The sequence below is a fragment of the Mucilaginibacter sp. genome (assembly GCF_028288105.1).
GTDB lineage: Bacteria > Bacteroidota > Bacteroidia > Sphingobacteriales > Sphingobacteriaceae > Mucilaginibacter.
In genome coordinates this window covers 1-42221 of record NZ_JAQBOI010000191.1, presented here as the reverse complement: position 1 = coordinate 42221, position 42221 = coordinate 1, and the positions used below count along the sequence as shown (strand labels likewise).

At 41.5% G+C, this 42221-nt stretch carries 38 protein-coding genes, 2 tRNA genes and 1 riboswitch; of the genes, 13 read left to right on the top strand and 27 right to left on the bottom strand.

Annotated elements, in window-relative coordinates; translation table 11 throughout:
* On the top strand, positions 1 to 223 hold a 223-nt coding region (locus JWQ85_RS13380), incomplete at its 5' end, for a hypothetical protein (protein WP_299468750.1).
* Positions 224 to 285: 62 nt separating this feature from the next.
* Here the strand turns inward: JWQ85_RS13380 and JWQ85_RS13375 are convergent.
* The 12 genes from JWQ85_RS13375 to JWQ85_RS13320 form a co-directional block, all read right to left on the bottom strand.
* Positions 286 to 459, bottom strand: coding sequence for a hypothetical protein (locus tag JWQ85_RS13375; RefSeq protein ID WP_299468748.1), 174 nt, complete (start codon positions 457 to 459; stop codon positions 286 to 288).
* An 86-nt stretch (positions 460 to 545) separates the two neighbouring features.
* On the bottom strand, positions 546 to 1748 hold the full coding sequence (locus JWQ85_RS13370) for a DUF3179 domain-containing (seleno)protein (protein WP_299468746.1): 1203 nt from the start codon (positions 1746 to 1748) through the stop codon (positions 546 to 548).
* A gap of 109 nt (positions 1749 to 1857) precedes the next feature.
* Positions 1858 to 2229 (bottom strand): hypothetical protein, encoded by a 372-nt coding sequence (locus JWQ85_RS13365; protein WP_299468744.1) that lies wholly within the window; start codon positions 2227 to 2229, stop codon positions 1858 to 1860.
* Between the two features lie 49 nt (positions 2230 to 2278).
* Positions 2279 to 4525 (bottom strand): FG-GAP-like repeat-containing protein, encoded by a 2247-nt coding sequence (locus JWQ85_RS13360; RefSeq protein WP_299468742.1) that lies wholly within the window; start codon positions 4523 to 4525, stop codon positions 2279 to 2281.
* A 51-nt stretch (positions 4526 to 4576) separates the two neighbouring features.
* Positions 4577 to 5125: a carboxymuconolactone decarboxylase family protein gene (locus tag JWQ85_RS13355; RefSeq protein WP_299468740.1), complete on the bottom strand. Its 549-nt coding sequence runs from the start codon at positions 5123 to 5125 to the stop codon at positions 4577 to 4579.
* A 4-nt stretch (positions 5126 to 5129) separates the two neighbouring features.
* Positions 5130 to 5672 (bottom strand): carboxymuconolactone decarboxylase family protein, encoded by a 543-nt coding sequence (locus JWQ85_RS13350; protein WP_299468739.1) that lies wholly within the window; start codon positions 5670 to 5672, stop codon positions 5130 to 5132.
* A gap of 12 nt (positions 5673 to 5684) precedes the next feature.
* Positions 5685 to 6965 (bottom strand): MFS transporter, encoded by a 1281-nt coding sequence (locus tag JWQ85_RS13345; RefSeq protein WP_299468737.1) that lies wholly within the window; start codon positions 6963 to 6965, stop codon positions 5685 to 5687.
* A 9-nt stretch (positions 6966 to 6974) separates the two neighbouring features.
* A complete protein-coding gene (locus JWQ85_RS13340) occupies positions 6975 to 9743 on the bottom strand; it encodes a TonB-dependent receptor (protein WP_299468735.1) in 2769 nt (922 codons plus the stop codon).
* Between the two features lie 31 nt (positions 9744 to 9774).
* On the bottom strand, positions 9775 to 10335 hold the full coding sequence (locus tag JWQ85_RS13335; protein ID WP_299468733.1) for a carboxymuconolactone decarboxylase family protein: 561 nt from the start codon (positions 10333 to 10335) through the stop codon (positions 9775 to 9777).
* Between the two features lie 151 nt (positions 10336 to 10486).
* Positions 10487 to 11038: a hypothetical protein gene (locus JWQ85_RS13330; RefSeq protein WP_299468731.1), complete on the bottom strand. Its 552-nt coding sequence runs from the start codon at positions 11036 to 11038 to the stop codon at positions 10487 to 10489.
* Between the two features lie 103 nt (positions 11039 to 11141).
* Positions 11142 to 12380, bottom strand: coding sequence for a hypothetical protein (locus JWQ85_RS13325; RefSeq protein WP_299468729.1), 1239 nt, complete (start codon positions 12378 to 12380; stop codon positions 11142 to 11144).
* The gene (locus JWQ85_RS13320; RefSeq protein WP_299468727.1) at positions 12355 to 14724 is read right to left on the bottom strand and encodes a DUF2339 domain-containing protein; all 2370 of its coding nucleotides are present in this window, start codon (positions 14722 to 14724) and stop codon (positions 12355 to 12357) included. Before JWQ85_RS13320 ends, JWQ85_RS13325 begins: the two co-directional genes overlap by 26 nt.
* Before the next feature lie 184 nt (positions 14725 to 14908).
* Here JWQ85_RS13320 and JWQ85_RS13315 point away from each other — a divergent pair, with 184 nt between their 5' ends.
* The 3 genes from JWQ85_RS13315 (at position 14909) to JWQ85_RS13305 (ending at position 17712) form a co-directional block, all read left to right on the top strand.
* On the top strand, positions 14909 to 15433 hold the full coding sequence (locus JWQ85_RS13315; RefSeq protein ID WP_299468725.1) for an OmpA family protein: 525 nt from the start codon (positions 14909 to 14911) through the stop codon (positions 15431 to 15433).
* A 117-nt stretch (positions 15434 to 15550) separates the two neighbouring features.
* Entirely contained in the window at positions 15551 to 16534 is a 984-nt protein-coding gene (locus tag JWQ85_RS13310; protein WP_299468723.1) for a DUF2157 domain-containing protein, read from the top strand.
* On the top strand, positions 16531 to 17712 hold the full coding sequence (locus JWQ85_RS13305; protein ID WP_299468721.1) for a hypothetical protein: 1182 nt from the start codon (positions 16531 to 16533) through the stop codon (positions 17710 to 17712). Before JWQ85_RS13310 ends, JWQ85_RS13305 begins: the two co-directional genes overlap by 4 nt.
* A gap of 5 nt (positions 17713 to 17717) precedes the next feature.
* Here JWQ85_RS13305 and JWQ85_RS13300 read toward each other — a convergent pair whose 3' ends face one another.
* Both JWQ85_RS13300 and JWQ85_RS13295 read right to left on the bottom strand, forming a co-directional pair.
* Positions 17718 to 19028: a hypothetical protein gene (locus tag JWQ85_RS13300; RefSeq protein ID WP_299468719.1), complete on the bottom strand. Its 1311-nt coding sequence runs from the start codon at positions 19026 to 19028 to the stop codon at positions 17718 to 17720.
* Between the two features lie 114 nt (positions 19029 to 19142).
* Positions 19143 to 19580: an Rrf2 family transcriptional regulator gene (locus JWQ85_RS13295; protein WP_299468717.1), complete on the bottom strand. Its 438-nt coding sequence runs from the start codon at positions 19578 to 19580 to the stop codon at positions 19143 to 19145.
* Positions 19581 to 19721: 141 nt separating this feature from the next.
* Between JWQ85_RS13295 and hmpA the strand changes: the two genes are divergently transcribed.
* Entirely contained in the window at positions 19722 to 20933 is a 1212-nt protein-coding gene (gene hmpA / locus JWQ85_RS13290) for an NO-inducible flavohemoprotein (RefSeq protein WP_299468715.1), read from the top strand.
* A gap of 51 nt (positions 20934 to 20984) precedes the next feature.
* On the opposite strand, the gene JWQ85_RS13285 is transcribed toward hmpA, so the two are convergent.
* Positions 20985 to 21587: a trimeric intracellular cation channel family protein gene (locus JWQ85_RS13285; RefSeq protein ID WP_299468713.1), complete on the bottom strand. Its 603-nt coding sequence runs from the start codon at positions 21585 to 21587 to the stop codon at positions 20985 to 20987.
* 104 nt (positions 21588 to 21691) lie between these two features.
* Here JWQ85_RS13285 and JWQ85_RS13280 point away from each other — a divergent pair, with 104 nt between their 5' ends.
* Together JWQ85_RS13280 and JWQ85_RS13275 are read left to right on the top strand one after the other, a co-directional pair.
* Complete coding sequence (locus JWQ85_RS13280) at positions 21692 to 22948, top strand: cystathionine gamma-synthase family protein (protein WP_299468711.1); 1257 nt, start codon at positions 21692 to 21694, stop codon at positions 22946 to 22948.
* Between the two features lie 93 nt (positions 22949 to 23041).
* The gene (locus tag JWQ85_RS13275; RefSeq protein WP_299468709.1) at positions 23042 to 23857 is read left to right on the top strand and encodes a lysophospholipid acyltransferase family protein; all 816 of its coding nucleotides are present in this window, start codon (positions 23042 to 23044) and stop codon (positions 23855 to 23857) included.
* A gap of 9 nt (positions 23858 to 23866) precedes the next feature.
* On the opposite strand, the gene JWQ85_RS13270 is transcribed toward JWQ85_RS13275, so the two are convergent.
* The 3 genes from JWQ85_RS13270 to JWQ85_RS13260 all read right to left on the bottom strand — a co-directional run bounded on the left by JWQ85_RS13270 (position 23867) and on the right by JWQ85_RS13260 (position 26917).
* Positions 23867 to 24463, bottom strand: a complete 597-nt coding sequence (locus tag JWQ85_RS13270) for a DUF4202 domain-containing protein (protein WP_299468707.1) — start codon at positions 24461 to 24463, stop codon at positions 23867 to 23869.
* Positions 24464 to 24612: 149 nt separating this feature from the next.
* Positions 24613 to 24683, bottom strand: a tRNA-Gln gene (locus tag JWQ85_RS13265).
* Between the two features lie 104 nt (positions 24684 to 24787).
* Complete coding sequence (locus tag JWQ85_RS13260; RefSeq protein ID WP_299468705.1) at positions 24788 to 26917, bottom strand: DUF5916 domain-containing protein; 2130 nt, start codon at positions 26915 to 26917, stop codon at positions 24788 to 24790.
* Positions 26918 to 27155: 238 nt separating this feature from the next.
* Between JWQ85_RS13260 and JWQ85_RS13255 the strand changes: the two genes are divergently transcribed.
* Together JWQ85_RS13255 and JWQ85_RS13250 are read left to right on the top strand one after the other, a co-directional pair.
* Positions 27156 to 27476, top strand: coding sequence for a RidA family protein (locus JWQ85_RS13255; protein ID WP_299468703.1), 321 nt, complete (start codon positions 27156 to 27158; stop codon positions 27474 to 27476).
* A 117-nt stretch (positions 27477 to 27593) separates the two neighbouring features.
* On the top strand, positions 27594 to 28247 hold the full coding sequence (locus JWQ85_RS13250; RefSeq protein ID WP_299468701.1) for a class I SAM-dependent methyltransferase: 654 nt from the start codon (positions 27594 to 27596) through the stop codon (positions 28245 to 28247).
* 35 nt (positions 28248 to 28282) lie between these two features.
* Here JWQ85_RS13250 and JWQ85_RS13245 read toward each other — a convergent pair whose 3' ends face one another.
* From JWQ85_RS13245 to JWQ85_RS13215, 7 genes are all read right to left on the bottom strand, one after another.
* On the bottom strand, positions 28283 to 29155 hold the full coding sequence (locus tag JWQ85_RS13245; protein WP_299468699.1) for a hypothetical protein: 873 nt from the start codon (positions 29153 to 29155) through the stop codon (positions 28283 to 28285).
* A gap of 175 nt (positions 29156 to 29330) precedes the next feature.
* Positions 29331 to 30266, bottom strand: coding sequence for a DUF5996 family protein (locus JWQ85_RS13240; RefSeq protein WP_299468697.1), 936 nt, complete (start codon positions 30264 to 30266; stop codon positions 29331 to 29333).
* Positions 30267 to 30330: 64 nt separating this feature from the next.
* Positions 30331 to 31665 (bottom strand): TlpA disulfide reductase family protein, encoded by a 1335-nt coding sequence (locus tag JWQ85_RS13235; protein ID WP_299468695.1) that lies wholly within the window; start codon positions 31663 to 31665, stop codon positions 30331 to 30333.
* Positions 31666 to 31898: 233 nt separating this feature from the next.
* A tRNA-Cys gene (locus JWQ85_RS13230) sits at positions 31899 to 31969 on the bottom strand.
* Positions 31970 to 31981: 12 nt separating this feature from the next.
* A complete protein-coding gene (locus tag JWQ85_RS13225; RefSeq protein ID WP_299468693.1) occupies positions 31982 to 32617 on the bottom strand; it encodes a peroxiredoxin in 636 nt (211 codons plus the stop codon).
* 137 nt (positions 32618 to 32754) lie between these two features.
* A riboswitch (SAM riboswitch) is annotated at positions 32755 to 32872 on the bottom strand.
* 120 nt (positions 32873 to 32992) lie between these two features.
* The gene (locus tag JWQ85_RS13220) at positions 32993 to 34531 is read right to left on the bottom strand and encodes a SulP family inorganic anion transporter (protein ID WP_299468691.1); all 1539 of its coding nucleotides are present in this window, start codon (positions 34529 to 34531) and stop codon (positions 32993 to 32995) included.
* A 52-nt stretch (positions 34532 to 34583) separates the two neighbouring features.
* The gene (locus JWQ85_RS13215) at positions 34584 to 35651 is read right to left on the bottom strand and encodes a glycoside hydrolase family 2 TIM barrel-domain containing protein (protein ID WP_299468689.1); all 1068 of its coding nucleotides are present in this window, start codon (positions 35649 to 35651) and stop codon (positions 34584 to 34586) included.
* Between the two features lie 470 nt (positions 35652 to 36121).
* On the opposite strand from JWQ85_RS13215, the gene JWQ85_RS13210 reads away from it, so the two are divergent.
* Entirely contained in the window at positions 36122 to 37603 is a 1482-nt protein-coding gene (locus tag JWQ85_RS13210) for an ATP-binding protein (RefSeq protein WP_299468687.1), read from the top strand.
* 12 nt (positions 37604 to 37615) lie between these two features.
* The gene (locus tag JWQ85_RS13205) at positions 37616 to 38056 is read left to right on the top strand and encodes a response regulator (RefSeq protein ID WP_299468685.1); all 441 of its coding nucleotides are present in this window, start codon (positions 37616 to 37618) and stop codon (positions 38054 to 38056) included.
* Between the two features lie 67 nt (positions 38057 to 38123).
* Here the strand turns inward: JWQ85_RS13205 and JWQ85_RS13200 are convergent, their stop codons facing one another.
* Positions 38124 to 39104 carry a type I phosphomannose isomerase catalytic subunit gene (locus JWQ85_RS13200; protein ID WP_299468683.1) on the bottom strand — a complete coding sequence of 327 codons (981 nt, stop codon included), beginning with the start codon at positions 39102 to 39104 and terminating at the stop codon, positions 38124 to 38126.
* Between the two features lie 236 nt (positions 39105 to 39340).
* Here JWQ85_RS13200 and JWQ85_RS13195 point away from each other — a divergent pair, with 236 nt between their 5' ends.
* Together JWQ85_RS13195 and JWQ85_RS13190 are read left to right on the top strand one after the other, a co-directional pair.
* On the top strand, positions 39341 to 40375 hold the full coding sequence (locus tag JWQ85_RS13195) for a hypothetical protein (protein WP_299468681.1): 1035 nt from the start codon (positions 39341 to 39343) through the stop codon (positions 40373 to 40375).
* Between the two features lie 10 nt (positions 40376 to 40385).
* The gene (locus JWQ85_RS13190; RefSeq protein ID WP_299468679.1) at positions 40386 to 40916 is read left to right on the top strand and encodes a DUF3267 domain-containing protein; all 531 of its coding nucleotides are present in this window, start codon (positions 40386 to 40388) and stop codon (positions 40914 to 40916) included.
* Between the two features lie 49 nt (positions 40917 to 40965).
* On the opposite strand, the gene JWQ85_RS13185 is transcribed toward JWQ85_RS13190, so the two are convergent.
* Positions 40966 to 42195 carry an NADP-dependent isocitrate dehydrogenase gene (locus JWQ85_RS13185; RefSeq protein ID WP_299468677.1) on the bottom strand — a complete coding sequence of 410 codons (1230 nt, stop codon included), beginning with the start codon at positions 42193 to 42195 and terminating at the stop codon, positions 40966 to 40968.
* Positions 42196 to 42221: the final 26 nt, after the last annotated feature.

Below are 42221 nucleotides of genomic sequence, written 5' to 3'. Positions count from 1 at the left end.
TAATAGTAACACTTTACTTGTAGCAGACGGTTATGCCGTACGCGCTATTGATTTAACTACCCATCAAGTAACAACCATTGCGGGTGGTGCAACACCGGGCTATGTTAATGGGCCGGCACTTTCAGCCAGGTTTTCTGGTATCAGCCAAATTGCTGTGCACAACAACGATATTTATGTATCTGAAGAAGGTGTCAGATACATACGAAAAATATCGCCCCTTTAAATTAAAAAGAAGGCTGATCACGATTTACGAGACAGCCTCTTTTTTATTATCTTATTAGAGCGTTATTTTGCCTGGCTGGAAACCACTGCGAGTGGTTTAGGCATTGCGCGGCTTTGCTGATTGCATTTACCCAACAGCATATAAATTACCACAAAGATAACAATGGTTGACAGGCAGCCACCGCCCAGCTTTTTAGCACCCCACGCGGCTATAATAGCCCTGAAAAAGTTGTTCATATTCCTTGCTTCATTTAAATAAACAAACCTGTGAAATACAGTTTTGTTTCACAGGTTTGCTTTAGATGATTAATATAAGAAATTCTTTATTCGCGCCATAAGGTACTTGCCGGGTGGAAATATTTCCAGGAGTGCCAGTACTCCTGATAAGATTGCACCTTTGTTAACCGGCTGCCTTTAAGTGCCCCCGAAGTCGATAGGCCATCCCAATCCCATAGAGAAGCAGTTTCCCTATCGGTAAGCTGCCCTAAAGGGTTCATATCAAAATGTAATGCCTTGCCATTTACCGATGTATCAAATGCATGATACGTTAGGCTATCCTTTTCAAGTGTCAACAGTAAAGGGGTTTGGTCTATACGGTCGTTTACCAATCGTTTTTTAGACAGGCGTCGCCAATCATAAGCCTTAGCCTGGCCGTTAACAACTACGCCAAGTACCCAGCTTTTTTTGATCAGTTTATCTTTATTTTTTATGGTACTATCTTTATCAATTGCCTGTAAACGATCGTAATTTTTAAGGTCGTTGTAATCGTCGAGGTAATGATTATCTGGTTGCAGAATTAATGTGCCCGGGTGCTTGGTTAGCCATGCAGCCAACGTTGACTGCTCATAAGGCAGTTCTTGTAAGTGCTGACCTTTTAATTCTCCAACGGCCGCGTTTCCGTTAGCCTGGTACCACCAGGTTTTTGTACCTGCATCTTCAATAACAGCATTATAGTGCCTTGCACCCACTAAACGGAACTGTTGCTTAACACCGTTTATTAAGGGGCTGTACACCCTGCCGCTACGGCACATGGTACAATAAGTGATCAATACCGGTTTATCACCAACATTGTCCTGTATTTTATGATGATAACCTAAATAAGTTAAGGGGTACGCTTTTGCTACGCCGTTATGTACCACACCTATGATTACAGCCCGCTCAGACACCTTGTTATCAATAAAATTGGCAAACTTTATTGACCGTGGTTCTTCAAACATGGTTTCGGCCTTATACCTAAAATCGGTAAAGTAGAAACTGACAAAGCAAAGGCCTAACACTACACCTTTACTAATTTTACTCCTCCGGGTGTCTTTTTTAAAGCTGACAAATGTGTACCAAATTATCAGTAAAGCGCCAACTGCCCTTAATGGGTTTACAATTTTTTCGAGATAATAGGATACAGTAATAGCATTCAGATCCTGACTACCGGGAAAAGGCATTAATAAATAAGCATGCAATAATCCGGGGAAAACGAGTAGCGTTATCCCTATCCAGAATAAGTATGATTTTGTAGACTTTTTATTCATACTGATTTACGTAATTAAAATAATTGCTAACATAAATACTGTTTGACCAAGGGTTAATTAATATAAAATAAAGCGGCGATGACCGCTTTATTTTATATTTTGAAATTTATTATTCTGATGCAGGCGCACTCCAGCCTTCACCCCAGCCCATACCGCCAGTTCCGTTCGATCCTTTTAGTATAGTATCATACTTAACTTTCTGCTGCGGTGTTAAAACTGTTTTTATCTTTTGTATGGTAGCGGTGCGCAATGGTTTTATGGCCGTTAATATTTTAGCGTTATCGCCATGTTCTGCCTTTTTTATTTTTTCAAATTTTTCTGACGATTCCTGATAGATGCTTGCAATTTTAGTGGTTTGCTTATCAGTAAGCTTTAATTGTTTTTGAAGCCCTTTCGCTTTTTCTACTGATTGAGTGCTTTGAGCATTCGCCGCTATTGTCAATCCCATTAACAGACAGCATACCAATAATAATTTTTTCATGTTGAGTTGTTTAGTTTATTTGTTCGATTTTTATTTAAATGTAGTTTATTTATTTTGAAGGAGTTAACTTATTTAACGCTACAGGCAGGCAAACTGCAGTACTCTGTTTATCTGCAAAAGTTAATCTTGAAAGCTGGGTTACCTTATAGCGGCTATTTCCTTCTGTAATATTTAAAAATTGGTTGGGCGACACATTCCTAAAACGTTGAACCGTTTTGCTACCCGCCCATTGTATTTCAATTTCTTCGATAGATGTGGCCCGCCCTATCCCAATTTCTTGCTGTAGTGGCGATGCACCAAAGCTCCCGCCGGAGTTTACGTCTTTATAAACGCATCTTTTTACACCATTTTCCATGAAAGTTAGTTTAATATGGCTGCCAATCCCCGCTTTATTTGCCTTTATACCTTCCAGCTTTAGGCTTATCCAATTGTTACCGTTATTGGTTGGGTTTAAATATAATGAACTGTTGTAAGAATCGCCAATGTAGGCCCCGCCCATTTCAGCAAAAATATCCTGCTTGCCGGTATTCCTAAGATCTGCAAATGCTATACCATGCCCTTTTTGCAAATTACCCATTCTTGACGAAGAGGTAATATCCTCAAATTTCTTTCCATTAACATTTCTAAAAAATTTGTTAGGTATTAACGACTTAAAATCGGGATTGCCGGTGCCAAAATACATGTCGGGATAGCCATCATTATCAATATCACCAAAATTGCCGCCCATGCTGTAAACCACTTTATTTAACCCGGCTTCTTTTGTTACATCGGTAAAGGTGCCATCATGGTTATTACTGTACAAGAAAACATTCCCGGCATTGGGTATTGGATGGCCAACTGCTTCGGCCCCGCTATAATATGCCAGCGAATGCTCAAACTGGTAATCGCTAACCAGTATATCCATCCAGCCATCGTTATTATAATCGTAAAACCAGGTTGTAAATGTCCTTTGCTTGTTAATGATCCCTGCTTTTTCGGTTACATTTTCAAAATCGATCCCATTGCCTGTTTTGCCTTTGTTTTTAAGCAGGTATTTTCTTCCGTTCATGGTCGAAATAAAAATATCCATCCAGCCATCGTTATTATAATCGGCAGAAGTAACCCCTTTTACAAACGCGCTTATATTACTATGCGAAGCAATGGCCACATTTGTAAAAGCCCCCTTGTGATCGTTGATATATAAAGAACATGACACGGGTGCACCTTCGGTAACATTGCCAGAACTTTCGGCACCTATAAAAACATCCAGCCAGCCATCATTATTAAAATCGGCCCAGGTAGCCGTTTGTGTTGGGTGAAAGAATAGCAGGCCGCTTGGGATGGTAACATCAGTAAAGGTACCGTCGCCGTTATTACGCAATAAAGAACTTGGCTGGTCTCCAAACCCTTTAGAAAGCCATGCCCCGCGCAAAACAAAAAGATCTATGTTACCATCGTTATTATAATCAGTTTGTTGAATATTTAGCCCGCCGGTTATACCTTTCAATTCACTTTGGCTGGTAACATCGCTAAAAGTGCCGTTTTTGTTGTTTTCAAAATAATGCATAGGGTCACTCAGGTCCCAGCCAGAGGTTATAATATCCAGGTAACCATCATTATTAAAATCATCAATAGCAACCCCTCCGGCCCGCCCATGGATATCAAGGCCTAAACTTTTGGCTACATCTTTAAAAGGCTTTATATCGCTTGTACTGCTGGCATCCATGCCGGGTATAAGCACATCTTTGGGCACATTATGCGGGTAGCCGCCAAGGGTCATGTAGGCGATATTTAACAACCATCGCGATTCCACATCATTGGGATTAATTTTCAAAAGCGTTTTGTAAGCTTCAATGGCATTGGTCGATCCGGTTTTAATAGTATGCACCCCATCATCTTTAATTGGGTAAACACATGACGAGCCATTGTGATTAAGTATGCAGTTACTTCGCTCGCCTAAACGCATGTAAGCAATACCGGCATCTATCAGCACCTCATCGGTGGTCATAAAATCCAATTTGTTCATTATGGTTTCATAGAGCTTAACAGATTCCGCTTCCTTACCTGCTTCCAGTAATAATCCGGCTTGGGTAGATAGCAGATCCCTATCCAGCATGCCGGGGTTTGCTTTTGAAACAGAATCAAAATAGGTCAGTTTAGCATCCGGGTTAAATGGATTTGCTACATTATTGTTCTTTTTATTAATATCCTGAAGTATCCGCACCATTTTTTTATGGGAGGATGTGTGGCTGCCCACTAAAATTGTGAAGCATAATGTTCCCAATAATACAAGTGCCAGTACAATTTTTAGTTTCATGTTGTTTAGTTTTTGCCGTAGGTAAACGGTTTGATTTTTAATATACTAAGGCTATTTATACACACTGGATTGATAACCCTCCTCTGCCCGTTGCGGGGCACGGTTTACGTAAAACTGCCTGTCGGGTGGGGCCCATGTACCCAGCCCATCCACATAGCGGTTAAACATGCAAAAGGCGGCGGCTATCAACACGGCATCATGGATCTCTTTATCTGTGGCCCCGGTGTTTCTGGCTGCTGTTATTTGTCCTTCAGTTACGTTTTTGCCGCCTTTTTGTACACTCGCGGCAATTGCCAGCAGACTTTTCATTTTGGACGACAGATCTGCAGAGTAGAAATCTTTCTTAATAGCGTCTATCTCATCAATATTGCAATCCAGGTAATGCCCGGCTAAAGCACCATGTACATTTTGGCAAAAAAAGCAATCGTTAAGGTAGGATACGTAAGCGCCTATCAGCTCGCGTTCGCCGCGGGTAAGGGTGTTATCATCATCGCGCAGCAATGTTTCTGCAAGGGCATTAAGCGCTTTTTCTGTCTCGGGGCGGTAAGCCATCAGGCCTCTTATGCCGGGCAGGTCGTTATTTAGTTCGATGTATGCCATATGGTTATTGTTTTGTAGGTAAAGCGTATCCCTGCACCATGCGTTTGCCCATTTCTTTATAAGCTTCGGGATCGGTTGGGGTAAGGCTTGCAAGGCCGTCTACGTATCGGTTAAACATGCTGAATGATGCCGCTATTAGAACCGTATCATGCAGTTCTTTATCTGTTGCACCCAGGGCGCGTGCAGCTTCGATATCTTCGGCTTTTACTTCTTTACCCAGTATTTGCACCTTGCCCGCAATATTTAACAGTGCTTTCATTTTAGGGCTGATATTAGCCTGCTGCATATCTTTCAAAACATCATCAACCGTAGTATCATCCTCACCATAAAGGCAGCGTGCGGCGGCGGCATGGCTGTTCATACAAAACATACAATCGTTACGGTACGATACATAAGCTGCTATCAGCTCGCGGTCGGCTTGCGACAAAGGCGATTCGCCCCGCAACAATACCTCTGCCAGTTCGTACAGGTACTTACCTGTCTCGGGCCTGAACATTACCAGCGACCGTATGCCGGGTACACCTTCGGGAACATTTATATGTGCCATATCTTAGTTTTTTTAAACATTATCACTTAATATATTTACTTCACTTGCATCGGTGCCTTCCTCTTTATCTTTTACAAAAAGCACTACAATAAACCCGAGTACAAACACCAACGAGAATAAAAATATGGCATTGCCGTAGCCGCCTAAAGCTGTTACCAACACGCCAATAAATAATACTGCTGTAGCGGTGAATAACCTGCCTATGTTAAAGCAAAAGCCCGTTGCCGTAGCCCGGATACCAGTATGGAAAAGTTGTGGAATGTAAGCCGATAGTACTCCCTGACTTGCACCAAAGAACAATGCCATTACAGCGATCTCGGCGTATATCACAGGCGAAAAGGTAGCGTTAGTTTTAAATAGCACAAACGACATTACCACGCAAATGGCAAAGCAAAGCAGCATTGATTTGCGCAGGCCCATCAGGTTTACCAGCCAGCCCGAAAAGAAGCCACCTGTTAAACCACCCATGCCTAAACACATCATGCTTAGGCCGCGTTGCTTTGGTGCATCGGTAGCTATGAGGCTTTGTATCCAGGTGGGCATCCATGAAAATATGGCCCAAAGGCCTATTAGCATTGTGCCAAACATTAACGAACCGATGATAACATCCTTACGGTTTGCAGGGGCAAACAAGGAGTTAGGTGCAGCCGGTGAACTTTGATATTTATGGCCAAGCCATTTACCAGACTCGCGCACAATAAATAGCCCCGCTAAAGCCATTAGTATAGGCACTACTCCTATATAAAACCCTTCGCGCCAGGTTGATACAATATAATTGATAGCCCCTGCAGAGAAAATACCTACCGGGAAGGCAATAGAAAGTATACCTGTTACAACCGCCTTGCTTTTTTTAGGCCACACTTCGCTTATTAGTGTAAAGGCTACAACCAGCTCGCCACCTACCCCAAAGCCACTCATAAAACGGCATAACATAACACCGGGCCAATGGGGCATTAAACCTGTAAAAAAAGTAAAAATGCCATAGCAGCCAATTGAATAGATCAGGGCCTTTTTACGCCCAATTTTATCACTTATAAGGCCCCAGGAAAACCCACCAATTGCCCAGCCAAATATGAACAAGGCATTAATATACCCGCTTATATAATTAACCTGCCCGGGTGCAATATCTCCCTGTAGTTCTTTTACTACTACAGGGAGATAAACCGACATAAGCGTTGAAACCGCCCCGCCAAATACACTGCTAACAAAGCATAATATAAACAGCAGCGTAAGGTAGGTAGCGCTTGTTTTTTTTATTGATACCATCTGGTTGTCAACTATTATTGTGCTCATGGTACTATGTTATTTTAATGGACTATCAAACACAAGTGCTACATAATAAATAGCACCTACTGCCGGTGAGCCATATGCTTGTGAAATGTATTTGTTAAATATGTTGCTGCCACCCAGTTTAATGGTTGTATTGGCACGCGGCAGTTTCTTGTTGATCTGCGCATCAACCATAGAGTAAGCATTGATACGGCCAGGCCTAACACCGTTGAAGGTACCATACCAGTCAAAAGCGCTTTGCCAGTGCCATGCTACATTAAAGCCAAAGCCTTTAGATACGTTAGGATTGCCAAAAGTTGCGTTGGTACTCCACTTTGGGGTATTATACTGGGCAATGTTGTTAATATTTGCTGTGCCCAAATTAAACACAGAGAGTGTTGCGTTGCCGCCCGCTATATAACCTTTGCTTAACAAATAAGTTAAGCCCATACTTGCACCCTGTGCAGATACTTTATCGGTGGCGTTGGTGTAAAGCTGATAAGCATGAACATTATTTGTAAGTACTATATCACTTGCTGCCTCAGTGCTTGGTTTACCATCGGTACCCAATACTGGATTTGCCGGGTTAATAACAACTGTGTTTAAAATAAAATTGGTGTAGCTGCTGTAATAGTAGTTTACATCAACCAAAAGCTTATCATTTATCAGGCTTTTATAACCAATTTCAAACGCTTTTTGCTGCTCTGGTTTTATATAGGCTACGTTTGATTTTACAAGCAGATCTTTGTTTTGCGCGATGGCAGCAGACGGGGATGCACCACCACCAACTGCAGCGCCAAATGCGCCTCCAAATGCGCCTACCGATGCCGCTGTAAACGAGTTTTGATACACATTTAAGTCGGCACTGTTTTTTGGCGCTCCACCCAATATGGTAATTGGCCCTACATTAAGATGAATAAACTGATCAACCGGGGTTGGGTTACGGAAACCTGTTTGGTACGATGCCCTAAAGTTGTGTGTTTGAGCCACAGTATACACTGCCGAAAAACGTGGGGTAAAGCTGCCTTTAAAGTTCTCGTTCTTATCATAACGAATAGATGCGGTCAGTTTAAGGTTATCATCAAGTAGTTTTTTACCTGCCTGTAAAAATGTACCGTACTCGTTAATTTTTATCTTGTTGGTTTTATCATCAAACAAGCTGCCATTGGTAAACATGGAATACTTGCGGAAACTACCGCCAGCCAATAACTCAAACACTTTTATGGCTTTTGTAAAATCGTACTGGCCATCGGTATGGTAAAATTTACTGTTACTAAATACGCCTGCGCCGCTTAAACCATAATTATGGATAGACGCGTCTTTAGCCTTGTCAAACGCTGCTGTGCCCGGCAAAAACCTGCCCTGATCTGCAAATGTGCGGGCGGCTGTAGCACTGTTGGGTGTAACACCGTTAACTGTACCATTAAATGCTGCCGAATAACGGTTAAACCAGGTTGCATCGGCATTAGCCGGTGAAACAACATTTCCGTTCAGATCCTGCACCCAATCGCGGTTAATAAATTGCGCCAGCGAACGGGTGTTGTAAGAGTCGTGCGAGTTTTCGCCAACCACATAGCTGCGGATAAAAAAGTTGCTACCTTTTAACTCTAAGCGATGCGTTTGCAGTACAAAATTATTCAGATCGAACCTGCTGCTGCCGGTATAGCTTGCGGTACCGCGGCCATAGTTGTATTGGTATATAGCCTCGATATCATTATTTATTTTGTAATGTAAAGCGCCGTTTAATTTTAAGCTGTAAACGTCGTAGTTCATCAGGTCTTTTTCTTCGTAGCCGGTACGCGATACCAGGCCAATGCCGGGTAATGGTTTTGAAACCTCATCACCGTAAATATTTAGCGCATCGCGGCCCGGGTTATTTGGGCCACGTTGGCCAACCGGGGTCGATGCACTTATATCGGTATAATCATTAGCGTACCAATCTGTACCTGTTAAGTATGATGCATTCAGCTTAAAGGCAAAACGGTTGTTAAATGATTTCGCGTAACGCAGGGCAAAATCACTCAGGCTTTTAGCGCTGCTACCGGTTTCGCCAACATGGTTTATACCTGTTTTTAGCTGCACGGCCAAACCCTCGTATTTAAAAGGATCCTTTGTGCGGATAGATAATAAACCATTAAAAGCAACCGGACCATAAAGCGCTGATGCCGCACCGGGTATAACTTCTGCCGATTCGATATCCAGATCTGATGCACCAAAAAGGTTACCAACAGCAAAGTTTAAGCCCGGGGTTTGATTATCAACACCATCTACCAGCTGTAAAAACCTGGAGTTACCGGTACTGTTAAACCCACGGGTGTTTACCTGTTTGTAGGTTAAACTGCTGGTTATAGCTTCCATACCTTTAAGGCTTTGCAAGCCATCATAAAATGTGAACGAAGGATTTTCCTTTATTGCCCTTTGGCCCACCTTTTCGATACTTACCGGCGATTGCAGGCTGCTTTGGCTTACACGGGTTGCCGATGTAACCACCTCGTTTAGCATAGTGGTTTTTATGGGTAACGATGCATTAACATTTTGCGACGCGGAAGTGATTTGTACTTCCTGCTGCTCGTAACCGATGCCCGATATCACGATAGTGAAAGGTAGTCGCAGGTTTTTAGCGTGTAAAGTGAATAAACCGCTTGAATTTGTGGTTGTACCCACATTTTTATTTTTAACGTTAATATTGGCATTGCTAACCGGGTTGCCGTCGGCATCTTTTATCGTGCCGGATATCCTAACGTCCTGCGCAAATACATGCATGGATGCCAGCAATATGATGATTAGTATAAGTTTTTTCACTGTGAGTTGAGCTTAATTGTTAGGGGATTTATTATTTCTTTAAATGGTCATAACCCTGCGGTAAGCGGGTGTAGCCATGGTTAACAAGCCTATCGGCCAAAATATTATAGTAAGCAGGGTCGGCCGGTAAAGCGGTACCCAGGCCATCAACATACCTGTTGTATAAGCAAAACAGGGCGGCAATTAATACAGTATCGTGTATCTCAATATCGGTTGCGCCGGCATCTTTCGCTTTCTGAACAATATCGGGTGTTACACTTTTGCCGCTCTGCCTGGTAAGCGAAGCAATAGTTAACAAAGCTTTCATCTTTTCGCTAACGGGCGCGGTGTCGATATCCTGTTTTACCTTTTCGGCTGTTTGGCTTTCGCCTGATAATAGATCGGCGGCTGCGGTATGGGCGGTTGTGCAAAATGTGCATTCGTTACCATATGATACAACGGTAGCGATAAGCTCACGCTCTGCTTCGGTAAGTGTTGACGGGCCGCGCAGTAAAAACTGCGTTAAGTCGCGAATAGGCTGCGCAGTACCTTTGCTATATTCCAACAAGCCGGTAATACCCGGCAAATGGTCTTCAAGTGCTATATGAGGCATAAAATAATACGATAAAATAATACAGATATGAGGATGCCCAAACAGCAGGTTGGCCGCTTAATCTAATAAGCAATAAAAAAATACTGTAAAATAAATTCAGGTATAAGCTTAAGCCATACCAAAATGCATCCCCGTGAAATTATGAATGGTATTATGCCAACAGATCGGGTGGTTGCCCTGGCGAAGAAAGGTAGGTACTAAGCGTTTTTGGCGCTTTATAGAAAAATGCTACATGCAGTGCCTTAGCAGGTACTGCAAGGTCAAATAAAACAACGGAATAGTTGTACTCGTTATCAATGCCGGTTTTCTTAACTAAAGGGGCATGATTCTTTTTAGCCAGGGGAATATCACTTACTTCTTTAGCAGTGATAACGTTATCGTTAACCAATTTGGTTTTTGTGTAGTTAGGTATACACTTCACATACATGGTATCCCTGGTCATTTTAAGGGCTACATAGTTATAGCAGTTACCTTTTAACTGGATCTGTCCCGATATGTTCTCGTATTCGCGCTGTTCCTGTACGTAAGGCATACGGATAGGGATCTTTATTTCTACCAGTTCTTCGGGCTTGTAGTACCCTTTGCTTATTTGCTCGTTAGCAAACTGGTCAGACTCGTTCATGAAATAATGAAACAATAGCATGTAGCCGCCTGTGTTAAACACAAGCACAGCAAGCATAAATATTGCAAGAATCTTTTTCAATTACGAGGTATAATTTGGTTAGTATAAATGTATTATAAAAAATTAATAATACAATATCTATTGTATCTAATATTTTACTAAAACTAACAGTTAGCATTGTAACTCATTCTTGCTTCTTTCTTTCCCCTACCTCTTTGGTCATTTTTAAGGTAAGAAAGGTGAGCAGGCTTATTACAGCTATTATAGCAACCCAAATTAACCAGGTGGGTATATGTTGCCTCGGAGCCACCGTTTTATGCTGAAACAATGGATTATTGTCCACGTCGCCAACCTTTACTACCGGTAAGTTCCGCTGAAGGCTATCTGCAAAAAATTGAAGATCGTATACTGGTGCAGAAGCGGCAGTATCGCCAAACAATAAATGATAATTATCTCCCTTATCTAAATACGCGATAAGTGTTTGATCTAACTGATACGCAATTATATCACTAATATTTAATGGCGGGTTATCTTCATTGGTAATCTCAAGCATTATTTTTTTGGCTTTGGCCGATACAAATAGCTCACTATTTCCCACCGAGCTTATTTCGGTATCGCCTAACAGGTCTCGTTTTTTGCCATCAATGCTATAAATGCTGATAGCGCGCTTATAGTATTTAGCACCGGCAACGCTTAGTTTTAGCTTGTTAACCGGGTAGGCTTCGTTAAAGGTTATAACTATACGGCTTACCTTAGCGCTATCCTTTTGGATGAATTTAACCCCGGTAAGTTCGGTATAAACAGGTTTTACCAATTGCATTTGATAAATGCCTGCCTGTAATATGGCAACCGGATCTTTGCGGTTGTTATTTACCTGTATTTTAAAATACCGATAAGTACTGGCCGGGAAGTTGAGTAGCTGCTCGTAAATCCCCCCGGTGCTTCCATCCTCGCCTGCTTTGCTTAGCAGTATGTTTTCTTTGATGGCATACCAGTTGGCAAGATCATCGCTGCCGGCAAGGTTTACTATCCTATCTACAGATGTATTACGCAGCTTTAGGTTTAGCTGGTTAATAGTTAAACGGTCCTTATTTTCGGCAACAAAGGTAGTTATGGTATCGGGCTGTTTAGCAATGCTTATCTGCGGGAATACAATAAAGCTTTGCTGTTCTTTTACCGGCAACTGGTTCCCAAATATATAAGGCACAAACTTCCCGCTTTGGTTTAGTACCCGTATATCGGTTAAATCGGCATTGCTTTTTGCCAATAAGCCGGGGGGCAAGCTTACACGGTAAAAGGCCGAAGTATCTACCTTCCCAATATCAGCTTTATATTTAAAGATTTGCTGCGCCAGCAGGCATGTGCTGCCGGCAAGCAATATCAGCGTTAATAAAACCTTATTCAACCTTAGCCTTATTCTCATCTTCAACCAGTATTTTTTTAACCCTTTGATACATAAACGATACGATAAGCAGCAGCACTCCTAAACAAAAGAAAGCCGCGATTTTGCCTGCCGGTGGTATGCCTTGTATATCAAACACAAACAATTTTATCAGCGTTATTGAAAACAGTGTTAACGATGCGATACGCAGCGTACGCACCTTATTGCGCATCCCCAATATCATTAATGCAAATGATAACAGCCCCCACAATATTGGCAGGCCTACTTTAATGTAAACAGTCTCGACCCTATCAATGGTGGTGGTTGGCGAAAAGAACATCATATTACTTACCAGGCTCAGTTCAACACTCAGGAATGTTACTATAGCAGCTGATAGCACCCAGATAGCCATTTGTTGCTCCGCTTCATCAAGATGTTCCCTAACTATCTGTATTAGCTGGTAAAACAACAGCCCTGCAAAAACTGCGGCTAGCCAATTGGCCCAAAGGTGCACGGGAGATGCCTTCTGTTCTATCAGCATCATATACTGCGTATCAAACAAACTAATTAAACAGGCTATGTAGCCCACTAAAGTAACCGCTATAATACGGCCGCTTAGTTTCCAATCCAGCCGGATACCTTCAAAACGTTTTGAAAGCATGTAAAACACGTACACAAACGCCGGTACATACAACATCAGGTATAAAATATTGATCCGTGTATCGGGGTAATGATTTAAAAACTGGTGATTTATCTCCAGTAGGCCGCTCAAAAACAACAGCAGCAGGGCCGTGATTTTATACATATTTGCCGGTATGGCAAAGCCGTAGATCTGTTGGTCGTCGCCCTTTTCAACCAAGCGGTATAACAGGTACGAGCCTATGGCTGCTATCAACGTTGTGATAAAGCCTTTATTAGCCACGATCATCATTGTGTTGGAGGGAACATATACCTGGCTCCAATCCATTAACAAACTCACCATCATAGCTCCCCAAACAATCAGCGAAGTAAGCTTCATTAGCTGTATGCCCGATTTTAGGGACAACCAGTACAACAGTACAGCTTCGGCAGCCCAAAACAGGGTAATATAATGGCCATTTAATTGTATTGGCGCGGTAAGCGATATAAACGTAAGTGTAATGCCAATAAGCAGGTAAAGTATATTGGTATCCACCTTACGGTTGCGAAACATAAGGAATGACAGCAGTAAGTTTACAACCGCTAAGCCTGCAGTGAACAACCCCCGCATATTATCCTGATGCATCATGGTTAGTAGGTAAAGGCCAACCGCAAAGTACAGGGCAGTATTGGTAAGTAGTATGGTAAAATCAATTGCCACAAACTTTTTATTCTCTTTTATATTGTTGGCCACATTTATACCAAAAAACAGGAGGTAAAGTATGCTGGCATACAAAAAGCCGGTAACGTAAGTTGGTGCCGTTAACGAGGTCAGTACTGCCATAAATACAATTACCGTTAACCCAAACGCTGTGGCGTTAAGTATCCTCCACGTTTTGTTATAGGCAATAACAAGTAACCCTGCATTTAAAATTACCAGGTAAAGAAACAAGGCGTTATAATTAGCCTGCCCGGTACTCACCATAAACGGACTTGCCAGACCACCTATCAGGGCTATCACAGCAAGTTCCTGCTTATCATACAGCAGCGATAGCGCCACCGCGAAACAGGTTATTACAATTAGTATAATAAATGATGTGGTTTGATTAAACAGATGGAACTGATGGTATGCCAGGGTTATAGTAAAATATAAAACCGCAAGCCCGCCACCTACCAGCACCGAGCTAAATGCCCGGTACGAGTTGCGCATACGATGGGCAATGCCAATTAAAATACCACCGCAAAGCACACCAATGCCCACGCGCCCAACCGGGCCAACCCAGTTATTATCAATAGCGTATTTTACAAAAAAGGCAATAGCCAGCACCAAAATGGCTATACCAATTTTGTTTATAAGGTTTTCGCCTATAAATTTTTCCAGATCGGGGTAGCGCTCAAAAAAGGAAAGCTGGGGTTCTGGCTCGGGCCTGTGATATACCGGCCTTGGTGGTGTGGGTGCATCCAGAGGTTTTACAGGTTTCCTTATGCTGTCTATTGGGTCGGTAATAACCTCTTTTGGCCGTTCAATATGTTCAGGAACAACCGGCGCAGGTAGAGGCGCCGGCGGTTCGGGCACTTTAGCTGGTGGAACTACTGTTGGTAATGGCTTAACATCATCGGCAGGTTTGCTAATGCTATTTTGCTTTACAAAACGCTGAAGCTCCATTATGCGGGCTTCAAGGATATTCACCTTATCGTTGTAAAAGTTTTTATTGGTAACCAGTAAATAAATGATCACCAGTAAAAGCACTACATATATAATTTCCATACAGTGGGATTAGGTTCAAGTCATATCTAAAGTACAATTATTATCGGTAAGATGTAAAAATTTTAGTTTGAATTACATAGCCGGATTGCCCGCACATAAATGAGCTTTACCTTTAGCTAAATTTATATATTTACAATATCGGGTAACCCTAAACGTTTTCCATACTTAATCAAACACTTAAACTATGAAGTTTTTAAGATCATTTTATTTACCACTTGTTATTATATTAGCTGTAGTTGTACTGCCGGCTTGTAAATCAAAAAAGCCAATTGTTAAACAAACACCACCGGTTGCAGAAACCCAACCCGAACCTGCGCCACAACCAGCACCTGCACCTGTTGAAAAACCAGCACCTGCGCCTGTTGTTGAAAAACCAGATTATAATTTCAGTAACATTCAATTTGAGTTTAACTCGGGCATATTAAAAACCGATGCTTACCCTGCTTTAGACAAGGCTGCTGCCGAAATGAAGAAAGATGCCTCCGTTAAATTTGTACTAAACGGAAATTCATCTGCCGAAGGTACCGACGAGCATAACATGTCGCTATCTGTTGAGCGTGCAAACGCGGTAAAAACCTATTTGGTTAACACCGGTGTAAGCGGTTCCAACTTGGATATTAAAGGTTATGGCGAATCAAAACCTATTACTTCTAATGCAACCGAAGAAGGCCGTGCGCTTAATCGCCGTGTCGAGATAAAAAAACTGTAAGTTTTTAACTTAATTTTAAATAGGGGGCTAAGCATTAAATAAGGCTTAGCCCTTTTTATTGATGGGGCCAGATACTTTGTTATCTTTATAAAGCTTTAAACCCTTACATCAATAACATTGGAACCCGAAATTTACAATAAACTTCATGCCGAGGGTTATATCAGCGATAGCTCGTTAGAAAAGATCCGGCAGAAGCACCTTCACCAATTATTCTCCGTTCATTGGGAATTAAAGACCTTGCTTTACCTGGGCGTAATGTTGTTATCGGGCGGCCTGGGTATATTGGTTTATAAAAACATTGATACCATTGGCCATCAGGCTATCCTGGCGTTTATTGCGCTGGTATGTATTGGTTGTTTTGCTTATTGTTTTAAACACAAACATCCGTTTAGCTGGGGCAAGGTAAAATCGCCCAATACCGGGTTCGATTATATTTTGTTACTTGGAAGCATCAGCATGGTAACCTTTGTTGGCTACCTGCAGTTTCAGTATCAAGTATTTGGGTTAAACTATGGCATGGCAACTTTTATACCTATGCTGGCCCTGTTCTTCATCGCTTATTACTTTGATCATTTAGGCATCTTAAGCATGGCTATTGCCAGTTTGGCTTTGTGGATGGGTGTATCGGTTACCCCAAAAAAACTGCTGGCTTACGGCACTTTCAATAACAAAGAGATCATTTTCACCTATGTGCTTTTTGGCGCGATGCTGCTTGTGGCCGCTTACCTAACCCAACGCTTCGATATAAAAAAGCATTTTAAATTCAGTTACCACCACTATGGTGTGCATGTTGCATTTATATCATTACTGGCCGGTTACTTTGAGTATTACGATAGCCCTTATTACATTTTATGGATGGCTGTGATTTTTGCTTTAGCTGTTTACGTGTACCGCGATGCTTATAAAGAGAAGTCGTTTTATTTTATACTGCTTACCATTTTATACAGCTACTTCGCTTCCTGCTGCCTAATGTTCAGAGTAATGTATTTCATGGCAAACTCTACCGGTGGCGCCGAATTGTTATTCCTGGGCTTTATATTATCGGCAATAGGGCTGATATTTTTGATCATCAACATCAACAAAAAACTTAAAGCAGCATGATCATATATAACAAAGAGTGGTTAAATAACCTGCATATAGTAGATTTGCTAAAAGCCGACCAGCAAGCGAACCGCATTACCACCGCGGAGTTTGATAATATTAAAACAGCGCATCCTGTAGGCTTTTACATACCGGGGATCATAGTCAGGGTGGGTTTATTTATCCTCACCTTAATAATTGCTTTGTTTGCTACTGGGCTCTTAAGCTTGCTTGGTTTAAGTACACATTTGGTTGATTCGCCGGGCTGGCCCATTTTTTTGGGGATTGTGTGTTATGCAGCGTTAGAGTATCTTATGCGTGAAAGGCATTACTTCCACTCGGGGGTGGATAATGCTTTGCTGTATTACTCAGCATGCTTATTTGCGGGTGGGTGCATCTGGCTTATTATTGACATGCACTTAAACTCGGTTGATACCTTGTTATGTGCAGCGCTTATATGCATATTGTGTACATTGCTAACCTTCCGCTTTGCCGATGTTGTTACCACAGCTGCAAGCTGTATCGCCTTTTTTGCATTTGTATATTTTGCCTGGGCAAAAGCCGGGCAATTTGGGTTGGCTACCATGCCTTTTATAATGATGATGGCAGCAGGCGGCGCTTATTTTTTCTTTAACAGGATAAGCAGCAATAAAGCATCTGTTAATTACACAAATTGCCTTATCATCGCCAAGATAATTAGCTTGATCACCCTTTACGCCGCAGGTAATTATTTTGTGGTTAACAGGTTAAATAACGCTTTAAACGGCTTGGACGATTCGCATACCACTATACCATTTGGCTACATTTTTTGGTTGTGGACCATATTGCTTCCGGTGGTGTATGTATTCATCGGCATCAAAAAAAAGAATACCATGTTCTTGCGGATAGGTATGATTTTAGCAGCCGTATCGGTTGCGACTTTCAGAAACTATTACCATTTATTACCTATCGAGATCATGCTTACCCTATCGGGGATGATCTTACTGGCACTATCGTACACTATCATTAAATACCTAAAAATACCACGTATTGGCTTCACCTATGCCGAACCTGATGAGACCGGTACGCTTGACAGCCTTAATATTGAAGGACTTGTAATCGGTGAAACTACATCACATTTACCCCCCGCGGCAAACCTACCAACCCAGCGCTTTGGCGGTGGTACCGGCGGCGGTGGTGGCTCAAGCGGCGACTTCTAATACGTTTATTTCTTCACCAGATCTGCAGGATTAACAGGGTTGCTTAACAGGTGGCCCAATAGTTCCCAGCGCTTTTCTGGTGCTTTGGCTGTGCCGCCGTTACGCTCAATATAGTTTTTAACCAGGTCTTGTCCGTAATTGTAATTGATAACATAGCTGCGGTATTTTTTAATAAAGCTGATAGATTTATCGGCTGTTTCGTCGTTCATTAAGCAGTATTTTTTCAGATAACTCCGGGCTTTGCTCTGGCTCATGGTATCGTTTATTAAACCACGGGCAGCCTCGTTACGGGCATAATTTAACTGGCCTTTTATAGCAAGCGCTTTAAAATAGATATCGATGCCCGCGGTATCTAAACCTGCAAGGGGCAGCAATACATTTTTAGCAAACTTCACCTTATCATCTCCCGGGAAAGCAACTTCTATCCCATAATTAGCGCTCCCTTCGGCAATTAACGATTGCGGACTAAACAACGGATAAAGCGAAATTTCTACCCATCCCCTGTCATGATACAGGTTTTTCTCCAGCAGCATATTGTACACATGATGGCCGGGGTAGCTTTCGTGGCTGCCTACATCAATGGCGCGGTCTATAAATATTTTGATATCGGTATTTATTTGCACTGTACTTTGATATTTGCCCTTGTACCAGTTATAGCCGTTCCATGGTTTATCGGTTACGTATTCCAGTGTAAAGTTTTCGCCGGTGGGTAATTTGTAGTGGGTAAGCGTACGTTTGCGGGCTTCGGCAATGGCGGCTTTCATTACCGCATCCAGCTTATCTTTAGGGATAACGAATTTATTAGCCAGTTTCTGAAACCTATCGTTAACGTTTCCTTTCCCCGGCAACAGGCTATCCAGTTTATCTATATCTGCCTTAAAAAATTCTTCGGCATAGGAAGGCGCGGCAACGCCAAATAGCTCTCTCGATTCTTCATCGAACGAACGGTATTCGCCGGCGTAGATCCTAACACGTCTGCCAAATGCTATCAGCTGGTTATACATCCAGTTTGCCCGTATTTTATTTGAATCAAGATCCGAACCATCAGCTATCAGCTTTACATCGTTCATTAAACTGTTTATGTTGGCCAACAGGCTATCCCTCGGGAAAGTTTTATCAGTAATTTCTTTAGGCTTTAGCGAGTCGGGCCCATAATAGGCATCAACAAAATCGCTATCGTATTGGCCAATGGTGAGGCCAAGCGTTACATAGTCCTGCGCAAGTTTGTTTAGTTTTTTACCCTCAACCGTATCGGCTGGTTTTTGCTTACACGACAGGGCAAACAATACAGGTATCAGTAATAATAATTTCTTCATTTGGGGCAGAATGTAAATGTGCTGCGAAGTTAAGAAATCCTTTTAAAAGGTTGGATTTCTGCCGGCGATTGTGTCAGCAGTAACAAAAACGTCCGCTACACTCGTTATGATGGGTTATTTTTTCAGAGAAAACAGTCCGTTCATTAGCTCATTGTTAAACTCGCCTACAGTTGTTGTATTTAATAATAAATGTATTTTATCCCTTATAGCCTTAAAATCATTATGCAAGGGGCAGGGGTTTACTTCAGAGCATTGTTTAAGCCCCAGGGCACAACCGTAAAACAGGCTATCGCCATCTACCGCTTCTACAATTTCGCTTAGTGGTTTGCTTAGCGATGTTGGTTCAATAAAAAAACCTCCGTTAGGGCCTTTATAAGAACTTATTAATCCTTTCCTGCTCAAATCCTGCAATATCTTAGCCAGGTACAATTCGGGCGAAACAATACCTGTTGCAATATCTTTAATGCCCACCCTGCCGCCATTTGCTGTTTTATGTGCTATATAAAACACCGCCCTAATTGCGTATTCACATGTTTTTGAAAAAATCGCCATAACTTAATGAAACAAATATAATAAATAATAGAAGATACTTTTGTCTTTTATTATTTTATCAGTTAGATTTGTTGCCGATAACAAACCGAATAATAAAACATTTGATTTTATTTAAGATAAAAAGGTATTAATATATTTATTATGACAACCGATCAAAAAAACATCATCCTGGCTACCGTCCCTATTTTAAAAGAACATGGCGTATTGCTAACTACACATTTTTATGGGCGCATGTTTAAACATAATCCCGAGCTAAAAAACATGTTTAACATGGCTAACCAGCAAACCGGGAAACAACAAACAGCATTAGCTATGGCCGTTTTAGCTTATGCCGAAAACATTTCCAACCCATCGGTATTAATGCCAGTGGTTGACCGCATAGGCCATAAGCATACCAGTATTGATATAAGGCCCGAACATTATTCAATTGTAGGCCAACACCTTATTGCATCAATTGCCGAGGTACTTGGCGAGGCCGCCACTGCCGACATACTTGATGCCTGGACAGTCGCCTACAATCAATTAGCCAAATTAATGAGCGGGTATGAAGCCCATCTGTATCAAAACCAAACCGATAAACCGAACGGATGGACCGGGTGGCGCTTATTCAAATTAGAACGTAAGGAGATTGAATCTGCAGAGATCTGCTCTTTTTATTTATACCCTGCCGATGGTGGCAAAGTGCCTTTGCATAAACCCGGGCAATACATCAGTATAAAGTTATTTTTACCCGACCTGGGAATGGCTCAAATAAGGCAGTACAGCATATCAAGCGCACCAGATGAGAACTACTACCGGATATCTGTAAAACGCGAAACCGGCGCTACTGTTGATATTAATGGCATGATAAGTAACCAACTGCATAACGATGTTAATGAGGGAGCGTTAGTAGAACTAACCGCACCCGCGGGCAGCTTTACCCTACCCGATGATTTGAATGCACCCGTAATGTTTATTAGCGGCGGCGTAGGCTTAACACCATTTATGAGCATGGTACATCATCTTAACCAGCAACAAACAAAACATGCTATTACCTGGCTGCATGGTTGCCGTAATCAAAGTGTACATGCTTTTAAGGATGACCTTGCCCAATTAGTTAATTCGAACAATAATATAGCTCAGCACATATTTTATAACACTCCTACCCCGCATGATATTGAAGAGGGCATATATGAAGGGTTCTTAGATATCAACCAGATAAGCAACCTGCCTCACCAGCCGGGAACCCGTTATTTTATATGTGGCCCTTCGGTATTTATCCAAAAACAGTTTAATGATCTTAAACAGCTTGGCATTGATACCCGGGATATATTTTTTGAAGAATTTGGCCCGCAGGTGCTTAATTTAAACTAATACAATGTGTGTTATAAAGAGCGGGGAAGATACGTTCCTTGCTCTTTTTGTTTACACCGTAGGCAGCCGCCAGTTATTGCGCACGGCCAGTATCCGGATGGTACAGATAAGCACAACAGATATAGCTTCGGCTACTTGCTGCTCCATAAACTGCAGGGAGAAGATATAACAAACACCACCTGCAATACAGGCAGTAGCGTATATTTCCTTATGGAATAGTACGGGGATATGGTTAAGCAGCATATCGCGCAGCACACCACCAAAGCAACCGGTAATAGTGCCTAACGCGATACAAACACCCGGGTTAAGGTCAGCATCAAGTCCTTTCTGAACACCTATTACCGTGAACAAGCCCAGGCCAAGGCCATCAAAAAGAAACAGGGTAACTTTAAGGTTTTTGACAAGTTTTTTAAATAAAATGGTGAGTGCGGCGGTAGTTAGGATGATCAATGGTGTGCTTACATCGCGCATCCACGATACGGGTGTGTTGCCTATAAGCACATCGCGTAAAGTACCGCCGCCTATTGCTGTAACAAACCCCAATATGAGCACGCCAAACAGGTCGAGCCTTTTCTGCATAGCCGAAAAAGCGCCCGATATGGTGAAGGCAATAGTGCCCAATATTTCAATAATGGTTGAAAAGCTTAAGTGCATACGGTTTGTAATACAAACCTAAACTTTTGTACTGATATATGCATTCGCTTTGTTTTTCACTCTTAGATGGCTATAATTGCGAATTATTATCTTTTGTATCTATCATGACTAAACAAAAAGGATTCACAACCACCCTGTTACATGCCGACCGCTTACGCAAACCGGAGTTTGGCGCCTTGCATCAACCCATACATACCGCGGTAACCTGGGGTTTTGATGATGTGCAGGACCTTGTGAATGTATTTCAGAATAAAACAAAGGGTTTTGCATACTCCAGGCAGGGCAACCCTACTACTGCAGCTTTGGAAAGCAAGATCACCATGATGGAAAATGGCCTGGCGTCGGTAAGTTTTTCTACCGGTATGGCAGCTATTATGGCTACTGTGTTCGCGCTGGTAAAAGAAGGGAGCCACATTATTGCAAGTTCGTACCTATTCGGTAATACACGCAGTATACTGCAAACTTTTACCGAGATAGGGCTTGATATTTCTTTTGTTGATGCTACATCTGTAGATAATGTTAGAGACGCATGTAAACCAAATACCTGCATGGTACTGGTAGAAACCATTGCTAACCCTGCTACCCAAATTGCCGACCTTGGGGCAATTGGAGACCTTTGCGAAGAGAAAGGGTTAATATATGTGGTGGATAATACCATGACATCGCCGTATATTTTTCAGCCGGTAACGGTTAAGGCATCGCTTGTTATAAATTCGTTAACTAAATATATTGGCGGCCACGGCAACGCGCTTGGCGGCAGTGTAACCGATACCGGTTTATATAACTGGGAAAACTACCCCGGCATTGCATCTGTATTACGCACACAAATAAAACCCGAACTTTTAGGCATTACCCAAATAAGGAAACGCGGTCTGCGCGATGGCGGCGGCACATTAGCCCCCGAAGCAGCACACAGCATATCGGTAGGTGCCGAAACACTGGCGCTTAGAATGGAGCGCTCATGCGGTAACGCCGGTGCATTAGCTGAATATCTGCAGGGACACCCGTTAGTGAGCAAAGTTTACTACCCGGGTTTAAAAGATCACCCGCAGCACGAATTATCAAAAGCCTTGTTCCGTTACCACGGTGGGTTAATGAGCTTTGCATTGAAAGATGATGTAGATGTGTTCGCTTTTTTAAACCGCCTGCAGGTTGTTATTAAAAGCAGCAATTTGGGCGATACCCGCACACTGGCCATACCTGTGGCGCAAACCATATTTTTTGAGCTTGGTGCCGAAAGACGTGCAGAAATGGGCATTCCCGAAGGTATGATCCGCATATCGGTAGGTATTGAAGACCGCGAAGACCTGCTGGAAGATTTTAAACAAGCACTGGATAGTGTTGAATACTGCCTTCTGTAATAAAACTTTTGTGAAGTAGCTCCTGATAACAAATGAGCTAAAGGTTAATGCAAATAGAGAGATAATTTTATATGGCACGCCTACCTTTGCCAAATGGCAGTGATCAGCAAGAGTGATGTGATAAAGGCTACAGGTACTGCTAACTTCCCGGGGTTGGCTTCGCTGTTGATGAGGCTGATGAAGATAGATGCCTTTAACAAAATGATGCAGCAGGCAGGCGATCTGGAAGGTGTTGCCTTTACCAAATATGTGCTCGATTATTTAGGCATCACTATTGAAATTGATGCGGATGACCTTGCTAATATCCCCCAATCAGGTGCTTTTATTGTTGTTGCAAATCATCCCTATGGTGCAATTGAGTCGCTGGCTTTACTTAATCTTTTAGTGTCCAGCCGGCCCGATACGTTGTTTATGGGCAACTTTTTATTAAAACGGGTGCCCAATCTGGCAAACTATATTATAGCCGTAAACCCTTTTGAAACAATTAAAGATGCATCCAGCATCAGCGGATTAAAAACAACACTTTGCAAGTTACGCACAGGTACACCGGTAGCAATATTTCCGGCAGGCGAAGTTTCTGCCTTTAATTTTAAAACAAAAAAAATTGCCGACAAGGAATGGCACCCGGTTGTAGGTAAAATAATTGCTAAAGCAGGCGTTCCTGTATTACCCGTATATTTTCATGGCAACAATGGTATTGGATTTAGTTTGCTGCGTTTTATTCACCCTGCCCTGCAAACGGCAATGCTGCCTGCCGCTTTGTTCAACAAAAAAGGGATGACATTGCGTGTCAGCATCGGTAAGTCTATCCACACGCCTCAACCCTACCCGCAAGGTGATTCCAACAATTTATTATCGCTTATAAGGGAAGAAACTTATGCGCTTAAACACATGGTGGCCGCTAATTAAGCTTCCCGCTTAATTTACCTTATTTATCAGCTTTAAAGCTTCATTGATATAGTGTAAGCCTTCGGTAGAGTAGCTTAATGATAAAGCAAACTTATGCCCATGCGCGTCCATTTTTAACAACGACCTTTTAAGGATATTGATCAATTTTTCGGGCTCATGCTTTGGATAAAAATCTTCGTATTGAAACTGAAGAAATACCAGGCATAATGCATTTTCCATAACCTGTACTTCGGCATCGACCTTAATTTTTTGTTTTAAAATTATCTGCCTTACCCTTTCAATTTGCTCTTCCTCGTATCCAACATCCTTTAAAATACTTGTAGCAACTTCAGCGTGATATTTAGCCAGATCTTTACGCCATTGTAAATAAGCCTCCCTTCCCTCGGGATACTGGTCGCGCGGAATTTCCCACCGACCTATATGCTGACACCGGGAAGCCAGCAACAGCTCTTCGCTTGCAGCAGGTGCCAGTTTTAATACCCATTCATGCAATTTTAACGCTAAAAAATATTCCTGCGGATAGGTTATGCCATCCCAGGTAAAAACATGCGGATCTGTTTTGTTGTAGTCGTCGAATTGCTCAATAGCGGCTTGTAATTTATCCATTGGATATAAATTTAGCATAAACTACCTATTTAAGATGCAATAATTGCTTTTCAATAGTAAAAAATCTTCCTTTTATTGATTACAACCCACTTTTAGGTAAAAAATCGCCTAAATAAAAATGGCCTTAGCGGTATGCTAAAGCCATTTTGTTCTCCCACAAGGATTCGAACCTCAATTGTCTGAACCAGAATCAGAAGTGCTACCGTTACACCATAGGAGAGTATCAATTACCTGATGCTGCAAAAATAGCAAATTTTGCAGATTATAGCTGTGAGATATCTTTAAATTAACATTGTAGTGTTTAAACCTAACAATCCTTATCACTTATATATTCCACCAATAGGTCCACTTTATTGTTAACTGCCTGTTCTTAACCATAAACGGCGACGGGATAGAGTTATCACCATAAACAATAAACAAATCTGAAGCGGGTTTATAGCGCCACTGCAGCCTGCTGTTGATGTTCATGTTGCGGGCCTGCTCGTTGTATTGCACGTAGGTGGTAAAATACAAGGTGTTGGTAAACGTAACATCGGCCCGCGGGCCAATTAACCAGAATTTATTACGGCCATACGGCTGCGGCAATTGCAGGTCATTATACGATGTATTCAGTACTAAATTTACATAGGGTTGAAAGCGGTAACCTAACTGCCCAATCAGCGTAGTTTTAGTGCCGTTGTCATAGTAACCGCCGCGGGCAACCTCAAACAGATAGGTAAAAACACTTTGCGGCTTTGAAGCATACTGTACGTCTATAGTGTTCCAATGATTCTCGAAACCTGTTGGCAGCATTGGTTTGCCGGTGTTTGTTGGGTCGAACGGGCGCAGCAGTTTCACATAATCATCTAAACCCGAAAAAGTTAAGGTGCTGCGGTTACGGAAGGTGATAAGGTAACTTAAAATGGTTTCGTTATCTGTTGGTTTAAAGCCCTCATCAAAAAAGTAGATCCCGCTCGCCTGCACTCCGTGCGATAATATTAAGCCGCTTTTAGGGAAAAAATTATGCTGTATTAGTGGGTTCAGTTTGTTGTAACCGGTGCGGGGCACATAACCGGCCTCGGCATTGTAATTTTTCCCTACATATTGCTGCTGCATAGCAAATGTCCAGTATTTGCTAAAGTATTGCAGGTTGGCGGCCTCTACAAAATCGCGGCCTTTTACACCCGGGGTAAATGATTTTAGCCCCAGCAATTTTCCCGTTAGCAAGTTGTTTGATGATGCAAGGTTAAACTCTGCTCCCACATTACGGTTATAGTCGTTAGCGGTACTGCCCGGCATGGGCGCGCTGCCTGTCCCGTCCTTATTAACAAACATGAAACCAATATTTGACCGCGAGAACACCCGCCTCTGCAGCGTAACTATCCCAAAGTTTTGCCCCGGCAAATTAGCCGAACCCGATTGGCCTGTTTGTATATCCATTACGCCTACCCGCCAGTCTTTATCTATTTTACCGGTAAGCCGTGCGCCGGCACGTATGGGTGCGTTCAACCCTATCCTGCGCGAAAAGAATGGCCGGATATCGGCATAACCAAAATTGGCGAACAGGTCGCCGTTCTCCAGGAAAAACTGTCTCTTCTCGGGGAAGAATAGTTCATACCTGTTCAGGTTTATCACCTGCTGATCTACATCTACCTGCGAAAAATCGGGGTTAACCGTCATATCCAGATTGAGGGATGAGGTGAGGCCTACCTTTACATCGCCCCCAATATCCTTACGCCAAACGGCCGATTTGTTATTCTCAAAATCTTTAGTGACACCCCCTAAAGCATAGGGTATAATAGATATGTTATGGGTAGCTACAGGCGGCGCTTCGTCCCATACAATTGTACCGGTATAAGCCAGTGAGGCTGTTGGGAATTGCCTTGGTACCGGCGCCCAGCTCGATTTTTCGGTTGTAACCAGATCATTCCTGCTAAAATTTATCCCCCACTCTTTAATGCCTTTTTTATAACGGATACTTTTGAAAGGGATAGCCGCCTCAAAAACCCATTTATCTGAATAATTTTTTACCGACGAAAACCATTTGTTATCCCAGCTCAGATCTACCTTACCACCCTCGTACATAGTACCATCCCATTGCGCCCCTGCCGCATTGGCGCCAAAGCTAAAACCATCGGTACGGGCATCAAACGGATCCATAAAAAAAATGAAGTTGTCGTTCTTTACAAAGTTAAAATCGCGCTTTAACGATTCTACCATGTAGCCTGCTGTTGGCGTGTAGCAAACCGCTGATATATAAAAATTATCGTTATCATAAGCCATGCGCACAACCGTACGCACCCTGGCAAGGCTGGTATCCATTGGCAAAACCATAAAGAAATTGCCCGCCGTATCGGCGCTTAACCAATCAGCTTCATCCAGTAAACCATCAATTTTTATAGGCAATGCCGCCCGCTTAATGTGATATTTGTAATTGACGTTCTTTTTTTGCGCGGATACGTAACTGCTGAGCATGCAGCAGCATGACAGTAGTAATATGAATTTTAATTTAAACAATTTGATATGGGTACTTAGGTTTGTGAGATAATACCTGCCGTTAATGTGTTATCGGTACACAATAATATAAATATTAAATTAAAAAACATTACAGCCATCTTGCATCAATACTTGTTTTTAAAACACGTGGCAATATTGTTACATTGCATACAACAAAACCCATCAGCATGAAGAAATATTTTTGTCTCATTTTAAAATGATCATCCTATCAGGGCAGGTAGCTTTAAATGAAAGCGGCGATTTGATTGGTAAGGGTGATATAGTTAAACAAACCGAACAGGTTTTCGCCAACATTAAACGTATTATTGAGGACGCGGGCGGCAACATGAACAATGTTGTAAAACTAACGTACTATTTAAAAGATGTTTCAAAAATACAGCAGGTGCGCGATGTAAGAGACAAATACATTAACACTAAAACACCGCCTGCAAGTACGCTTGTTGAGGTAAGTAACCTTTTTAGAGATGATATTTTAATAGAGATAGAGGCAACAGCGGTGATCGCTAAAAAGAAATAAGCCTCACCTAATCCTCTCCAAAGGAGAGGACTAGGTGAGGATCATACATTTAAGCTCCCTCTCCATTGGAGAGGGTTGGGGTGAGGCTTACCTTACCCCATAATCATATAATAGCACATGACAAATAACTTGCAACAGCTTTACGGTAATATTGATATTTACCTGTTTGACCAATTACTGAAAGGCCGCTTTAACGGATGCAAAAAAGTACTCGACGTTGGCTGTGGCGGCGGGCGTAATTTGATATATTTTCTGCAAAACGATCATGACGTTTACGGCATAGATCCAAATCCGGATGCTATTGCACAGGTAAAATCGCTTGCAAAGACATTAACACAGGATAACCGGTCAGAAAATTTCACTGTATGCAAAGCAGAGAACCTGCCTTTTAATGATGAAACATTCGACCTTGCTATTTGCAGCGCGGTATTGCATTTCGCTAATGACAGTAACCACTTTGATGCTATGCTGCGATCTATGTGGCGCGTATTAAAGCCCGGCGGCTATCTGTTTGCCCGCCTGGCATCAGACATTGGCATTGAAAACCTGGTTACTCCACTGGGTAATAGCCGCTACGCCCTGCCCGATGGCTCTGAACGTTTCCTGGTGAACGAACAAATATTAATGGAATATACCTCGGTATTAGGCGGCGAACTTTTTGAGCCGATAAAAACTACCAATGTTCAAAATTTAAGATGCATGACTACCTGGTGCGTACAAAAGGTGGCTTCGCCTAAAACGTCGCCAAAAGAGAGGACTTTTTCTTTGTAATATCTCTCGCCGTTACCCTGCGGGGATGCCTTAGATCAATGGTCTTCAAAAATGATATCCCCAAAAATATCTTTCTTATAGGTGGCGATCGTTTTTCCTGATTCATCTTCTACAACTGTATTCCCCAGGATATCTTTTTTATAGATCCTTTTTCTTCCTTTGGCATCTGTCTCTACATAATTCCCAAAAATATCCTTCTTAATGGTCGCGATAGTTGCGCCGTTTTCGTCCTTTACAAACGTATCGCCAAAGATGTCCTTCCCATAAACCCTTTTTTTTCCGTTGCCGTACTCTTCAACATCGTTTCCAAAAATGTCTTTTTTATACGTGACTATAGTCTTTCCTGATTCGTCCTTTACAACTGCATTTCCAAAAATATCCTTTCCATAAACTCTTTTTTTTCCATTGCCATATTCTTCAACATCGTTTCCAAAAATATCTTTTTTATAGGTAACTATAGTTTTTCCTGATTCATCTTCTACAACCTTATCGCCGAAGATATTTTTTTTATAGATCCTTTTTCTTCCCCCGGCATATGTTACTATATCACTTCCAAAAATATCCGTTTTAATAGTCGCGATAGTTGTTCCACGCTCATCCTTTATAATCGTATCGCCAAATATGTTCTTTTCGTAAACCCTTTTTCGCCCGTCGCCATATTCTTCCACATCATTTCCAAAAAAATCTTTAGTAAGGGTAGTGATGTATCGCCCCCTTTCATCTTCTACAATTGTATTGCCGGAAACATCCTTTTTATAAATCTTTTTAAATCCGTGTTTGTCCTCTCCAACTATATTTCCGGAGGAATCTTTCGTGTAGGTGATGTTTTGACTATGCCCTAAGAAAGTGACAAATATCAGCGAAGCGGTAAGTAACAGCTTTTTTATTTGAAGGTTCAGAATTTTCATATGCGAATGGTTTAGATTCTGCTTTCTTTGACACCTCCTTTGCTGCTATGGTTTATTGCACTTCTAAACTATTATTTCACTTAAAATGTGCTTTTTATAAAAAACAGATCAATTATTATTGCCAATTGGGTGGAAAGTAAAGTGTTATTTCTGAATAGAGCCGGGCAACTACACTTTAGGATTCCTTCAACCCTTGCAGATCACTTTCTAAACCCTTATCCCAATTGCCCGTTTTCGCGGCGGCATCATAGGTAGATTGCAAAAATTGCATTAAAACCCCTTCCGGGTCAGCTGACTGCTGAACAACTTCGTACGTTAAAAAATACTCGCCCATTTCCTTGCTGTAAAATGCTTCGGGCGGGCTTACCTGCTGTTTGCCATAATCATCGGGTGTGGGGTAACAGTAGGAATAAAACGCTGGCTGCGGAAAGGCTTCGCTGCCCGGCCAAAAACCGCATGAACTAACCTCGTGCGAGTAGGCTTCCTGCATTACTTCTATAGGTATATTTGGCGCACCGCCGGGATGCTTTGGCGCCAGCCTGCCACTGAAACGGGTAACCGCCAGATCAAACGCGCCCCAAAAGAAATGTACCGGGCTGCACTTACCTAAAAAGCCAGCCCTAAAATCTGTAAATACATTATGGATCCTAATTAGCGCCTGCCAAATGGTATGCATTGCATCGGCGTTATAAGTACAGGGCGTAGTATTTTCTTCAAAAGGTATGGCCGGATCAACTTCGTTAGGCACGGCATAAATCTCTACATCTACCCTGGCTGCCCTTAAATTATCAAGTAACTCTGTATAAAAAGCCGCTATGGTTTCGGCACCTAAAGCCGACGTGACCTTTTCGCCTGTGCTGGTGGTAATATGTAACTGATGGTTTATAAAATCAAGATCGATCTGGAAAACACCACGATTGTATGGAACGCTGCCGGTGGTTAACCCGGTTGCACTTACATACAAGGTAACCTGCCAGGAGTGATTTATCCAGGGCATTTTTTTGAGGCGCACCTTACCGATCATCTGTGTCCACATGTGTACCGTGGCAATGGTATCTTTCAGGTAATGGTAATCCAGTTTTGGCCAGTTGGAGTTGGTTGCGTTGCTCATATGTAAATATACAAGCAAATTATGAGCGATAGTGTTTTAACCTCTACTATACAAACGCACAATTTTACATTTTAGCAAGCATTTGTAATATTCCGGAGTCGCTTGGCCGGGGCGCATCCCAGCTGATCACCCGCCCGTTTTTATCAATAAGGATATACCTTGGGATGGAAACATCCCCATTTTTATAAATGGTTGCTGCGATATCCTTCATTAAACTTTTATTCACTAAAATATGGTCCCCCTCCAAATGATTAAAATTGATGAGTGTTTGCCACACCTTTTTTGCAGCTGGGCGGTCAATTGAAATATATACAGGGGTAATGTTCTTTTTTCTGAATATAGGCCATAAACTTTTGTAATGCGGAAACTCTCCGCGGCAAGGCATGCACCATGATGCCCACAAGTCGATATAAACTGCCCGCCCATTGTAATGCCGCTGCACATCGGCAAACGTTTTGTAATTGGTTGCGGTATCTAACCTGATTTTACCCGTTGGTTTATTTAGCTGCTTTTTTGAATTAACAGTATCTAAAAAATTGGTATAAGCATTGGGTGGAAATTCCTTTTTATATAAACCGTATGCTTTTTTAGAATCAAACTCACTTGTGCCAACCATTTTTGCAAATACAAGTGTACTTCCAAGCAAGTGCATCTGTATGCTATCAGGCGCTAAAGTATAAGCATAGTATGGGCCCCATTCCCGCGAAGTTTCTTTCCCTTTACTTTTAGCAAGCGTATCATAGTAATCCTTCAAAAAGCTTTGGCTGAACATGCCATGCACATTCTCTACATTATTTGGGCCTGCAAAAGCCAATAGGGCGTTTACCATAACCTGATATTTTTGTATGTCGTTCCTATCTGATATTTTGTTCTGCAGGTTCTTGATACGCTCAATTGCAAATATGGCGTGCATGGCTCTTATCTCGTTTTTTACAATCGTATAAAATTGTCTGTTTATTTTGCCTTGCTTATATAATGCGGTAAGCGGCCGGGTTTGCCTACCAACAAATTTTCCCAACTTTTCAAGGCCGATGTCCTTGCTTTCTGCAGATAAGGCAGCGAACAGTTCCGTATGACCGATACGATTGGCAAGCGGCTGGTCATTATAAACGTTATACCAATATTGACCGTCGGCATTTGCCCCTTCAAAACTTAAAACTTTATACTTATCAAACGTTTGTAATATTTTAATTTTGATATTATCGGCAGGGCCAACTACCAAAAATATCCTTTTAAAACTGGTTTTTATTTGTAAAAGTGTTGCCCTGGTTACATAAACTTCAAAGTTAAATTTGCCATTTGCAACGGTATAATAGGTAGGGTTATCAAAACTAAAATCATTGCCTATCGGCATATCTACCTCAACCAATTGCGCGGGGCCCGGTGTAATAAATTCCACACTCACCTTTGCTTTGCAAAATCCTTTATTTATGCAGCAAACCAGGCAAATCAAAAACAGCAATTTTAACTTAGGCGCATTGTAGCAAAATACCATAACTAATTTTTTAGTTATGCAATCTAACAACAATAATTGTAACGTCCAAGCGGTAATACATGTCAAAAAATTGGTCACAAAAAAAACGACAGGCTTTCACCCGTCGCAGTTTTCAGTTATTAGTCAGTCAGTTTTTGACGTCGCGGGTAGATTCGAACTACCGTCAAAGGTTTTGCAGACCCTCACCTATCCTCTCGGCCACGCGACTTTATACACAGCCTTATTTATTAGGCTGTGGTGTAGTTCTTAAGTAAGACCTTACCTCGGTAAACCCTTTAGGGAATTTTGCAGGGATATCTTCTGATTTAATTGATGGCAGTACCACTACATCTTCGCCGTCTTTCCAATCGGCCGGGGTGGCAACACTGTGGTAAGCGGTTAGCTGTAACGAATCTATCACCCTCAATATCTCCTGGAAATTTCTTCCTGTTGATGCCGGGTAGCTGATGATCAGCTTTATTTTTTTATCGGGGCCGATGACGAACAACGAGCGTACTGTTGCAGTTAACGATGCATTAGGATGGATCATATCATAAGCCAGTGAGATCTCGCGGCTTTCGTCGCCAATTATAGGGAAGTTAACTTCAACGCCCTGGGTTTCGTTAATGTCGTTTATCCAGCCTTTATGCGATTCTACATTATCTGTACTAAGGGCTATCACCTTTACATTACGTTTGTCAAACTCATCTTTTAACGATGCCGTTTTTCCCAATTCGGTAGTGCAAACGGGGGTGTAATCTGCCGGGTGCGAAAATAGCACGCCCCAGCTATCGCCAAGGTATTCGTAAAAATCAATCTCGCCTTGCGATGTTTGTGCTTTAAAGTTTGGGGCGTCGTCGCCGATTCGTAAACTCATGATTGTATATTTTAAGGTTAAATATTGTTAATAGCTATAAAGCTATGCTAATATAATTTCAAAATCTATCCGGAAAAAAATTAAGATATCAAGCGAGGTAAGAGAAATGTTTTAGAAACACTCTTTTCTTTTAAATCAGCTTATCTGTCTCCACTGTGTAGCGAAGCAGGAATTAGCACCTTACACAAGCTTATAAAGCTAATACAGGTTGCTAAGACATCATAGGGCCTTTCCCTCTGTCTTTCTGGATAAGTATATTTAAAGAACGATTATGAAACAAAAGTAGATATAAATTCTATAATTCCTATAGACTTTATATTTATTTATAATTGAAAACGATAATTAACTGTATTCATCTACAAAAATTACATTCAATTAACCTTTTTCGGTTGCAACGCGGTAGCATGGGTCTTCCAAAATATTCACGTCTATAACATCAGCGGCATTTTTTAAAAGTACTATACAATCTTTACTCAGGTGTTTTAGCTGGAGCTTTTTTCCTGCTTTGCGATACCGATCGGTTAGTTTATTCAGCGCCTCGATGCCAGACATGTCAGCTATCCGGCTATCTTTAAAATCAATAATAACTTCTTTCGGGTCGGCATCAACGTCAAACTTTTCGGTAAAAGCAGTTACTGATCCAAAAAACAGCGGGCCATATATTTCATAGTGTTTAACGCCATTATCATCTATATACTTACGGGCCCTTATGCGCTTAGCACTCTCCCAGGCAAAAACCAGGGCAGATATTATTACACCAATTAAAACAGCCAATGCCAGGTTATGCAGCAATATGGTTATAACAGCAACCACTATCCCTACAAACACATCCTGCTTAGGCATCTTGTTAAAGATTCTGAAACTGATCCATTCAAATGTTCCAAATGCCACCATGATCATTACCCCTGTTAGCGCGGCCATTGGCAGGCGGCCAATAACCGGGGCGCCAAAAAGTATGATCATTAAAATAGTTAGGGATGCAATAATACCGGATAGCCTTGCCCTTGAACCTGCCGATAAATTCACTAATGTTTGCGCTATCATGGGGCAGCCACCCATGCCAAAGAAAAAACCGTTGAGGATGTTGGCACTTCCCTGCGCAATACATTCCCGGTTGCCATTACCTTTTGTGGCGGTTATTTCATCAACCAGGTTTAACGTAAGCAAACCTTCTGTTAAACCTACCGCGGCCATAATTAAAGCATACGGAAAGATAATGTTTAGCGTGTGCAGATTAAGCGGCACCCGTGGTATATGAAACGGCGGGAAGCCCCCGCTAACCGATGCTATATCGTTTACGGTTTTAGTGTGAATGCCAAAACCCAGTACAATTGCAAATACAACAATTATGGCTACCAGCGAAGGCGGAACGGCTTTGGTTATTTTAGGGAAAAGTATAACAATAGCTATAGTTAAGGTAACCAACCCGCCCATTATTAGCAGTGGTGTACCGGTAAGCCATGTTTCGTGCCCGTTAACTACTGTTTTAAACTGCTGTAGCTGGGCTATAAAAATTATCACAGCCAGGCCATTTACAAAACCATACATTACGGGCTGTGGTACAAGGCGTATCAACTTCCCCAGTTTAAATAAACCTATTACAATTTGAATAATACCGGCCAGCGCCACCGCGGCAAAAACATATTCGATACCGCTTGTTTTCATGAGGGCAATTAACACCACAACGGTAGCACCTGCCCCACCAGATATTAAACCCGGCCTGCCACCAAATATTGATGTAACAAGCCCCATTATAAATGCAGCATATAAACCCACCAATGGCGGAAACCCGGCTAAAATGGCGAACGACAATGATTCGGGCATCATTGTCATAGCAACGGTAAGGCCGGCTAAAACTTCGGTTTTGTAATTAACTTTTTGGGTAAGATCGAATAATTTAAAGCTGGCCATCATGTATTGCAAAGCTATAAAAAATGCCCTTACACATTAAAGATACCTTATGCTACTATTTCCCATTCAGCTTTTTTATCAGTTCCACCTCTTCGGGTTTGTAAGGCGTACCATCCTTGCGGAAAATATCGTGGAACCATTCTTTTGGTTCGCCCCCATCAGGCATCGGGTTGTCCCAGGCATAAATAGTATTGGTTTTACCCATTACAAAGCCCCAGTTTAGGGCGCCCACATTTTCTTTTTTTAGCATTGGCATTATGTTGCCAAATTTGCTGCCGCGTGTACGGGCCATATACTCGGTACATATTAAAGGCCTGCCATGGGTTTTAAGCATTTGAATAGTTTTCAGGTGCGAAGCCTCTTCTGTATAATCGTGATAGGTAACGATATCCGAGTTAAGTGCCTGGTAGGTATTCAGCTTTTCAAAGGTCCAATCCCACAGGCCTACAGAGATGGGCTGATCGGGGTTTACCGCGCGTGCCCATGCAAATACTTTAGTTAGCAAACCCATAGATGCTTCCTTTTTGTTGGAGTTGCCCGGTTCGTTGTATAAGTCCCACAGTAAAATGCGCTTATCGTGTTTAAAGGTGGTCATTACATCGGTTACATAAGCTTGCAGCATGGCAATTTCGCCTGCATTGTTTAGCCTGTTGCCCGGGTCTTGCAGCCATCCCGAATTATGTACGCCTTGTTTGGGTGCGGGTTGCAAGCCAACTTTGGCATCCGCGTTCCAGCAATCGTCAAAAAACACAAACATGGTTTGTATGTGGTGCTTATTGGCAATAGTTAAATATTGATCTACACGTTTTTTGAAGCCCGCTTTATCCTGTTTCCAGGCAAGGCTGTAAAGAAAAACGCGCATGGTGTTAAATCCTATACTTTCGGCATAGCCCAGTTCACGGTCAATGGTTGCAGGGTCAAAGGTATGGGCTTGCCACATTTCCAGTTGGTTTATAGCGTTGCTTGGTATAAAATCAGCGCCGCTCATCCACTTGTGCTGTTTATACCATGCATTTGCCTTAGCAACCGGCCATACCTTACCAGCAGGTGGCTTTTGCGCGAACGCGCTTATTGATAACAGCATTAAAACTGCTGCAAGAAATTTAGATAAATGGTTTTTCATGGCCTGTAATTGGTAGAGGTAAATATAGCTATTGAGGTGAAAATTCAACCCATTGATTTGTTAAATACGTGAAGTATGATCCTGCTTTGCTCCTTCCAATATATAATAGAGATAAAAATAAGCTCCCAGACACCTATAAATAAGCCCTGCCACCAAAGCAATAATATTTCTTTGATACACCATATTATTTTCGATAAATATTATACTATTTTTACCCGCCCATATTTCATAACCCTGCGGCATAGTATCCGTATAAGTTAATTACGTTGATTAATATTTTAATATTCAGCGTTATAGGCTTTTATTAAAATGGAGGTTTTTAAAAACACCATTATATCAAATACCTATAAAATATTTAGGCCGGTTTATAGTTTGTAACAACGCAGGGTTGTAATTAATAGCTGTTTGCCTTTTTGGCACACATTTTATTACCATGTGGGTGATTAAAAAGATAGTGATTAAAGTACAAGATGAGTTTTTCTGAAGATCATAAGTTTTCTGGCGAAAGCATAGCTCATTTTGCGCGTATAATTGATAGTATTCATTTAGGCATTTGGGAGTATAATACCGATACCAAACATGTTAAATGGTCATCGGGGTTTTATACTGCCTTAGGTTACGTTCCCGGCGAAATTGAATGCTCCTACAATTATTTTTTTGAACATCTTTTATATTATCACGATAAACCTACTTTTTTAAAGGCCACTTATCATCCAAGGCATGGGGAGTCGCCGGTTGCACACATCAGGTTGCTTACCAAACAAAACGGTTATCAATGGTTTGAAAGCACTACTCAAAAGCATGATTCTAAAGATGGCCCGGTAATATATGGTGTGCTTACCAACATTAATACCCTTAAAATAAACGAGATAAAGGCCGCCGAAAATGAGTTTAGGTGCGCAGAGATTGGCCGTATAGCAAAAATTGGAAGCTGGGAAATTGAAACAGCTACCATGAACCTGGTTTTTACTAAAGAGGTTTATGACATTTTTGAGCTAAACAACCACGTAAAAATGACTATTGAAGAAGCTATTAGCTTTTTTGAGCCACAATACCGCCCGGTAATGAGTCACGCAATTGAACAAGCTATAAAATTTTGTAAACCCTACGAGCTTGAAGTTTTATTTAGAACAGCCCGGAACAATGTAATATGGGTTAGGGCCAAAGGTGTACCTGTACTTGATGATCTTGGCAGATGTACTATTATCAGGGGCGTTTTCCAGGATATTGACAGCATTAAAAAGAAAGGCATTACCCTGCAATCGTCTATTAACTTGCTTGACGATCAGAACAAGCGCCTGCAAAACTTTGCCTATATTGTTTCGCATAACCTGCGATCGCATGCCGGGAACCTGAAATTCATGGTGAATTTGTTTGAGGAATCTAACCAGAATGACGACCGCACAGAGGTATTCTCGCACATTAAAACCATTAGTGAAAGCCTTAGCTCTACCGTGGGGCATTTAGATGAGATAGTTAAAATACAATCGGAAATTAGCAAGGAAAGAAAGGTTATTGATTTTGACACCATTTTTAATAATGTGGCATCGGCCCTGCGCACAAATATTGTTGCAGCAGGGGCTAAAATACATACCGATTTTTCCGACTGCCCGCAAATTGATTATATACCGGCGTACATGGAAAGTATTTTCCAGAACCTGCTTACCAATGCTTTAAAATACAAACACCCCGATCGTGAACCCGTTATTAACTGCTCTACCCAAAAAGCAGGCAACGAAGTTTACTTACTGTTTGAAGATAACGGTGTTGGAATTGATATGCCCCGCTATGGCGACCAGCTTTTTGGTATGTATAAAACCTTTCACCGCAACTCCGATTCAAAAGGTATAGGCCTTTTTATTACCCGTAACCAGGTTGAAGCACTGGGCGGATCTATACAAGTAGATAGCACTGTAAATGTTGGTACCAAATTTACAGTAAGGCTGGTATAAACACCCAAATTAATGAACACCGAAAACAAAATTGTGACTGCAGGAATTGTTGATGATGATGATATTTTTACTTACGGTTTCAAAAAATCAGCAGCAATAAAAAACTTATTTAACAAAGTGCTGAGCTTTGGCGATGGCAGAGAGGCGATTGATTATTTAAAAGACCCGCGTAATAGTAACCAATTACCGGATGTTTTGTTTGTAGATATTAATATGCCGGTTATGAATGGCTGGGAATTTATTGATGCCTTTGCAGAAATTAAACTAAAGTTGGGCAAAAACATTCCTATTTATATCATTAGTTCGTCAATTGATCTGGAGGATATTAAGCGCGGAAAAAACAACACGCTTATTGTTGATTACCTCTTAAAACCCATTGATAAAATTTATCTGAAAGATATTTTTGACTCGTTGCAGAACCAAACCAGTCCAAGAAAATCTAACTTACTTTAATACTCATTAAAAAACACCGGCTGATAAATCATCGCCGGTGTTTTTTAATATACGAAGTGAGCTATAATTACTGAATATAACTTTCTAATATTTTAAAGCCCGATGTGGTTTTCAGTTCAACCTTATCAATAGTTTTTGGCAACAGTATGCATTCGCCCATTTTAACAGGGTAAGCCAGGCTGTTATGCTTAATGGTAAATTCGCCTTCAATACAAACGTATATTACAAACGAATCTAAGTTTGAATAATCCTTCTCCACTTCATGGGTATAATCAAGCACATTGGTTGTAAAGTACGGGCATGTCACCAAATGAACATCCTCATTCTTTTGTGGGGTATATAGCGTTTTATATTCCGGATAGTGTTTGTAATCGATAGCGGCAAGGGCTTCTTCTGTATGCAGTTCGCGTTTGTTGCCTTTATCATCAACACGGTCAAAATCGTAAATACGATAGGTGATATCAGATGTTTGCTGAATCTCGGCAATTAGCAAACCTTTACCAATAGTGTGCACACGGCCTGCGGGTAAAAAGAAAACATCCCCGGCTTTTACATCTTCCTTGTTCAGGATATCCATTATATGGCCGCTGTTTAAAGCATCTACATATTCTTTTTCGGTCATTTCGCGGTTAAACCCAGCGATAAGGGACGAACCCGGATCGGCCTCTATTACGTACCACATTTCGGTTTTACCAAACGAGTTATGGCGTTTTTTAGCCAGTTCGTCATTAGGGTGCACCTGTACGCTCAGGTCATCATTAGCATCAATAAATTTTACCAGTAAAGGGAAAATGTTACCAAAATGCTGGTACACCTTCTCGCCTACCAGTTCGCCCTGAAATTTCTCCAGCAGGTCGGCCAGCGATTGTCCTTTTAATTCGCCGCTATCTACTACCGATACGTCAGACTTAACGCCCGAGATCTCCCAGGTTTCGCCGCAATTTGGCAGGTCACCAATATTTTTGTGCAAATAGGTTTCAATTTTATGGCCGCCCCATATTTTATCTTTAAATATGGTTTTAAATTTTAATGGATATAATGATGACATGGTAGTGTATACTTTGTTTGAGGGGCTAAGTTAGGTATTTTGTATAACCCTGAAACAAGGTTTTTCTAAAAAGTACAACTACTATGGCCATTATTGCTGTAATACATAGTAAGATTGCCTACAACTTTAAAGGGGGGTAAGTAAAGGAGACGACAAGTTACATTTGTGTTAAATATTAAACTAAAGTTTTAATTACACTTAACTTTTAATAGTTTAGTACACCTAAATTTATACTTGTGGATGAAAACCTGAACCCCGAAACCGATAACAAACCAGAAATTCCTGTATGCCCAAATTGCAATAGCACAGATATCTTGCATGGTTACCCTATGCCGCTATGCCATGATTGCCGGGCTAAGCTTATTAATTACCCTATCCCGTTATGGGTAAAATTATTTGGTGCTGGTATCTGCATAGTTTTGATAATTTCACTTATCTGGCTCCCTAAAAACTTAACTGCTGCCATCTCATTATCGCGTGCAGAAAAAGCTGAAAAAAATCTTGATTTTGTTACCAGCCAGCGCGAATTAGAAAAAGCACTTAAAATTGTCCCTACTTCGGTAGATATTTTAGAGCATTTAATGATAGCCAGTTATTATAACAATGACTTATTGACGTTAAATGACGCATCTATCAAACTGCAAAATAAACCAATTGAAGATACCGCCATATACAACAAGCTCAGCTATATAATTGACGAAACTAAGCTATACGCGCCTTCAGACACGTTCGCAAAAACGTTTCAACAATATAAAGACGGTATTGTACCAGATGCAGCGCTGAGTGATTATGTAAGCAAAAACCCATCAGACATATTTGCTATGTATTCGCTGGCTTCATCTTATGATGATAAAAAACAATATAAGGCGGCCGACTCCTTGTTATCAAAAGTATTAACAATTGATAATGAATTTATCCCGGCTATAAACTTCAAAACAAAGATTAAACGGGCAATAGATCAGCCAGATTCATCCATATTTTACTGTAACCGCATCCTTGCCTTAAACCGGCAATCTGTTTATGGTATTTCTGCCAAAGCCCGTACACTGTTAAAGATTGGCAAAAAACAGGAGGGCTTAAATTTAGCTAAGCAAGGTTATCAGTTAGATAAAAATATGACTTATAACCTGGCAACTTTGGCAATAGCCTACCATTTAAATAACGATTTAAAAGCACGTGATGCTATTATAAAAACCACTGATAAAGACACTACAACTGCTTATTATATGAATTTTGCAAAAGATTTCATATCAAATAAGGCTACACTCTAAACCTAAACCAATGTTTATACCCGGAATTTTAATAACTATAGCCACCTTTCCCGGTGTTATAGTACACGAACTTGCCCACCAGCTTTTTTGCAGATGGTTTAAGATACCAGTTCTTAAAGTTGTTTATTTTCAGGCATCAAACCCTGCGGGCTATGTACTGCACGAGATAGTTCCAAACAAGTGGCATTCTATGCTTATAAGCGTAGGCCCATTTATTGTTAATTCGCTTTTGGGTATGCTGATAGCCTTTCCGGCGGCATTACCTGTATTTAAATTTGATAACGCCAATATTGGCGATTACCTGCTGATATACTTAGGTGTATCAATTGCTATGCACGCTTTCCCCAGCACCGGCGATGCCAATAATATATGGAAAGATGTTAAAGACCCCGAAACCCCTTTTTGGGCAAAAATAATTGGCTATCCTGTTGTAGGGCTAATCTATATTGGGTCAATTGGTAGCTTCTTCTGGCTCGATCTGGCCTATGGCGTAGCTTTAGCGGTTGGCTTGCCTAATTTACTCATTGCCTTAATGGCATAAAAAAAGCCCATCCTTAACAGATGGGCTTTTCTATTATCATCGGATAAAATTATTTACCCAATTTTGCTTTTAAGTTTTCGTTAATAGCTTCCAAAAACTCCTCGGTGTACAGATAATCGGTACCGTGTTCAACTTTTGGTTTTATGGTGATGGCCAAATCTTTGGTCATTTTACCGCTTTCAACAGTTTCTATACAAACTTGTTCTAAAGCTTTGCAGAAATCAACCAGTTCCTGGTTACCATCCAATATACCGCGGAACTCTAAACCCCGTGTCCACGCGAAGATAGACGCGATAGGGTTAGTTGATGTTGGGCGGCCTGCCTGGTGCTCGCGGTAGTGACGGGTCACTGTACCGTGCGCTGCTTCGGCTTCCATAACGGTGCCATCCGGGGTAACCAAAGTAGAGGTCATTAAACCTAACGAGCCAAAACCCTGTGCTACGGTGTCAGACTGTACGTCGCCATCGTAGTTTTTACAAGCCCAAACAAAGTTACCGTTCCATTTAAGGGCCGATGCAACCATGTCATCAATTAAGCGATGCTCGTAAGTGATACCTGCTTCAGTAAATTTAGCTTTGTACTCTGCCTGGTAGATCTCTTCAAAAAGATCTTTAAAACGGCCATCATACTTTTTAAGGATGGTGTTTTTGGTTGACAGGTATAAAGGCCAGCCTTTCATCAGCGCCTGGTTAAAACAAGCATGTGCAAAACCGCGGATAGATTCGTCGGTATTATACATGGCTAAAGCAACGCCGTCGCCTTTAAAATTATATACTTCAAATGATTGCTCGGCACCGCCATCCTCTGGGGTGAAGGTAACTGTTAACTTGCCTTTGCCTTTAGTAACAAAATCTGTAGCGCGGTACTGATCGCCAAAAGCATGGCGGCCAATGCAGATAGGGGCTGTCCAGTTTGGTACCAGGCGCGGTACGTTTGCCATAACAATTGGCTCGCGGAAAACCGTACCATCTAATATATTACGGATGGTGCCATTTGGCGACCTCCACATTTGTTTTAATCCAAATTCTTCTACACGCTGCTCATCGGGGGTGATGGTAGCGCATTTAATACCTACACCATATTTTAATATAGCGTTGGCAGCATCAATCGTAACCTGGTCATCGGTTTCATCACGATACTCGATACCTAAGTCATAATATTTTATATCCAGGTCAAGATAAGGGGTGATCAGTTTATCTTTTATAAACTTCCAGATGATGCGGGTCATTTCATCACCATCCAGCTCAACTACCGGGTTTTCTACTTTAATTTTTGACATACCTGATTTTATTGTTTTTTATTTAA

What these genes read in the sequence shown, in the direction of transcription:
- JWQ85_RS13375 (WP_299468748.1), bottom strand. Translation starts at nt 459, where the DNA reads ATGAACAACTTTTTCAGGGCTATTATAGCCGCGTGGGGTGCTAAAAAG.
- JWQ85_RS13370 (WP_299468746.1), bottom strand. Translation starts at nt 1,748, where the DNA reads ATGAATAAAAAGTCTACAAAATCATACTTATTCTGGATAGGGATAACG.
- JWQ85_RS13365 (WP_299468744.1), bottom strand. Translation starts at nt 2,229, where the DNA reads ATGAAAAAATTATTATTGGTATGCTGTCTGTTAATGGGATTGACAATA.
- JWQ85_RS13360 (WP_299468742.1), bottom strand. Translation starts at nt 4,525, where the DNA reads ATGAAACTAAAAATTGTACTGGCACTTGTATTATTGGGAACATTATGC.
- JWQ85_RS13355 (WP_299468740.1), bottom strand. Translation starts at nt 5,125, where the DNA reads ATGGCATACATCGAACTAAATAACGACCTGCCCGGCATAAGAGGCCTG.
- JWQ85_RS13350 (WP_299468739.1), bottom strand. Translation starts at nt 5,672, where the DNA reads ATGGCACATATAAATGTTCCCGAAGGTGTACCCGGCATACGGTCGCTG.
- JWQ85_RS13345 (WP_299468737.1), bottom strand. Translation starts at nt 6,965, where the DNA reads ATGAGCACAATAATAGTTGACAACCAGATGGTATCAATAAAAAAAACA.
- JWQ85_RS13335 (WP_299468733.1), bottom strand. Translation starts at nt 10,335, where the DNA reads ATGCCTCATATAGCACTTGAAGACCATTTGCCGGGTATTACCGGCTTG.
- JWQ85_RS13325 (WP_299468729.1), bottom strand. Translation starts at nt 12,380, where the DNA reads ATGAGAATAAGGCTAAGGTTGAATAAGGTTTTATTAACGCTGATATTG.
- JWQ85_RS13320 (WP_299468727.1), bottom strand. Translation starts at nt 14,724, where the DNA reads ATGGAAATTATATATGTAGTGCTTTTACTGGTGATCATTTATTTACTG.
- JWQ85_RS13315 (WP_299468725.1), top strand. Translation starts at nt 14,909, where the DNA reads ATGAAGTTTTTAAGATCATTTTATTTACCACTTGTTATTATATTAGCT.
- JWQ85_RS13305 (WP_299468721.1), top strand. Translation starts at nt 16,531, where the DNA reads ATGATCATATATAACAAAGAGTGGTTAAATAACCTGCATATAGTAGAT.
- JWQ85_RS13300 (WP_299468719.1), bottom strand. Translation starts at nt 19,028, where the DNA reads ATGAAGAAATTATTATTACTGATACCTGTATTGTTTGCCCTGTCGTGT.
- JWQ85_RS13295 (WP_299468717.1), bottom strand. Translation starts at nt 19,580, where the DNA reads ATGGCGATTTTTTCAAAAACATGTGAATACGCAATTAGGGCGGTGTTT.
- hmpA (WP_299468715.1), top strand. Translation starts at nt 19,722, where the DNA reads ATGACAACCGATCAAAAAAACATCATCCTGGCTACCGTCCCTATTTTA.
- JWQ85_RS13285 (WP_299468713.1), bottom strand. Translation starts at nt 21,587, where the DNA reads ATGCACTTAAGCTTTTCAACCATTATTGAAATATTGGGCACTATTGCC.
- JWQ85_RS13280 (WP_299468711.1), top strand. Translation starts at nt 21,692, where the DNA reads ATGACTAAACAAAAAGGATTCACAACCACCCTGTTACATGCCGACCGC.
- JWQ85_RS13275 (WP_299468709.1), top strand. Translation starts at nt 23,042, where the DNA reads ATGGCAGTGATCAGCAAGAGTGATGTGATAAAGGCTACAGGTACTGCT.
- JWQ85_RS13270 (WP_299468707.1), bottom strand. Translation starts at nt 24,463, where the DNA reads ATGGATAAATTACAAGCCGCTATTGAGCAATTCGACGACTACAACAAA.
- JWQ85_RS13260 (WP_299468705.1), bottom strand. Translation starts at nt 26,917, where the DNA reads ATGCTCAGCAGTTACGTATCCGCGCAAAAAAAGAACGTCAATTACAAA.
- JWQ85_RS13255 (WP_299468703.1), top strand. Translation starts at nt 27,156, where the DNA reads ATGATCATCCTATCAGGGCAGGTAGCTTTAAATGAAAGCGGCGATTTG.
- JWQ85_RS13250 (WP_299468701.1), top strand. Translation starts at nt 27,594, where the DNA reads ATGACAAATAACTTGCAACAGCTTTACGGTAATATTGATATTTACCTG.
- JWQ85_RS13245 (WP_299468699.1), bottom strand. Translation starts at nt 29,155, where the DNA reads ATGAAAATTCTGAACCTTCAAATAAAAAAGCTGTTACTTACCGCTTCG.
- JWQ85_RS13240 (WP_299468697.1), bottom strand. Translation starts at nt 30,266, where the DNA reads ATGAGCAACGCAACCAACTCCAACTGGCCAAAACTGGATTACCATTAC.
- JWQ85_RS13225 (WP_299468693.1), bottom strand. Translation starts at nt 32,617, where the DNA reads ATGAGTTTACGAATCGGCGACGACGCCCCAAACTTTAAAGCACAAACA.
- JWQ85_RS13220 (WP_299468691.1), bottom strand. Translation starts at nt 34,531, where the DNA reads ATGATGGCCAGCTTTAAATTATTCGATCTTACCCAAAAAGTTAATTAC.
- JWQ85_RS13215 (WP_299468689.1), bottom strand. Translation starts at nt 35,651, where the DNA reads ATGAAAAACCATTTATCTAAATTTCTTGCAGCAGTTTTAATGCTGTTA.
- JWQ85_RS13210 (WP_299468687.1), top strand. Translation starts at nt 36,122, where the DNA reads ATGAGTTTTTCTGAAGATCATAAGTTTTCTGGCGAAAGCATAGCTCAT.
- JWQ85_RS13205 (WP_299468685.1), top strand. Translation starts at nt 37,616, where the DNA reads ATGAACACCGAAAACAAAATTGTGACTGCAGGAATTGTTGATGATGAT.
- JWQ85_RS13200 (WP_299468683.1), bottom strand. Translation starts at nt 39,104, where the DNA reads ATGTCATCATTATATCCATTAAAATTTAAAACCATATTTAAAGATAAA.
- JWQ85_RS13190 (WP_299468679.1), top strand. Translation starts at nt 40,386, where the DNA reads ATGTTTATACCCGGAATTTTAATAACTATAGCCACCTTTCCCGGTGTT.
- JWQ85_RS13185 (WP_299468677.1), bottom strand. Translation starts at nt 42,195, where the DNA reads ATGTCAAAAATTAAAGTAGAAAACCCGGTAGTTGAGCTGGATGGTGAT.